The sequence below is a fragment of the Acidithiobacillus sp. YTS05 genome, assembly GCF_024396695.1.
Lineage (GTDB): Bacteria > Pseudomonadota > Gammaproteobacteria > Acidithiobacillales > Acidithiobacillaceae > Igneacidithiobacillus > Igneacidithiobacillus copahuensis.
This window is the reverse complement of sequence record NZ_CP094359.1, coordinates 2,077,501-2,134,701: the sequence shown is the minus strand read 5'-3', so window position 1 is coordinate 2,134,701 and position 57,201 is coordinate 2,077,501. Positions and strand designations below refer to the sequence as shown.

The window sequence follows — 57,201 nt, the reverse complement described above, 5'->3', positions numbered from 1 at the left end:
GGGATGCGTTGTCGGGAGGCGTGTTGCAAACCACAGCAACGGATCATTGCTGCTTTTGTGGTGAGCAGAAAGAGATGGGACGTGAAAACTTTGCCAAGATTCCCAACGGTACCGCTGGAGTGGAAGATCGCATGGCCGTCCTCTGGCATCACGGGGTGAATATGGGCCGTTTGACGGCCAATGAGTTCGTCGCCCTAACCTCTACCAATGCCGCGCGGATCTTCAATATCTATCCCAGAAAAGGGGTCATTCGGGTGGGCGCCGATGCTGACCTGGTGGTCTGGGATCCTGCGCTGGTGCGTACCATTCGTGCGGAAACCCAACATCAACGGGTGGACTTTAATGTATTTGAGGGGATGGAGATCACGGGTGCTCCGGCGTACACCGTTAGCAACGGACGAATAGCTTATGCCGACGGGAAGATCCTGGCGGCAGTCGGTTCCGGTGCCTACGTAAATCGTCCAGCATTTCCAGCGTATATCCAGGCGCAAGTTCGGCAAAATGGTCGGCATCCCCTGAGATCCGTGCCACGTTCCGCTGGCAACGGTGCGGATGGAAGGCTTTGATCATGCGCTCCATCTCGCCAGAGAGCCCTAGTTTCCGCATCGCCGTTCCGGAGGGTGTAGAGCTGAGGCAATTATGCGCTGAGGCGGAGCAAACTCCCTTATACAACGAGGATCTTGCGCCGATCCCGCGGGCACGGCGCAGTTGGGGTGCCTGGAATTATACGGCCCTATGGGTCAGCATGTCGGCGGCGCTGACTAACTACACCCTGGCTTCTGGTCTGATGGCGGCGGGCATGTTGTGGTGGCAGGCGCTGTTGACCATCACCCTTGGCAATCTGATCGTCCTGATACCCATGTTGCTCAATGCCTGGGTGGGGGTGCGCTTTGGCATCCCCTTCCCGGTTTTTGTGCGTGCTGCCTTTGGCACCGAGGGCGCTAAGGTGGCGGCTATGGCCCGGGGCTTGGTGGGTTGTGGCTGGTTTGGTATCCAGACCTGGCTTGGTGGTTTGGCGCTATCGGCTTTGCTGTCACACTTCTGGACCGCGTGGATGGGGATCGCGGGCCATGAATTTTTCGCCTTTGGTGCATTCTGGCTCGTACAGATGGCTATCGTTTCCCGCGGAATGGGGGCTATCAAGCGCTTTGAAAGTGCTGCTGCACCCATCCTGCTGCTGCTGTTGCTGACGCTGATGATCTGGGCGCTCAGTGTAGGGCCAGGATTTCTCGCAACCCTGCGGGCCTCGACACAACTGACGGCATCTTCTTCTTACACGTTTTGGGAGCTATTTTGGCCAGGCCTTGCAGCCAATGTCGGAAACTGGGCGACCCTGAGTCTCAATATTCCTGATTTTACCCGGTATGCCAAATCGCAGCGGGCGCAACTGATTGGTCAGTCCATTGGACTGCCCCTCGGTATGATGGGCACGAGCTTTGTGGGACTGTTTGTCACGGCGGCCGCCTTGGAGGTTTTTCACAAGACCTTGTGGAATCCGATTGAGCTGATCCCGTACCTTACCGATAACGGCTTCCTCCTGCTTCTCGCTCTCGGAGTCATCCTACTGGCACAGACAAGCATCAATATGGGGGCTAATGTCGTCTCTCCATCCAATGACTTTTCCAATCTTGCGCCACGATGGATCAGTTTTCGCCTTGGTGGCTTACTTACCGGTATCGTGGGGATCCTGATGTGCCCTTGGCTTTTGATGGAGCATGCAGGCGCTTACATTTTCACCTGGCTGGCTGGATATGGCAGTTTATTGGGAGCGATCGCTGGAGTAATGATTGCGGACTATTGGGTCTGGCGCCGACAAGATCTGTCCTTAATCGATCTGTATCGCGTGTCGGGGCGTTACGGGCGATGGAATTGGCCGGCCTTTGTCGCCATGGCCCTGGCCATCGTTCCCCTGATCCCTGGATTCCTGACGGCGGCCGTGTCTCCGGGGGGCATCGTCAAGCATCCTGATTTTCTCGATCGAATCTATACCTACGGCTGGCTCTGGACCTTTGCGGTCGCCGGCGTTGGCTATCTCCTCCTGCAATTGCTGCGCCGTCGTCAGGCACTGCGGAGCCAATATGCCTGACCCGGTAGTCGATCCCGCGAATTCATCTCCAGCCAAGGTAGAGAGTCTGGGGGTAGCGCCAGTGCCAGAATCATCCCGCAACATGGGTCCGGGTATGCTGTTTCTGATCTGGGCACTCGCCTCTGCCTCGGCAACCACACCGGTCATTGGCTTGTTGCTCAAAGATGTGGGACTGGCCAATTTCGTGTGGCTGGTCGTTCTTGCAACCCTGATCGGGTTTTTGCCCGGCCTACTACTCGCCCATATGGGTCGTCAATTGCCCATTATCTCCATGGTCATGGCGCGCCGTACCTTTGGGGTTGGCGGAGCCACCGTGCTGGCCCTGCTCTACACGGTGGTAGGAGCGGGATGGTTTGGTTTGAACACCGATGTTGGTGGCAGCATCCTGAATAGTCTGTTCCCCGGATTTGGACTGACTTGGTACTGGTTACTGGGAGCGGCGCAAATTGCTTTGGTATTCTTCGGAATGGAGTTGTTGGAAAAATTTTATAAATACACCGCAATTCTTTTTTTACTCTGTTACGCAGTTCTGACTTGGTATCTTTTCAGCCGCTACCCCTTGCACCTGCCGATGGCCGAGAGCGCAGTTCCCTGGGGCAAGGATATCGATCTCATCCTGAGTTTCAGTCTGCTCGCTTGGGCTTATGATTTTCCCACAGTTACCCGTTTTTGCTTCCCTTGGTCCCGGCAAGAGTCCTGGTCCCGCAGTCTTGTCTTTGCGTCCATGCCCACTCTTGGGGTCATGACCGCAGTCCTGTTCATGGGTATCCTCGGGCTGGTGGCTCTGGACATGAGCGGGGAATGGAATATCGCCCTGCTGGGCAAGCAGTTGCCGGTCTGGGGAGAAATCTCGGCGGTCGGGGTGATTCTGGCCATCGCCCACACCAACGCCATGAACCTCTATCCCGCAGTAACCAAATTCCTGGCAGTTATCAACGTGGCCAATAAACGCACGTCGCGCTGGTTACAGCCCGGCGTGGTATTGGGTTTGGGGGGCTTTTCCACCTTTTTGGCGATCGTCGGCATATTGCAGTTTGTCGAGAGTTTTTTGAATTTGCTGGGTGAACTGCTTTTCCCCTTCACCTTCATTCTGTTGGTGGATTGGTTCCTTGGACGCTACTATCAAGATTCACCCAGCCGTTTCTTTCCCGGCAATCCGGATTCTCCCCGCCTTTGGTCATGGTCGGCAAGTTGGGCGGTGGCGATGCTGCTGGTGGCGATTGGGATGGATCAGCTGGAATCCTGGCTACCCATCGCGCTGACGAGGTATCTCCCATGGCAGGTGGCGTCGGCATTGTTTGCCGCGATGCTGTATGGGTTTGGTTTGATCTGGGCTGAAAGGCGTTGGACCTGGAGAGCGGCATGATGGATGCTGGAAAGTTTTCTAACCTGAGTGACGAGCTGTTGCAGGAGCTCCGCTGTGCTGCAGCCGACGCGTTACAACGATCTTGGTCGCCTTACTCCCGCTATCCGGTGGGTGCCGCTTTGCTGACCGTCTCCGGTCGAATCGTAAGCGGCTGCAATGTAGAAAATGCCGCCTATCCTTCCGGCCTCTGCGCCGAGGCTTCCGCCATTGCGCGTCTCGTGTCTGCCCATGGTGCTGAGCCTCTGGTCGCCGTCTATGTCATCTGCCAGGGCGAAGAGCCCGCCTGGCCTTGTGGGAGCTGTCGACAACGTCTCCATGAATTTGCCCACCCTGATTTGCGGGCGTATGTCTCGACCTGGGAGGGTGCCGTCCAGAGTTTGGCCTTCACCGATCTGTTTCCGCAGAGTTTTGGACCGCAAAACCTGGGCTTCCATTTGCTAGGGGAATGACCATTGCGTGCTCGCATTCGTGGTTACCTGCCGGAAGACTTTTCTGGCACAGAATACCAATCATCCAGCGATAATTTTCACTGTAGTGAACTGCCGGTCTTTGATTGCGAAGTGCGCGATGCTCGGCCAGATCTGGACTCGCTATCGCCCCAGCAAATGCTGGAACGATCAGGTTTTACGTTACTGACGGGGAGCCGAGTCAACGAAACACATCCGGATTTTCGTGACCTGGCCTTTGCTGACGCTTACGCTGCGGTGCACTCGCTGTTTCCTGAACAGCGCTTTGAACTCTTTGCCAATCCCCAGTACATTACGGTGCGTCGGTCCGGGGAAGGTGAGGTCGTGCCGTGTCTGCACTCTGACTACAGTCTCAGTGCGCAGGAATACTGGCGCACGCTGGCCTGCTTCACTAGCGCGGCGAACGCGGATGACTGGAAACGGGATTTTGCGCGCCCGGACGTACGCTCCTACCGGGTCTTCAATGTCTGGCGGATTCTCCAAAGCGACTATGACGACTTCATGCCTCTGGGACTCATAAGGCGAAGCAGCGTACAGCCCGAGGATATTGTGCTTGGGCGGGAGGACTTGCCCGGTAGCCCCGATGGTCAAGCCAGCACCTTTCTTCGGCTGCGCCATAAGCCAAATCATGACTGGGTGTACTTCCCACGCATGCAGGATCACGAGATGATTGTTTTCCAATCTTTTGCGTTGGAAAAGGGTGGCGACAGCCCCGCCTGGCCCGGATGCTTTCACGCCGCGATCGACAATTCTTCATCGACCTTCACCAAGCCATCGCGGGTGAGTTGTGAATATCGGATCGGTGTGTACCTATCCGACTGATTACGAACCAGTTAGATCTCCAACATTTCAAAGTCGTTTTTGCCAGTTCCGCAATCAGGACAGACCCAGTCTTCTGGAACATCCTCCCAGGCGGTACCGGGTGCCAGCCCATGCTCCAGACTACCCGCCTCCTCGTCATACACAAACCCACAAATCATACAGATCCAGGTTTTCATCGCATTCCTCCTATTGAAATCGTAAGCCCATTTCCCGCAAGCGTCGACGATAGGCTACCGATGCCCGATCGGCGGCAAAATGTGCCTCTGCTGCAGGATCTAGGGGCAGTATCCGGGGCCACTGGCTCTCCACCATCTCCTGGTCTTCGGCAAAGATTTGTGCATTGAAGGCGTAGACCTCATCCAACGGGCCGGTGGTATCAAAATTGCGCGTAAGGGGCACGAAGAGGCGAGTGCTGGTCGCAGTCATGGGGCAAGCCGCATTGAGAATGTTCAATAGGCCATGATCGGGAAAATGTACCGTAAGGCGGGCAGTGAACGGTGGATAGATGGCAAAGGCCCGGCGCCAGAGAAATCCCTCGGGAGCCAAGTGCTGTAACCCTTTGGGGAAATTGCTCACGGTGCTGACATAATCGCTGTAAATTGCGTCGCCGTCAGCGTGAACCTCGTAATTGGGCACCACCGGGTTGTCAGGATCCGCAAAGGCATTGTGGTGGACGAAGGCAAAGTGGGCAACGTCTATGAATCCTTCCACTTGACGTCCGGCTGATCCCTTGATGTCTACAAAAGGCGGAACGATTTGTTGGTGACCGCTTTCCTCCCAGCTTGGCATTGGTGGGATCTTCGGCTCTCCCTGCGGTCGCAGGCAGGTCCAGATCAGCCCGTAACGCTCAACCGCAGGAAAGGACTGAAGACAGAATCGTGATGAGGGAGGCAGCCCAGGTTGTGCGGGGATTTGCGTGCAAGTGCCATCACCGGCAAAGCGCAGGCCATGATAGGCACAGACCAGATGATCATCGCATATGGATCCTTTGCTCAGGGGGACCCCTCGATGGGGACAGCGATCCAGGGCTACCGATACCCCCTCAGCACTGCGCCACAGAACCAGGGGTACATCCAGCAAACGCATGGCAATGGGCTGGGCAGCAAGATCGGCCAAACGCGCCACGGGATACCAGTACCGTGCAAGAATATCCCAATCTTCGTGGGAAAAACTGCGTTGGTCACAGAGGAGTTCTGCGGGCATGGTAGAAGACTTGGACATCTGGGTTCTCCCTTTTCGAACGGCATCAGAGTCCAGTATAAGAAACGCATCCATTGCAAAAAAGAAAAAATTTTGCACATACTAGATGCAATTAATGCAATCATATGGGGTGGCGAATATGTGGGCTTTTTCTCGTTTTGTCCGCTATTTCGACGCAGCAGCCAGGCACGGCTCCATGCGCAAGGCGGGGGAGGTACTGCATATCTCTTCCTCCTCGGTGGATCGGCAGATCCTGCATATCGAGGAAGAAATTGGGGTTCCCCTCTTTGAGCGCCAATCGCAGGGGCTACGCTTGACCGCAGCCGGGGAACAAGTGCTCCATGCTCTGCGCAAATGGCAGAACGAAATGCAATCCTTACAGTCGCGTATCGAGGATTTGAAGGGCATCCGTCGCGGTACAGTGGCGCTCGCTACCATTGAGGGAGCCGCATCGGAGTTTGTTGCCAGTGCGATTCTGGAATTTCATCAGCGCTACCCCGGCGTAACTTTTGAGGTGCAGGTCTATGGTGCACAACAGGTTACCGAAACTGTTCTTCGCGGCGACGTGGATTTTGGCCTGACGATCAACCCGCGTCTCAGCCCTGGCCTACGTATCTTGGAACGAAGGGATTTTCGGATTGGCGCGGTGCTGGCGCCGGATCATCCCCTGGTGGCGCAGAGTTCGATACGCCTTTCTGATTGCATGCCCTATAAGCTCGTGATTGCCGATACCTCTCTCGACTTGCGGGTGATCGTCAACCAGATCCTGGCACGGGCGTCGGCTCAGCCGGAGGTGATCGCCAGCTCCAACAGTATCTTGCTGATGAAGGAGCTGGTAAGGCGTGGCTTGGGTGTGGGCCTGCTGACCAAAATGGATGCCGGTAAAGAGATTTCTGCGGGGGAATTGGTCTACGTACCCCTCGCAGACCGGCATATCCCTTCCTCGGTGCTCAGTCTGTGCATGAGTGCTGAGCGACAACTTTCTCTGCCAGCGGCAGCGCTATTGGAGATTCTGCAGGATCGTTTACCATCCTGGTAGCGCTCAGTAGACATCCTGGCAGAAACGTCCCGCTAGCTGAAGCTCAGCCCAGTAGGCGCGGGCATCCTCCGCGCTGAGACCGCCATATTCCTCGGTGATGTGTTGCAAGGTTTCGCTCACCCCTTTAGCCAGCCGTTGCCGGCTGCCGCACAGATAGACAACGGCGCCCTGCTGGAGCCAGTCCCAGAACAGGGCGGCATTCTCCTGAATACGGTGCTGAACGTAAATTGCCTCCACCTGATCCCTCGAAAACGCGGTATCCAAACGGTGCAGGTGCCCACTGTGTTGCCAGCGCTGGATTTTGTCAGCAAAGTGGAAATCGGAGGCAGCATGCCTTTCGCCGAAGAACAGCCAATTCTTGCCGTGGTCACCACGTGCCTCTCGTTCCTGCAAAAATCCAAGGAAAGGTGCGAGCCCGCTGCCGGCGCCGATCATGATGATGGGCACATCCTCTGCGGGCAGGCGGAACTTGGGATTGGCGTGGACGTTCACGCGCAACTCGACACCATGATCGAGACGGGCTAGATAGTCAGTGCACAGGCCCCCATCAGAGCGTTGCGCGGTGACGAGCAAGTGCACTTGCTCAGGATTGACGCTAGCACTGGAAGCGATGGAATAGCGCCGCGGCTGCAGAGGGCGCAGGCGCTCTACAAATGTCTGTGCAGACTCGTTGGGGAGTTTTTCCCGTAGCGCCTTGGCGCTCCAGCGGCGAATATCCAGATGCTTGGTAAAGGCTTCGTGGAGAGACATGGAGCAATTGCCGATGCGAACCTCCTCCGTGCCGCCAAAGCCAGATACCGCCAAAAAGGCATCTACCTCCTGCGACAGATTCTCCGGCAGTATCAACAGTAGGTCTCCAGTTTGATAGTGGAGTCCAGTTTCAGCTATATCCACGATGCAATGAAGCAGAAAACGCTCATGCTGCATGTGTCCAAGTTGTGTACTAGTGAGTAGACGAGCGTGCGCGAAGGAAGACGCCTTACTGGATCCCTCGGGCAAAACACGCAAAGAAGGCGCAGGTGGCGGAGTGGGTGTTGCCGGGGAACAGAGGCCAAGGAGTTTTGACTGCCAGGAGACGATGCTGTCGCTGTCTATTGCCTCTGACTCCAGACACGGAAGCAGGGTGTTAGCGCCCAGATCTCGTAAGCGTTGGTCCAAACGACGCCCGTGGGCGCAGAAAGTATCGAAAGAGCGATCGCCAATACCCAACACTGCATACCGCAGAGCCTCCAGTCGGGGCATGTCTGCCTGACTGAGTGCCAGCCAGAATTCGCGGCCATTGTCCGGGGCTTCCCCATCACCAAAGGTACTGCTGACAAAAATGACGGTTCCCCAGCGATGTAACGCCTGCGGAGACAACCCGTCCATGGCTGTGCAGTCTGCGGTGATGCCGCTGTCTCGCAAGCGCTGCGTCAGGGCAATCGCCAGCGCTTCTGCAGAGCCCGTCTGCGAGGCGTAGAGCACCAATACTGTCGCAGGAATCGCGCCCACAGCAGTAATGCGTGTCGATCTCTGCTCTGCCGCAACCCTCTGCGGCGCGTCCGCCACGGACCAGTCTTCGGGCTCTTTTCGAAAGGCCTGGCGAATGGCTTGTCGCCAGGCTAGGCCAATTTCGTCGCCGCGTGCGTGGGCTTGCGCGGTGTTGGCCAAGGGTACGTCGTGACTGGGCAGTCGCTCGGTCATGGCTACGTCTTCTTCGATGACGCGGGTTTCGAACGCGAGCATCTCCTCCAGTAGCGTGGCTTCGCCCCAGTTGTAGGCCAATAGCTTATAGATGCGGGTGCTTTGGCCATCTTCTGGTTGCGCAATAAGGGCGATCATGTCCTGCCGATCGCTACCCGGAAACTCCGCCAATAACCGGCATTGGTAGGGCAAGGTGCAATGATAGTGACCGAGGCGGGTCAGGAGTGGCCCCGAACCGTTCGAAAAAAAGGTCTGATGGTGCAGTACGACCTCGTTGGCGTTACGTTCGACATGGTACGACCGGATCGGGTCGGGAGACGTCAAGCCAAAGCTCTTTCCATGCAGATAGTAAAAATGGGTGACGTCGAGAAAATTATCGACGATTTGGGCGGCAGAGGCGCGGGTACGCAGGGGCGGCATGATCTCCGTGCGAAACTTGGAGTCACTCCATTCGGGGATCTCGATCAACGGCACCTTTGGTGGCCTTGGCGCGAGCCAGACCAGGCCGTAGCGTACCTCTAGGCCGGCGGGAGCTTGAGCGGCGGTACTTTTCGGTGGTACTTGCGTACCCATGGCCGGAATGTGCACGCAATGACCATCGTCGGCAAAACGCCAACCGTGGTAAGGACACTCCAGGGCGCCATCGATCACGCAACCCGCGGAAAGGGGAGCATTGCGATGTGGACATTGGTCGCGAAGAGCCATCAGCTTGCCAGCGACCCGCACGAGAACCCAGGATTCGCCGAGTAGTCGCACCTGCAGGGGCTGCTCACCGACTTCCTCGACAAGCGCGACAGGATGCCACGCATGTGCAAGCTCGGGTGTCAAATTGTTGAGGACCTCTGGGAAGCTGGACATGGTGCGTCTCTTGGGAAAATGACCAGATAGCCAAACTATAGAGACGCTTTTCGTTGCATAAAAGAAGAGTTTATGCAGCAATCCATTGCAATTACTGCATCCCTCCCCGGTCCTTGTTGGGCGGCCCAAAGAATCGTGCCAGAGGGTCGAGTATCCCAACTACGTGGCGATTCGCGGGGTTTCTCCATGATGTTCCGGACCAAAGAGCGATATTGGGAGCCCAGGTGACGCTAGTCCGAGTCTGCAAACTACCAACCCTGGAAGTGGCGTTTCCTGAAGTGTTGCGTTTTATGAACCGCTTCTAGGAAAAAATAGCGCTTTATAGGGGGCAACATTTCTTGTTGACTGTCTGCAACAACCGGGGCTGACCTTGTTCATGCGGCGTTTTGTGCGATTCATGACGGTTTAAGGGTCGCTTGCGGTTGTTTCATTGTGAGCTTGCAGCAGATAAAGAGGGAGAAGCTATGAAACACCAATCAGGTCAGACAGCGCCTTCAGTGCGCGGAAAAGTGGTATGGATGGCTGTGTTATCTGCGGTGTCTGCCTTATATATGGTTCAGGCCAGAGCGGGCGGCGAAGCGCCCGTGGGCACCGTCACGGCAGATGCGCAAAGCGCAGCTACAGTCACGAACATTGCGGGTGTGAAGAGAATCGCTCCACCGGAGAAGGCAGTGACCTCTGTCAGCAAGAAAACGGTAGACCATGCCTCTCCAGCGCAAAATTTCCAATCAGTGCTGAAACATGTGCCAGGGATGAATGTCATTTCCCAAGGTCCCGGTAACCTGTCGGCAACGGACAATGAATTTACCTATCAGGGTTTTACCAGTAGCCAAATGGCGTCTAACTTTGATGGAGTTCCAATTATTAACGTGTTTCGCGGAGGTGTCGGTGGGACTGGTGACGATCATGCCTTCACCCCTTTGACAATGGGGCAGATATCGACTGTAAAAGTATTTAGTGGTGCCAATCAGCCATCCCAAAACGGAATCAATTCGTTAGGTGGAACGATTTCCTATGAGCCGGCTCTGCCAGAGCCGAAGTTCTACATTGACCTGGATTCCTCCGGTGGAAAGTATGGCTATCGAGGTGGCAACTATACCTCCGGTTTTGCAGTGAATTCCGGCACTCTTCCTGGAACCGGCACGGAAATGTTGTTCAAATATGCTTACACTCATGCGCCCAGCTTCCTGAATAATGTCTATGCGAATATTAATTCCTACTATGCGGCAATCGTTCAGCCTTATAACAATGGGCTGTCCCAAATCAAGTTGGTCGCTGTCTACAACAACGAGCAGGCGCGACAACCAACGTTGGTGCCCCTGGCGTTGATTGACAAATACGGTCGTTCCTATCAGCCGCCACTGGGCGTCGCATATAGCGCGACCCACACGCATGCGTTGAATGTGATCCTTTCCTGGAAGAGCCTTCTCAATGAGTACATGATGGCAAAGACCAAGGTCTTTATCCAACAGCAGTCTGCCAATCGCACCTCCTTTACCAGCGCTGCATATTACGATCCAACGCACTATGGCTATGCCATCTATGACGGGTATCCCGTGGGTACCAACCTCGAACCCTGGGCCTCGCCGCCTTCCACCAACAACAGCTATGATCCTACGGCTCTGTTCGGATCGGGCGTCAACGGTACGCAATATCATAATTATATCGATGATATTCAGAGCGTTGGATTTTTACCTTCCGTATCCTTCTTTGCCCCTCACAACACGGTGGAGCTCGGTGCTTTAGTAGATTACAGCCAGGACCATAGCGCTGAGTATTGGTATGGTAGTTCGCCCGTGCCCAACATCGATGGTTACAACAATGCCTGGAATGAACATGATACCAGGAATTTTAATTATGTTTATCTCCAGGACAACATTGACCTTCTGGATGGTAAGCTACACGTGTATCCTGGGCTGAAATACAATATCGTCAATACTGGCTGCGATGATATTGCCGGATACTATTATACCTACGGTGGGCATGTGGGAAATTCCTATTTCTTCTGGGAGCCGTCTCTCGGGTTTTCTTACACCCCGATACACGATGTCAACCTGTTCTTCTCTGTCGGTAAAACCAATAAGGTTCCCAATATCAGCGCGTATTATTCCGCCATTGGCGCAACCCCCACTCCGGCTGCTATCAGTGTCAAGCCTGAAGGGGATATCAGCTACGATTTCGGTGTGCGCTACAGCGGCTCGGCAATTTCTGGAAGCTTGTCGTTTTTCCGTAGAAACTTCACCAATATCTTTAGCGAATATTATGATTCTGCTACGGGTCAGACGTTCGAGTATAATAATGGCGCTGCTTTGTATCAGGGGGCAACGTTGGGGCTTGAGGTGCCGGTTGCTGACCATGTTGGCTTGTTTGGTACCTACAATTACACCAGTGCGAAATATGCCACCTTATCGGTTGGGACCAATGGCACCTCGTACCCTGGCGAATATCGGCCTTACGTTCCCACCTACACGGCAACGGCTGGCGTGCGCTATCAAAATGGCGGACTCTATGCGGCATTGACGGGGCACTTCGTCGGTCGGCAATATATGGCGACGAACAAAGGTCAGACGATCGGTCTGACGCTTCCAGCATACGATACCTTGGATTTCTCTGCCTCGTATGAGATGCCGTTGCACTGGGATATGATCAAATCCGTCAAATTTGGTCTATACGCCGACAATATTCTCAACAATAACTACTTGGTGTATGCCGAGCAAATGCTGAAACCCTATTCTTATCTTCAGGGGCAAGCAGGCGCGCCAGTGTTTGTTGGTGGAAATGTTCGGGTGCGCTTCGACTGACATTTGAGCAGCTGTCTTACTGTGGTCCTGGGGTGCGCTAAGCTCCTGCGCATCCCTCTATGGAGTAGCTTGCATGGTTAAAAGGTACCTATCCGTCAGAGTCGCTCCAGCATTGGTTGGAATCTTGCTTGTTCTTTTAAGTACCTCATCTTTCGCCGGGCGAGTTTCAGATCTTTGAAGTGGCCCCCGAAAGTTGGACAAGGGGTTAAGCTCTGGGCTTCAGGAAAGGAGTCGAGGGATGAAGGGAAAACGCAAGCAGTACAAGCCGGAATTCAAGGCGCAGGTAGCCCTGGCGGCCTTGCAGGGCGATAAGACGATGGCCGAGCTGGCGCAAGAATTTGGGGTACATCCCACCATGATCAATGCCTGGCGCCGGCAGCTGGTGGAGCATGCGGCCACGGCCTTTGAACGGGGAAAGTCCCGGACCGAGGAGCCCGTGGACGTGCAGGCTTTGTATCGGAAGATCGGACAGCTGGAGATGGAACGCGATTTTTTAGCCTCCAGGCCCGGTCTCATGTCCCGGATCGGGAAAGGCGCCAAATGATCGACCGGGCCCAAACCCCAGTTTCTGTGCAACGGCAATGCGCTCTTTTGGGCGTGCCCCGCAGTACGGTCTATTACCGCGCGCATCCTCGGCCGATGGGCGACGGGCTGTTGCGGGCGATCGATCGCCTCTACACCGCCTTTCCATTCATGGGTAGGCGGCAGATCCATCGGATGCTGAAAGCGGAGAATGTCGTGGTCAACCGCAAAACGGTACACCGGGCCATGCGTATCCTCGACATTGCCGCGGTGGCGCCCGGACCACACACCAGCAAGCCCCACCCCCAGCACCCAAAATATCCTTATCTGTTGCGTGGCGTGACGGTGGACCGTCCCCACCAGGTCTGGTCCGCGGATGTGACCTATCTGCCCATGGCACGAGGATTTCAATACCTCGTAGCCGTAGTGGACTGGTTCAGTCGTAAGGTGTTGTCCTGGCGGGTTTCCAACAGTCTTGATGCGGGTTTCTGCGTAGAGGCCCTGAAAGAGGCCATACGCCGCTATGGCACCCCCGAGATCTTCAACACGGATCAGGGCGCTCAGTTCACCGCGGAGTCCTTCCTCTCTGTACTCCGCCAGCACGGCATTCGAATCAGTATGGACGGCAAAGGCCGGGCCCTGGATAACGTCTTTGTCGAACGGCTTTGGCGCACCGTCAAATACGAGCACGTCTACCTGCGGCCAGCAGAAACTGGAACCGAGCTGAAAGCTGGCCTCAGGACCTACTTCGACTGGTATAATGCCGAAAGACCGCACTCTTCTCTGGGAGACAGAACACCCGATGTGGTCTATGCAGAAGGTTTACAAAGGCTGGTGGCCTGACCCGCCATGGAAACAGGTTCAGAGCTTAATCACTCCAGCAGGCTGTCCAATCCAGGGGGACCACCTCACTTTCCTTGGGGGCCGGTGGGAGGGGTGGGACCTGTGACGATGATTGGTATTATCTTGCCCAGCAGTCCGGATACTTACTCTCAGCCGGTATCTTTGAGAAGGCCATGCTAGCTCCTGACTACGTGCGTTCTTGGACCCGGGAGAATGGCGTACAACGTTGATCGTCAGGGGAATGGGACATCATATATGTCGCCCGCAAATGGCTTTCATGCCGCATTGCGCTACCTCCAAGGTGCACGTGCTATCGGTACGCCGCCGAAAGTCCTCTTCGGCTCTTGATTTCCCGGACAATAACAGGAACTTTGCTTTGCAATCACTCATGAAACATCTGCTTTCCTCTTCGTTTGTGAAAATACTTTTCTTGGGTGGACTCTGTCCTCTGGCTGTTGCCTCGCCGGTGGTGGCGACCTATGACAACGCTGGCGGGATCTCCGCATCCTCGATGATTTCCAAACGCGACACCCGAGATCTATTGGCTCCGTTCTCCGTGGACGCTGCCAATCAAGACTGGGTGATGCACGTTCTGCCCACTGGCAGAATCGTCTCTCCCGTGGCCACGGTAAACGGTACGCCCAATTTTGCGACCAATGTCATACCCTTGCAGAACGGGCCCATCGCCGTGCTCGCGAACGGAGCAACGCGCGCGCAGACGGTGACTCTCTATGATCCCCACAGTCTGAAGTCAGTAGCACAGCTAGCCGCGTATAAGAAGCTCTGGCACGCTGACCAGAAAGTTAGCAATCCGAAGATCCATTCCACTGGTCATCAGAGTTTTTTTCAGGGTATCACTGCCGGCCCTGATGGTCGCTTTTTTGTTGCGGGTGGTGACAGCAACGACGTAGCGGAGTTTCGGTGCGACAACGGTCATGTCCAGATCGTGCGGCGATTCCCCCTGGCTTGGCAGGCTTTCCCGAAGGATCAATATCCGTACGACTATCAGGGAGAGTATCGCTCTGGCAAAGCCCGGGTCTTTTATCCAGATGCCGTGCTGTTGGGGCCGCAGCACAAGCATCTCTTTGTTGCCGGCATGCTGAGCAACAGTCTGGCGCGGATCGATCTGGCAACCGGACAGACGCAGTATCTCAATGTTGGCTCTTATCCCTTTGCCTTGGCGCTGGCCGACCACGGAAAGCGGGTCGTTGTGAGCCTCTGGGGTGCGGATGCCGTGGCGGTAGTCGATCCCAAAAGCTTCCATCTGTTGGGGACCGTGGGCGTTGGACCGCAAACTGGACCCGATAACCGGGCTGCCGGAGTGCATCCCACCGCATTGGTTGTTGATCCTGACAACGCAGATGTTTATGTGGCGTTGGCAAACGTGGATCAGGTAGCCAAAGTCGACACGCAAACCCTGCAGCTTGCGGGCATTCTGCAAGATAGTCCGTATCCCGATGCTCCACCCGGATCGTATCCTGACGCGTTGACCATTGCCCAGGGGAAGCTGTTCGCGGGAAATGCGGGTAACAACGATGTCGCGGTCTACGATCTCCGCAGCGGAAAATCCCTGGGGCTGATTCCCACCGGCTGGTATCCGACCGGAATGACGGTATCGGGCGATGATCTCTATGTGGTCGCTGCCAAGGGATTGGGAACTGGTCCGAACGTCCAGCATCAATGGGTCGGTGACATGATGGATGGCCTGATCCAGAAGATTCCGCTGAGCGAGCTGCCAACAAAACTTCCCCAGTGGACTGAGGCGGCGCTCAAAAACGATGGCTTTACCGTCAAGCAGCGCACGGAGCGCCATGTGGCAGACCAGCGCGAGGACGCCTTTTTGCGCAAGCACATCCATTATGTTGTGTTCATCCTGCGCGAAAACAAAACCTTTGACGAGGACCTCGGCGACTACAAACCGGCGGGTGCCTGGGCGGATCCAGAGTTGGATCTGTATGGCCCGAAGGAGCTACCGAACCTCTACAATCTGGCACGGCACTACACCCTATTCGTCAATTTCATGGCCGACGGCGAGGTAACGGCCCAGGGGCATCAGTGGACTACCGCTGCCTCCGATTCGGATTTTGTGCAGCGTACCTGGCCCGAGTATTACTCCGGTCGTGGCCTGGTAGCTAATCCCGGATGGACTCAGTCGTTAATCCCCGGCGGTTCTGACGGGTGGGGTGGAGTTCCGGGGGGAACGGATAATCCCTTTGCCATTTACGAGAATCTGTCGGTGCTCGGGAAATGGTCCAATCCCTGGATCAGTTATCCGGAGCGCCTCTTCCTCTTCAATGATCTACTGAATCATCACGTTTCCTTTGAAGACTTCGGGGAATTTGTCTCTCGTTCCGAGGCCGGTAACATCTCACCCGCCATGAAGAAGCATCTGGCCACCGGGTTTCCCGGATGGGACCGGATGATTCTGGACACCTATCGGGAGAAGATGGCACAACACTGGCTGGAGGCACATCCGGGCAAGAAATTCCCGCATTTCATCTACATCTGGCTGCCCGATGATCATACGGCTGGGCGGGAACCTTGCTATTACACCCCGGACTATTATGTCGCCAACAACGACTATGCGACGGCGAAATTCATCCATTACCTGTCTACCACCCCGGAATGGAAACACATGGTGGTCTTTTTGACCGAGGATGACGCTCAATCCGGGGCCGATCATATCAATGCCCACCGAACCTTTGCGCTGGCCATGGGGCCGTGGGTGAAAAAGGGGTATCTGGAAGCCCATTTGTATTCCCAGGTCAATATCCTCAAGACCACGGAAGCCATCTTTGACCTCCCGCCGATGTCGCAGTGGGATCAGAACGCGAGCGTGTTTGCTGGCATCTGGACCCGTCATCCCGACGATACCCCAACACCGACCCCGATCCCCATCCAGATTCCGGTCGCCTTCAATGCCGGGAAATGCTCAGACTACACCTTGCTTCGACGCGAGGTGGGTTTGAGTGGAGGCTATCTCAAAGCGGACTGGAAGGATTGGTACTACCGGCATCAGAACAAATTCGGGAAGCATCTGCCGCCACCTAAGGCGGGAAGCGAGTACACGCCAACCACCCTGCTCAAGGTGCCCGGACCCGAGCAGATGAAGCAGGAATGGATTGCCAGTAAAGGGATCGCTTCCTATGAGCAGGTAATGGCTTACCTGGGACAGATGGCTAAGGCGCATCACGCCCCAATAGCCGCCTATCAGGCCGGAGAGAAAGAGTAGTGAACCGCCCCGGCATTGGCGGAGGCTGTTGTGTTGAAGTGAAGTTAAGCGGCAACGGAGGTTGATTGCCCAAGTTGCCGGTAGTAGTTTGCCTCAGCTTCTGCTGGGGGTACATAACCCAAGGGTGCCATCAGCCGTTGCTGGTTGAACCAGGACACCCATTCCAGAGTGGCCCACTCCACAGCATCGGCGGATTTCCAGGGACCGCGCCGGTGGATGAGTTCGGCCTTGTACAACCCGTTGATGGTCTCGGCCAAGGCGTTGTCGTAGCTGTCGCCAGTACTGCCGACCGAAGGGTCGATGCCTGCCTCCTGAAGCCTTTCCGTATACCGGATGCTGACATACTGAGATCCTTTATCTAAGTGGTGAATCAGGGTCTGATCGCGCTCGGGCTGACGCGCGTACAAAGCCTGCTCCAGAGCATCAAGGACGAAGTCGGTAGTCATGCTGCGACTGACCCGCCAGCCGACGATGGAGCGGGCGAACACGTCGATGATAAAGGCGACATAGACCCATCCCTGCCAGGTGGAGACGTAGGTGAAATCAGACACCCAGAGCTGGTTGGCCCTCTCGGCAGTGAACTGACGCTTGACCCGATCCAATGGATACGGGGTCAGCGGATTGCTCACGGTGGTCCGCACGGCTTTCCCGCGGACCACGTTCTGCAGGCCCAGACGGCGCATCAGCCGCTCGACCGTGCAGCGAGCCACCTGAATACCTTCGCGCTGGAGTTGCTTCCAGACCTTGACGACACCATAGACCTGCTGGTTGGCATTCCAGACGCGCGTGATCTCTGGCAGTAGCAGCGTATCGCGCTGTTCCCGGCGACTGCGCAGCTCCGGGTTGCGACGTCGGGCTACGCGGCGTCGATAAGCCGACGGGGCGACCTGCAATACCTCGCAGATCGGCTCGACCCCGTAGGTTTCTCGGTGCTGGTCGATGTAAGCCGTTACGACTTGAGCTTGCGGTCGAGCTCCGCTTGCGCGAAAAAAGCGCTGGCGGTTCGCAGAATCTCATTGGCTCGCCGCAGCTCCTTGACCTCCCGCTCCAGTTCTTTGATGCGCTGGGCTTCGGCAGTGGTCACACCCGGCCGCCGACCTGTATCTATCTCTACACGCTTGACCCACTCGTGCAGGGTGGCGGCAGAACAGCCAATCTTGGGCGCAATCGACTCGACTGCCGCCCACAGGGACGGATATTCGCTACGATGCTCCTGCACCAGACGTACCGCACGTTCACGCACTTCGGGGGAATACCTCGGCTTGTTGCACCAATTTGGCCAGTTTGAAAGCCAAAATAGTGCAAAAAACTTTCATGATAACGGATTTCATGGCTCGCCTCTTCGTAGCTGATTTAGCGAGTCAGCTATTTTTTCAATTAAGAAAATAAAATCAGTCAGATAAAGTGTATTCTGCGGGCGGAGCAGAGCAGGAATCGGAGGGGAGGTAAGGAAATTTGTCTCTCTGGCGCAACAAATGCTAGCATGTAGTTTTCTGTAAGTGTTGATGTATGCGTAGATCCTGCGCCGTCCGGTTTGCGGGAGCTGGTGTGCGAGTCCTCTAAACCGTGAAGTTATTTTAATGAGTTAGGAGAAAATACTATCTACTCATACCGCAAAATCGGCATCGCTCTGATCAGTCTCTTCTCTGGTTCCGTCATGGCGGCTGTGCTGCCCGCCACTCCAGCCACCGTCAATGTCCATGCCGGCCCTCTCGGAGAGCTCAGTGTCGGCGGACTTCTGAGTGTCAACGGGCGGGCACAGAGCAATCGCTATGACGCATCCGGCCCTGCGGGTAAATATTTCAGTGCCGATGTGACTGATGGCTTGGTCTCCGTGGCGAAAACCAAAGGGTTGTTGCAATTTTATCTCGAGGCCGGAGCCTATAACCTCTACGGTATCGGCCAGCCAGCCATTTCTACCGGAAATTTCACCAGCATCTTCGGGGCTCTTCCGCTGGCCTATCTGCAAATCACGCCCAGCAAAAACTTCAATGTGCAGATTGGCAAGTTGCCGGCAATCACGGGCATCACCCCCCTCACGGATCTGATTTCCAGCTCCTACAATATCCAGTTCGGCCTGGATAGCTGGCAACAACAGACCATCAGCCGGGGTATCCAGGCCAACTACAGTGCCGGCCCATTCTCTGCATCCGTCGCCTGGACCGACGGCTACTATTCCAAGCGGTTCAACTGGGTGGTTGGACAGCTCACCTACTCGCCAAGCAGCAGCAGCACGATCATCGTGCAGGGCGGTGGCAACGCCGGACAGACCGATTATGCCGGCCCCCTCGATAACTCTGATTTCTATCTTCTGGGTTACAATTACAGCGGCAGCAAACTCAATATGTTTGCCTATCTGCAATACCAGAAGCTGCTCAACGGCCCGCAATTTGGTAATTTGGGCGGAGATGGTGATCAGTTTGGTGCCAGTGTGGATGCCAACTATGCCTTCACTTCCAACTACTCTTTGAGCGCACGGCTGGATTACATGGCCTACAGCGATACGCCAAAGATTTATCACGGCACCACAACTCTGGCCGGACTCGGGATGGGATATGGTCCTGGCAGTCGTGCGGTAGGGTTGACCCTCACGCCGATTTATCAGGAAAAGCACTGGTTCCTAGAGGGAGAACTGAGTTATGTTCATGCGTACCACATTACTCCGGGATCGGCTTTCGGGCAGAATGGAAACCAGCCCAATCAGTTTGTGGCAATGATCAATACAGGTTTCTTTCTGTGACGATATGTCCCGCGCCCAAAGAGGATTAACATCATGACCGGTAAATTAAAACGAGAAGTCGGTTTTTCTGGGCTCATTTTTGCCAGCTTGGGAGGCATCATCGGGTCTGGCTGGCTCTTCGGGCCCCTCAACGCGGCGCAGATCGCCGGCCCCCTCAGCATCGGCTCCTGGATTATCGGTGCTGTCACCATACTACTTCTGGGGCTCACCTACGCGGAAGTGGGACCCCTCTTCCCGCGTGCGGGTGCAGCGGCCCACATTGCCAATGTCGTGCATGGCAGCCTCCTGGGGAAGATCTGGGCCTGGTTGCTGTTCATGTTCTACATTGCCATTGCGCCCGTGGAAGTGGTGGCGGTGCTGACCTATGCAAACAACTATATACCTGGTCTGTTGCAGGGTAATACTGGGTTATTGAGTAGTTGGGGATTGATCGCTGCGGTGCTGCTGCTGGGCGTGATGTTTCTGCTCAATTTTTTGGGGATTCGGCGAGTGGCGATGGTCTTTTCTGGCCTCGGTTGGTGGAAACTGGCGATTCCGGTTCTGACCATCATCGTCCTTGTGAGCCAGAGTTATCACCCGGAAAATCTGCATATCCTGCACTGGACCAGCAGTTTCCACGGGATGTTTGTGGCGGTCGCATCTTCCGGCATTGTGTTCAGTTATCTCGGGTTTCGCCAGGCGATCGAGCTGGGCGGCGAAGCCAAAAATCCCGGGCGCCATATCCCCGCCGCAGTCATTGGCGCCATTGTTGTCGGCGCCATCATCTATGTGGGGCTGCAGTGGGCCTTCCTGGTGGCGATGCCGCCGGATCAGGTGACCCAGGGCTGGCAAAAGCTGAATTTCCCCGGACTCTTTGGTCCTTTTGCGGCTATTGCCACGCTATTGGGCATCGGCTGGCTGGCGGTACTGATCTATGCTGATGCCTTGATTTCGCCCGGTGGAACCGCACTCGTGTATGCCACATCGGCGGCGCGGGCGGTGGTTGCGAATGGCGAGGTCAAGGCGGGTCCCAGTTTCTTCACGAAAATCAGTCCTACCGGCGTGCCTTGGGTGGGCGTCATCGTCGCCTATGTTATTGGCTGCGTGTATTTTCTGCCCTTTCCATCCTGGCAGAAACTGGTGGGATTCATCACCACCATTTCCGTCATTACCTATGGCATCGGTCCGATTGTGCTGTTGCAGTTACGGCGCGCAGTGCCGGATCTGAAGCGACCCTTCCGTTTGTGGGGAGCGCAAGTTATTGCGCCCCTGGCGTTCATCCTTTCTTCCTTGGTGGCGTATTGGGGCGGCTTTCAGGCTCTCACCTACATCTTTGCCGTGTTGTTTGGGGTGCTGATCATTTACGGCATTGTCGCTCTGATCCGCGGAAAATCATCCGATATGTCTGGTTTTTATCATATCTCCTGGATCTTTCCCTATTTCATCGGCCTCTGGCTCCTGTCGTATTTTGGTCCAAAGGTTCTGGGCGGGACGGGTGACATCCCGTTTTTCTGGTCGATGCTGTTGGTCGCTGTCCTTGCCTTGATTTCCATGGTCTGGGCCCTGAAGGTAACCGTGCCCGACGGTCAGGTGACCGATTATTTTGCGGCGATGAAAGAGGAGGGGATCGGTCTCTGATTGGCGGAGCATGGGCGGGTCTCTGCGGTGCGGGGATGTTCTCTGCCGAGGCGGCCCACGCGCCACGCTGGTCGCCGCCCCGGTATTCACCGGCGCTGTTCGTGCTGGCATTCCCCCGTGGAATTATGGTATAAAGCGCCTCTTTTCTGTGGGGGATGGTAGTCATGTCCAGAGTTTGCAAGGTTACGGGCAAGAAGCCCATGGCGGGGAACAATGTTTCCCATGCCAACAACAAAACGCGTCGGCGCTTTTTGCCGAATCTGCAGTACAAGCGCTTTTGGGTCGAGAGCGAGAATCGCTGGGTTCGTCTGCGGGTCAGTACGCAGGGCATCCGCACCATCGACAAGAAGGGCATTGATGTCGTTCTGGCGGACCTGCGTGCCGCTGGCGAGAAAATCTGAGGGCTGAGCGATGCGTGATAAAATCAAACTGGTTTCCACCGCGGGTACCGGGCACTTCTATACCACCACCAAGAACAAGAAGAACACCCCGGACAAGCTTCAGTTCGTAAAATATGATCCTAAGGCGCGCAAGCACGTTGCCTATCGGGAAGACAAAATCAAGTAATTCTCTGGTCTCTTGGCACTCTCTGCGGTAGAGTGCTAATAAGACGCCCGGAGTGGGCGTGTCCAGGAGAGCTTACAAGATGGATGCGCGTGCCCGTCACCTATTGAAGTCGCTCATCGAGCAGCATATCAGCAGTGGCCAGCCAGTCGGCAGCCGCCAGCTGGCTCGTGATGCGGGTCTGGCGATCAGCCCAGCGACCGTGCGCAATGTCATCGCCGATCTCGAAGAGGAAGGGTATGTCATTTCACCGCATACTTCGGCGGGCCGCGTCCCTACTTCCAGTGGTTACCGCTTCTTTGTCGATTCCCTTATCCATGTGAGCCCGTTTTCTGGCGCAGCGAAGCGAGTGCTTCTGCAGCGCATCGGCGCGCGCGTGCCGGATGCAGAAGAGGTCTTGCACGCCGCCACCGAGGCCCTGTCGGAAATGACGCGTATGGTGGGCTTCATCCGCGTACCGCGGCGCGCAACGCAGACCCTGCGTCACGTCGATTTCATCAGCCTGCGTGAGCGCGAGGTATTGGCTATCTTTGTTACCGACAAGGGCGAAGTCGAGAATCGTCTTGTTCGCTTGAATGAATCCTTGAGTGCTGCAGCCCTGACACAGGCTGCCAATCGTTTCAACGCCAGTTATGGTGGTCGTCCGCTGCAGGAGGTGATCTCCTTGCTTGACGACGATCTGCGCCAGTCGCGTGCCGAAATGGACCAGATTCTGCGCAATGCCATGGAGCTGGGGAAGGAGATGTTGGCCGCCGATCAGGAGCGGATGCTCATCGAAGGGGAGCTTCAACTTCTCGATCTGCCTGATTTTGCTGGTAGTGAGCGCCTGCGCGAACTGCTATCCGTGGTACGGCAGAAGCGCGAGTTGGTCATGCTCCTCGACCGTAGCGTGCGCGGTAGCGATGTTCGCCTTTTTATCGGTGGTGAGTCGGGTCTGGCACCGCTGAGTGAATTTACCCTCATTTCTGCGCCATATCACATCGACGGAGATCCTGTCGGTGTGATTGGGGTATTGGGTCCCATGCGCATGCCCTATCAGGAGATCATCCCCTTGGTGGATGGTGCCGCGCGCCTTCTTGGACAGGCCCTGTCGCATAGTGAGCGATTTCCCTCTTGAAATGGGCTGGTACCCGCCCCATGTAGCGGGTGGACAACGCTGGAGGAAAGTACCCTATGAGTGAAACCGAACAGGATCCGCAGGCCACTGAAACAGCAACTACAGAGAGTGGAGCGGTACCAGAAACCGACTGGCAGGCAGAGGCGGATAAATTCCGTAATGAGTATCTTCGTTCCCTGGCGGACATGGAGAATCTGCGCAAGCGTACCGAAAAGCAGATGCAGGATGCGCGCAATTATGCCGTCGAGCGCTTTGCCAAGGAGCTCCTGCCCGTGGTCGACAGTCTGGAAATGGCCCTGACAGCGTCTACTGGCGAGGACGAGGCCATGCGACAGTTTCGTCAGGGTATCGAAAACACCCTGCAACTGCTGGTCGGCGCGCTGGGCAGTGCCGGCGTGCGACCGGTGGAGGTTGAAAACGGTCGCTTTGACCCCAACCTGCATCAGGCGATAGCGATGGTGGAGGATCCGGGCGAGCCCAACCGAATTTTGGCGACACACCAGAAAGGATATTTGATTCACGACCGTTTGCTGCGACCGAGCATGGTTTCGGTCTCCAAGGCGGCCACGGCGCAGTAAGGGTAGCGGGCAACGCACAGAAATTTTGAGGAGATTACAGAATGGCAAAAGTTATTGGAATCGATTTGGGAACCACCAATTCCTGCGTTGCCGTCATGGAAGGCGACAAGGTGAAGGTGATTGAAAACAGTGAAGGAAAGCGCACGACGCCTTCCATCGTGGCCTTCAGTGAAGATGGCGAAGTCCTGGTGGGCGAGTCTGCCAAGCGCCAGGCGGTCACCAACCCGGAAAACACCGTCTATGAAGTCAAGCGTCTGATTGGCCGCAAGTTTGACGACGCCGAGGTACAGAAGGACATGAAGCATGTCCCCTACAAGATCGTCAAATCCGACAATGGCGATGCCTGGGTAGAGGCGCGGGGTAAGAGCTACTCCCCACAGCAGATCTCGGCGTATATCCTGCAGAAGATGAAAAAGACTGCCGAGGATTATCTGGGCGAGACGGTGTCCGAGGCAGTCATCACCGTACCTGCGTATTTCAATGATGCCCAGCGCCAAGCCACCAAGGACGCCGGACGCATCGCCGGTCTCGAAGTCAAACGCATCATCAACGAGCCCACGGCGGCGGCGCTGGCCTTCGGCGAAGATAAAAATCCCGGCGACAGCAAGGTCGCAGTCTATGACCTGGGTGGTGGTACCTTCGACATCTCCATCATCGAGATTGCCGAGATGGACGGGGAACACCAGTTCGAAGTGCTTTCCACCAACGGTGACACTTTCCTGGGCGGTGGTGATTTCGATAATCGCGTCATCAACTACCTGGCGGACTCCTTCAAGGCGGAGGCAGGGATTGACCTGCGCAGTGACCGCTTGGCCATGCAGCGCCTGAAGGAGGCGGCCGAAAAGGCGAAGATCGAGCTGTCTTCGTCGGCCCAGACAGACGTCAATCTGCCCTTCATTACCGCCGACCAGTCTGGCCCCAAGCATCTCAACATGAAGCTGACCCGGGCGAAACTGGAGTCTTTGGTGGAAGATCTGATCGACCGCAGCATGACGCCCTGCAAGGTGGCGATGAAGGACGCCGACCTTTCCAGCAGCCAGATTTCCGACGTGATTCTGGTGGGTGGCCAGACGCGTATGCCCAAGGTGCAGGAGAAGGTCAAGGACTTCTTCGCCAAGGAGCCGCGCAAGGACGTGAATCCCGATGAAGCCGTGGCAATTGGCGCCGCCGTGCAGGGTGCCGTGCTGTCCGGCGACAAGAAAGACGTTTTGTTGATGGACGTTACCCCCCTCTCTTTGGGTATCGAGACCCTGGGTGGGGTGATGACCAAGCTCATTGAGAAGAACACCACCATTCCCACCCGGAAATCGCAGGTCTTCTCGACCGCCGAGGACAACCAGTCGGCAGTCACGGTGCATGTCCTGCAGGGCGAGCGTGAGCTGGCGCGAGACAACAAATCGCTGGCGCGCTTCGATCTTACCGATATCCGCCCGGCGCCACGCGGCATGCCGCAAGTCGAAGTCACCTTCGATATCGACGCCAACGGTATCCTGCATGTATCGGCCAAAGACAAGGAGACGAACAAGGAGCAGTCGATCAAGATCACGGCCAGCTCCGGTCTGTCTGAGGCAGAGATTCAGCGCATGATCCGGGAAGCCGAGGCCAATGCCGCCGACGACAAGAAGGCGCGTGCCCTGATCGAGGCGCGGAATGAGGCGGATGGCAGTGTGCATGGGGCACGCAAGGCCCTTGCTGAGCATGGCTCCGCCCCGGCGGAGGTGCGCAGCAAGGTCGAGGGCGCCGTCAGCGCTGTCGAAGAGGCGGCCAAGGGGGAAGACCCCGAGGCCATCAAGGGCGCCGTCGCGACCCTCATGGCGGCGATGTCCGAGCTCCTGCAGCACGCTGCTCCGGCTGGACAGGCCGGTCCGGCCGACGCGGCTGGCAGCGGCAGCAGTCATGCCAAGGACGATGACGTGGTTGAGGCCGAGTTCGAGGAAGTCGACAAGAAGTAAGGCGGCGATCACTGTAGCAGGGCAGGGAGCTATCCCTGCCCTTGCCTGTTTCTGGAAATGGAAGCGATGAGCAAACGCGATTACTACGAAGTGCTGGAAGTCAGCCGCACGGTGGACGATGGCGAGCTGAAAAAATCCTATCGTCGTCTGGCCATGCGCTATCACCCTGACCGCAACCCCGACGATCAATCGGCGGAAGAACGATTCAAGGAGATCAGCGAGGCCTACGAAATCCTTTCCGATCCCCAAAAACGCCGTGCCTATGATCAGTTTGGTCATGCTGGTGTGCAGGGCGGGGCCGGGGGAGGCGCGGGATTCGGAGGCTTTTCTGGCGCTGGCGGGTTTGGCGATATCTTTGGTGATATCTTCGAGCAGTTCACCCGTGGCGGCTTTGGTTTTCAGCAGGATCCGGGCCGTGGCAGTGACCTGCGCTATCGCTTGGACCTGACTCTCGAGGAGGCTGCGTCGGGAAAGACCGTGGAGCTCGACATCCCCAGCTCGGTGATGTGCGAGGCCTGTCATGGCTCGGGCGCGGAGCCTGGCAGTGAAGTCGAGGACTGCCGGACTTGCGGTGGGCATGGACAAGTGCGTATGGCGCAGGGTTTCTTCTCGGTCACGCGTCCCTGTCCCGCCTGCGGCGGTAGCGGCAAGGTAGTCAAAAATCCCTGCAAATCCTGTAAAGGTCAGGGACGCGTCAAGAAAAACCGGCAGGTGGAGGTCAAAATCCCGGTCGGAGTCGATACCGGCGACCGCATTCGTCTGACCGGCGAGGGGGAAGCGGGCGAGCGGGGTGCTGCCCCAGGTGATCTCTACATCGAGATCCAGGTGCGGCCCCACAGTCTCTTTGAGCGCGACGGCGATGATCTCCACTGTGCTGTACCGGTCAGTTTCACTACCTTGGCTTTGGGTGGTGAGCTCGAGGTACCTACCTTGAGTGGTCGCGCTAAGATCCAAATCCCGGCTGGCACCCAGTCAGGCAAGGTCTTTTTGCTGCGCGGCAAGGGAATCCAGGGGGTACGCAGCCGGATGGCGGGCGATCTGCATTGTCGTGTGCAGGTGGAAGTGCCGGTCAAACTCAGCGAGCGGCAACGTGAACTTTTGCAGGAGTTCGCCGCAGAAACCGGGGAGCTCGCCCAGCATCCGCAGCAGGAGAGCTGGTGGGCCAAGGCCAAAGACTTTTTTGAACGCATGGGGATCTGAGATGACGATTCGCCTGGCATTGGCAGCAGCGGCCGGTAAGATGGGCAGAGCCATCGTCGCGGCCCTGAGTGAGCAGCCTGATCTGCAACTGGTTGCCGCACTGGGGCGACCTGGGGCGGAAAATCTTGGTGAGGATATCGGTCGACTGGCGGGGGTTGCCGAGCTGGGCGTTCCCCTGACCGCTCCAATCGCGGAGGCCCTCGCCCAGGCGGATATACTCGTCGACTTCAGCCCGGCGGATGCCGCCCTTTGTCACCTGCGTGCCGCCGCCCAGGCGCAGGTGCCGGTGGTACTGGGCAGCACAGGGTTCAGCGCCGATCAACAAAAAGAGTTGCAGGAACTCAGTACTCGTATTCCGCTTGTCGCTGCCGCCAACATGAGTGTTGGGATCAATGTCCTGCTGGCACTGTTGCCGCAAGTGGTCGCGACCCTCGGTGAGGACTATGACATCGAGATCATCGAGGCGCACCATAATCAGAAACGCGATGCCCCATCGGGGACTGCCCTGGCCTTGGGGCGTGCGGCGGCGGCGGGGCGCAAGGTCGAGCTCGATGCGGTGGCCTGCTGGGATCGCAACGGCAGCGACGGGTTGCGGGGCAAGGGCAGCATTGGCTTCGCTACCCTGCGTGCCGCTGATGTGGTCGGTGAGCACAGCGTATGGCTGGCGGGTGCTGGAGAGCGTCTGGAGCTCACCCATCGGGCCAGCAGTCGCCGCAATTTTGCCGAAGGGGCCTTGCGCGCGGTGCGGTGGCTACAGGGTCGGCCAGCCGGACTCTACGATATGCAGGATGTTCTTGGTCTGCGCCGCACGCCTGCCGTAGAATAGGAATATCTGCAACATCTTCTGGAGGCAACCATGCAATACGTAGTGGCCAACCGGGTACCGGTCAAGCCAGAATTCCATCAGGAGTTTGAGGAACGCTTCCGCCGGCGCGCCGGTGAGGTAGAAAAACAGCCAGGATTTGTGCGCATGGAGATCCTGCGTCCGGTCGCCGAAGATGGCATGTACATCGTGCTCACCCATTGGCAGGACAAAGCTGCATTCGAGGCTTGGCTGCGCAGCGACGACTTCAAGGCGGCGCACAAGAATCCCCTGCCCAAAGAGGCCTTTGGTGAGGGCGGCGGACTGGAACAGCACGAGGTCATCATTTCTGCCGGTTGATTCCGGACGACGGAGAAGGGTTTTGCTCATGGCAGAGTTACAGAAGCAGCAGGTAGAGCAGGCGCTGGCGAGCATTCAGGATCCGTATCTCGGCAAGGATCTGGCCAGCGCGGGTGTGTTGAAAAGCGTGGAGGGGCAGAGGCTTCGGCTCGAACTGCCTTACCCGGCGCAAGGTGTGACGAGTAAGCTGAGCGAGGAGGTCGTCGCTGCGGTGCAGAAGCTTACCGGCATCCGGCCAGAGATCGAGATTAGCCAGAATATCCGTACCCATCAGGCACAACGCGGCGTCAAATTGCTGGACGGCATCAAGAATATCATCGCCGTCGCCTCGGGCAAGGGCGGCGTTGGCAAGTCCACTACGGCTGTGAATCTGGCCCTCGCGCTCGCGCAGGAAGGTGCGCTGGTAGGGATCCTCGATGCCGATATCTACGGCCCCAGTCAGCCGCGCATGCTCGGCATCGAGGGCAAGCCGACCAGTAAAGACGGCAAGAAAATGGAGCCCATGGAAGGGCATGGCATCAAGGCCATGTCCATCGGTTTCCTCATCGACGAGGAGACTCCCATGGTCTGGCGTGGTCCCATGGTGATGCAGGCCCTGGAGCAGCTGCTGTCGGATACGCGCTGGGGGGAACTGGATTATCTGGTCATCGATCTGCCGCCCGGCACCGGTGACACTCAACTGACCCTGGCGCAAAAGGTGCCGGTATCCGGTGCGGTCATCGTCACCACGCCGCAGGATATTGCTCTCCTCGATGCGCGTAAGGGACTGAAGATGTTCGAGAAAGTGGGCGTGCCCATTCTCGGCGTCATCGAGAATATGAGTTTCTACATCTGCCCGAAGTGCGGCAACGAAGACGACATCTTTGGTCATGGCGGTGGCGCCGCAATGGCAGAGCAGTATGGCGTGGAATTCCTCGGTGCCGTGCCGCTCGATCGCAGCATCCGCAACGAAGCCGATAGCGGGGCGCCGACGGTGGTAGGGGCTCCCGATTCCCCCTTGGCGAAGATCTACCGGGAGCTGGCGCGCCATGTAGCAGGCCGCATCGCCTTGCAGGCGGTGGACCACAGCCATAAATTCCCGAAAATCGTCATCGAAAACCGCTAGGAGAGCCGTGCATGGCCATCAAGTCCGACCGCTGGATCCGGCAAATGGCCGAAGAGCAAGGCATGATCGAACCCTTCGCGGCGCAGCAGGTACGTCAGCTCGAAGGGCAGCCGATCATCTCCTACGGGCTGTCTTCCTACGGCTACGACATCCGCTGTGCGGGCGAATTCAAGGTCTTCACCAACGTGCGCAGTGCCATTGTCGACCCCAAAAACTTCAGCGAAGATTCCTTTGTGGAGTTTACTGGTGACACCTGCGTCATCCCCCCTAATTCCTTTGCCTTGGCACGCACGGTGGAATATTTTCGTATCCCGCGCAATGTGCTCACCATCTGCCTGGGCAAATCCACCTATGCCCGCTGTGGTATTATCGTCAATGTGACGCCTTTCGAGCCGGAATGGGAGGGTTACGTGACCCTGGAGTTTTCCAACACCACCCCCTTACCGGCCAAAATCTATGCCAATGAAGGGGTGGCGCAGGTGCTTTTCTTCGAGTCGGATGAAGTCTGCGAGGTCTCCTACGCCGACCGCAAGGGCAAGTATCAAGGCCAGCACGGCGTTACCCTGCCGCGCGCCTGAGTATCCCCCTATCTCTCTTAGTGCTCGCTATTGCTGGGCTCGTCCTCGGCGCGTGCGTGTCCGCCGCGATGGGTGAGGTAGAGAGCCAAAGCGACCAGAGCGATGCCCAGGGCCAGGTAGAGCAGGTCCAGGAAATTACTTACACGCATGGACAGAGAGCGTTCGAAGAAACTGACGATAAGAATCATCAGGATCACCTTGGCCAGGCGATCCTTGAGGTCATCCAGGCTGCGAATGAAGAGCACCCGGGAGCCCTTGGATGCAGCCGCAACATCGATCTTGCTGATGAAGAGTTCGTAGAGACCCAGGGAAAAGATCAGCAGAATGGTGGCCAGCAAATAGCCATCGACGATACTGACCGCATGGGCGACCACCTGCAAGTGGAAGGTCTCGCGCGCCTCACTGCTTAAATGGGGATTGGCATAGCTGAGGATATGGCTGACCAGGTGCCAGGCATCGACGGAGGTCACGAAAAAGACGGCAAAGGCCACCAGCAAGCTGGCGACGACGGCTAGCAAGATGGCAAAGCGACTGTTCCACAGCAACCATTCGAATACTGCCTCGATCTTCTCGCCCATTACCATCCTCACAGTTTTTCGCTGTTAATGTGTTCCGGTGCTGCCGAATCCGCCCGCACCGCGTTCGCTGGCGACGAATTCCTCCACCACGCGTACCTGGGGGCGCAGCACCGGCACCAGAATCATCTGCGCCACGCGCTCGCCTACGGCAATGGTGAAGGATTCTGTGCCCCGATTCCACAGGGATACTTTGAGCGGACCCTGGTAATCGGCATCGATCAAGCCCACCAGATTACCGAGCACCAGACCCTTGTGCCCCAGCCCGGAACGCGGCAGTAGCAGGGCGGTGACGGCGGGGTCGCCAATGTGCATGGCAAAGCCCGCCGAGATCAAGGCGGCCTCGCCCGGCGCCAGGGTCAGTGGTGTCTCGATGCAGGCGCGCAGATCCATACCCGCTGCAGCGTCACTGGCGTAGTGCGGCAGGGGCCAGTCGCGGCCAAGGCGGGGGTCGAGAATGCGAAGGGCGAGCGTATCCATCTAGATCTTTCCGTGCAGGCAGGAGTCGAGATGATGCAACAAGGCACGGGCCAGGTCGAGCTTGTCACTACGCGGCAGCTCCCAGCGGCGCTCGGAACAGTAGAGCACCGCAGCATTCTCCGACCCTCCCATCGCGCCGCTGCGCAGATCGTTGAGCACCGCGAAATCGGCTCCCTTGGCGCGCAGCTTCGCCACGGCGCGCTCCTCATCGCCATGGGTTTCCGCGGCAAAGGCAAGGAGATAACGGGGACGCTCTGCGCTTTCGTGCAGGCTGCGGACGATATCCGGATTGGGGAGCAAGGCGAGCTGATTCGGGATCTCACCTTTCCCCTGCTTATCACGGACGCTGCTTGCGGGGCGATGATCGGCGACGGCGGCATTGGCGATAAAAAGATCGACCCGCTGCTGCTGCACGATGTTCTCACAGGCCGCCAGCATGTCCCGTGCCGATTCGACGGCAATGCGCCGTACTCCTCTGGGGCAGGGCAGAGACGTTGGGCCACTGACCAGGGTCACCTGCGCGCCGCGTTCGGCGGCGGCCTGGGCTAAGGCATAGCCCTGGCGGCCGCTGGCGCGATTGCTGAGTCCCCGCACCGGATCCCAGGCCTCCCAGGTGGGACCGGCGGTGACGAGGACCTGTCTGCCAGCCCAAGACTTGTTGGCTAGTGCGAGACGCAGCTGGTCGACGATTTCCGGCACCTCCAGCAGGCGACCCGCGCCGGTCTCGCCACAGGCGAGTTCGCCGCTGGCGGGCCCCAGAAAGGTTGCACCATCTGCCTGTAGCTGGCGCACGTTGCGTTGGGTGGCCGGATGCTCCCACATGGCGGTATTCATGGCTGGCGCCAGAAAGAGTGGCGCGCGGCTGGCAAGAACGATGGTGCCCGGCAGGTCGCTGGCGAGTCCCTGCGCCAGACCGGCGAGGCCGTTGGCGGAAACTGGGGCATAGAGCAGTGCGTCGGCCCAACGCGCCAGCGCAATATGGTCCATCGCGGCTTCTTCCACGGGGGAGAAGAGCGATTGCCGCACGGGTTGCCCGGTCACGGCCTGCAGGGCCAGCGGCGCGACAAAATCGGCGGCGTGGCGACTCAGCGCCACGCGCAGCTCGACGCCACGGTCCCGCAAGCGACGCGCGAGTTCCGGCGTTTTGTAGGCGGAGACGCTACCACCAATCATCAAAAGGATTTTTTTGCCCGCCAGTGGGTCCATGTCGGCCTTGCTTTCCAGTACAATATCGCTGACTAGGATACGAAAAAGAGGGAGCGCATGGCTATTCGGGATTGGCCCACGGACGAACGGCCGCGGGAACGTTTGTTGGCGAAGGGGGCGGAGAGTCTGTCCGATGCGGAATTGTTGGCGATTTTTTTGCGGGTAGGGGTGCGTGGCAAAAGCGCCGTCGAACTGGCGCGTGATCTTTTGCAACGCTTTGGTGGGTTGCGAGGACTCTTGACGGCCCCACAGGAGTCCTTCTGTGCTGAGCATGGGCTCGGTACCGCCAAATTCGCGCAGTTGCAGGCGGTGCTGGAGATGGCGCGGCGCCATTTGGCAGAAAGCTGGCAGCGGGGCGAAGCCCTGGAATCGCCACGCCGGGTGACGGAATACCTGCGTGCCAGCCTGCGCGATCGGGCACGCGAGGTCTTTGCGGTGCTCTTTCTCGATCAGCGTCATCGTGTCTTGCGCTTCGAGGAGATGTTTCAGGGCACCATCGACAGCGCCAGTGTGCACATCCGCGAGGTCGCCAAGCGCGCCCTCGAACTCAATGCGGCGGCGCTGATCGTGGCGCACAATCATCCTTCGGGGGTTGCTGAGCCGAGCACGGCGGACCGGCAGCTCACCCGCCGGCTGGAGGATGCCCTGCGACTTTTGGACCTGCGTCTGCTCGATCATTTCATCGTCGGTGATGGCGAGCCGGTCTCCCTGCGCGAAGCGGGCGGTTGGTGAGAAAAAACGCACCTCTCTGGCGCCGCGGACGCTACGCGCTGGCCGGTCTGGAAAGTGCCGTGCGTGGGGAGGCGAGCTTTCGGACCGAGCTGGGTGCTGCAGTTTTGGGAATTGCTCTCCTGGTTTGCACGGGTGCGCCGCTCCTGTGGTGGGCCTTGTTCATCTTGCTGATGGCGGCGATCCTGGCCGCCGAGCTGCTCAATACCGCCATCGAAACCCTGGCCGACCGTGTCGAACCGGAGCTGGATCCGTTCATCGGCCGTGCCAAGGATCTTGGCGCTGCTGCAGTATTCATCCTCAGCGTTGCGGCCATTTTACTGGCGGCGTGTTTGTTGTTGGCCTTCTTTCAGGGTGGGGCGGGTTTTGCACCGCCTTTCTGATCCGTCTATAGTGAATAAGGAAATTTTAGGGTAACGCACGCTATGGGTATCAACGCCTCCCTCACGATCATCGCGATAGTGTCCATTTTTTCACTCGTCATATTGGCCGCGGTAGCTGGCGTGGTGATTCGTACCTTTCTGCGGCTGGAACGGGTCCTGGCCCGGGCAGAGCAGGAAGTTGGGCCGCTGTTGTTTGACCTGAAAGTGTCGTTGGCAGAGCTGCAAAAGATCATCCGCGGCGGGGGCAAGCAGCTCCAGCATGTCGAGGCGACATTACGGTATGTCGATCGGGAACTGCGCGACACCGTTGACACCCTGACGCTCCCGGTCCAGGAACTTGGGCTTTGGGTCAAGGCTGCGCGTACTGGCTGGCGTTACTTTGCCCGCCGTCGTCATTGAGGCTTTCTGTTTCGTAACTCACTGGAGGTTTGCATGAGAAATTCAGCAGCAGGATTCATGATGGGCTTACTCGTTGGTGCCGCCGCTGGCGTCTTGCTTGCCCCAGCCAGCGGCGTCGAGACCCGCGACGATCTCCGGCGCAGAATGCAACGCGGCAGGGAGCAACTGCGCGAACTGGAGACGGTCGCGGAGGAGCGCATTTCCCGGCTCCTCGACGAAATCCAGGAAAAGACCCAACAGTTGATGGCCTCCGGCGGTGAATTGGTGGATGCCAAACGGCAAGACCTGCTGGAAGCCATTCAGGTGGCAAAGCGGGCATTGGCTGAAGAGCGCGAGATCCTGCTGCGTTCCCGTCGCGAGCGGCAGATCGAGGCGGAAATCGGGGGCCCAGAGGATTGACCGCGCAGTTTTTTATGCGGTAATCAATCAAATCATGGTGCAAGGGGCATCTGGCACCGATAAGATAGCGCGAGTTTTCTGTCAAGGAGTAGTGAGATGGCTGATAAATTGCTGATGGTCATGGTCAACACCGATCCTTCCAACCCCCAGGAGCTGGGTGCGCCTTTCTTCCAGGCCACGGTTGCTGCGGCAATGGATTTTGAGGTGGAGGTGGTGCTTACCGCTCGCGCTGGCGAGCTGGCCAAGAAGGGCGTGGCGGAGAAGATGCACGTCATGCCGGGCAGCCCCAAGAGCGTTCACGATTTCATCAAGGATGCCCACGAGGCGGGCGTGAAGTTCTTTGTCTGTACCCCCACCCTTGAACTGTGGGATTGCACCAAGGAAGACCTCATTCCCGAAGTGTCGGACGTGGTCGGTGGCGCCTATGTCATCGAACAGGCCATGGACGACGATGTCGTTACCTTTACCTATTAAGTGACGTCATGACGCCTACCCATTTGGGGCCGGCTGAACAGTTGTTCAGCGCGGAGGCGGTGCACGCGGCCATCCAACGGATGGCCGTTGCCATTAATGCCGACCTGGAACCGTTGGTACCGCACCGTCCGGTCATTGTGCTGACAGTCCTGTCCGGTGCCATCGTCGTCGTCGGTCAGTTGCTGCCCATGCTGCATTTTCCCCTGCATCTGGATTGTGTGCAGGTCAGTCGCTATGGTGACAAGACGCGTGGCGGCGATCTGCTGTGGCGTCTGACGCCACGGGAGAACCTGCTGGATGCCACCGTGCTCATCGTCGATGATATCCTCGATGAGGGCGTTACCCTGCTGGCGCTGCAGGACTATTGTCGTGCCCAGGGGGCAGCAGAGGTGCGCACGGCGGTGATGGTACGCAAGGAGCGCGAGCGTCCCTGTGCCGTGCCCATCGATTATGTGGGTCTGGAAGTTCCGGATCGTTTCATCTTTGGTTTCGGCCTCGATGCCCGGGGGCTCGGTCGCAATGCGCCCGGGATTTTTGTGCTGGCGGAGGAATCATGAGTAGCGTCGGGATCCTTGGCGGTAGCGGCCTGACCAGGCTCAAAAACCTGGAAATTCGCCACCGTCGCATCATTCGCACGCCCTTTGGCGAGGCCTCTGGTCCTCTGACCTTTGGTGTTCTCAATGGTCAGGAGATCGTTTTTCTGGCCCGCCATGGCTATGGTCACACCATCCCGCCCCATCGGGTCAACTATCGCGCCAACATCTGGGCCTTGCATCATGTGGGAGTGAGCCATCTGATTGCGGTGACCGCCGTCGGTGGAATCACTGCCGCGATGCAGTCCGGCGTCCTGCTGGTACCGGATCAGCTCATCGATTACACCCATGCCCGTCCCAGCACCTTCTTCGAAGGCGGCGAGGCGCAACAGGTGATTCATATCGACTTTTCCGAACCATACTGCGCCAATGTGCGGCAACGGCTTCTGCAAGGGGCCGAAAAAGCCGGGATCTCGGTGCATCCAGGAGGCACCTACGCTGCGACCCAGGGGCCGCGTCTCGAGACCGCGGCAGAAATCCGTCGGATCGAGCGGGATGGCGGCGATGTGGTGGGCATGACCGGTTGTCCAGAAGCCGTTCTGGCGCGAGAGATCGGCCTTTGTTATGCGCCCTTGTCGTTGGTGGTGAACCCCGCCGCGGGTAAGGCGGCGGAGCCGATTACCATGGAGGGGATCGACGCCGTCATGCATGAGGGCATGGAGCGGGTGCGGGCGGTACTCGCCGCGGCGGTCCCGTTGCTGGCCGACTGCCCGCCCTGTGATTGTGGCATGGCGGTAGGTCCGGATGCCCTCAAGGCGCTGCACAAGGCGCCACTGGCGCGAAAAAAGGCAACGCCCGCTGCCTGATTCAGCGCAGCGTCACGAACTCTTCGCTGCTCGTGGGGTGGATGGCGATGGTGTCATCGAAGTCCCGTTTGCGAGCGCCCATGCGAATGGCCACGGCAAAGCCCTGCAGCATCTCCTCTACCCCGTCGCCAATGGCATGCAGTCCGACAATGCGCTCCTCGTGTCCCACGGTCACCAGCTTCATCGCGGTCCGTTCCGGTTCGCTCTGAAAAGCGCGTAGCAACGGTACGAAGCGGCTCTGGTAGCATTTCACCTGCTCATCGCCATAGCGCTCCCGAGCCTCAATCTCGCTCATGCCCACCGTGGCGATGGGCGGATGACTGAAGATCACCGTGGGCGTCAGGCTGCTGTCGAGGTGTCGCTCGCTCTGCCCGCCGAACAGACGATCGGCCAGACGGCGTCCGGCGGCAATGGCGACGGGGGTCAGGGCTGGCGCGCGCGTGATATCGCCTACCGCGTAGATGCCATCCACAGGGGTGTTCTGGAATTTGTCGACGGCAAGAAAACCATCGTCATCGGTAGCCAGGTCTGCCGCCACCAGACCGAGATCGCTGGTCTGCGGGCGGCGGCCGATAGCCCAGAGTACCGCATCGAGGCCCCCGTGGCAGTCTCCCTGCGCAAAGTCGAGACACAGGCCATTCGCATCGCGCCGAAGCTGCCGCACCTGACGTTGGGCGAGGAGGTTGATGCCTTGCGTCTGCATGGCCTCCATCAGATGTTCCCGCAGCATGGGCTCAAACCCATGGAGGAAGTGATTGCGCCGCACCACCAGCGAGACATCGCTGCCCAAGGCGCGCAAGACGCCAGCCAGTTCGACGGCGATATAGCCGGCACCCACCACGGCTACCCGCTGCGGCTGCTCGCCAAGGGCGAAGAATCCATCGGAATCCATACCAAGCTCGGCTCCAGGGATCTCTGGCCAGATCGGTGTTCCGCCCGTTGCCAGAAGGATCTTCGCGGCACTGAGCAGGGTCTTTTCATCGACGCTGACCTGATTCTTACCGCGCAAGCGACCATGACCGCGAAAAAGCGTCACGCGATTGTTCTCCAGCCCTTCGGCATAGCGCCCGTTGAGTCGCTGGATGTAGGCGTCGCGATGGCTTTTGAAACTGCCCCAGTTGAAATCCCAGGGCGTTGCCGAAAAGCCATAGCCCGCTGCCAGCTCGTGACTAGTTGCCAGATGGGCAGCATTCCAGAAGAGCTTTTTGGGGACGCAACCGACATTGACACAAGTGCCCCCCAAAGGTCCCTCTGCCACCAAAGCAACGCGGGCGCCATAGGAAGCGGCGCGGTTGGCACTGGCAATACCGCCGCTACCGCCGCCGATGACGATGAAATCGAAGTCTGTTGTCGTGCTCACCGGGTAAGCTCCTTACGGCGTCATAGAGACGCCGTGTTCCAGATTGGGTTGCGCTTAGTGGGCGGCGAGATACTTGGCCAGATCGTCGGCGCCACCGATGTGTTTGCCGCCAATGAAGATCTGTGGCACCGTCGAGCGTCCAGAAACTGCACGCACCGTCCGCGAGCTAATTCCCGTACCCATGCCGGTATGCACCTCCTCATAGGGAAGGTTGCGCTCCTGCAACATCGCCTTGGCGCGGGCGCAGTGGGGGCAGCCTTCGCGGGTGAAGAGCGTGATGAAGGCCGGATCCTGGGCATTGGGATTGATGTAGCGGAGCATGGTATCGGCATCGGAAACCTCGAAGGGATCGCCGGGCTTGTCAGGCTCGATGAACATCTTCTCGACAACGCCATCCTTCACCAACATGGAGTAGCGCCAGGAGCGCCGCCCAAACCCCAGGTCGGCCTTGTCCACCAGCATACCCATGCCGGCGGTGAACTCGGCGTTGCCATCGGGAATCAGACGTACATTCTCGACGGCGAGTTCCTTGGCCCAGGCCTCCATGACAAAGGCGTCATTCACCGAGATGCAAAGAATGCTATCGACGCCGTTTTCGCGCAAGACCGGCGCCAGCTCGTTATAGCGGGGCAAGTGGCTCGAAGAACAGGTGGGAGTGAAGGCGCCAGGCAAAGCAAAGACCACTACCGTTTTGCCGGCGAAGAGTTCCTTCGTGCTGACATCCTTCCATTGATTGTTTTCCCGGGTGCGAAAAGTGACCTGGGGTACTGCCTTTCCTTCCATATTGCTGAGTTTCATGGATCGACCCTCGATGGCTGCATCGGAATTGATGACGCCTTAGTTTAGACATTGTCTAAAATATTTGCAAACGCCGCTCACTCCCTCAGACGAGACCGAGAATGCTGCTGACAAACTCCAGCCCTCCTTGGCGAATCTGATAATTCGCCTGGGCGCGGACGGCGGGCTTGGCACGATAGGCAATACCCACGCCGGCCTTGCGCAGCATGGGCAGATCATTCGCCCCGTCGCCAATGGCGACGCATTGGTTGGCATTGGTGCCCGCGGCAATGGCGAGGAGGTCCAGGATATCGGCCTTGGCCTCGGCATCGACGATATCGCCGATGACCTCGCCGGTGAGCTTGCCATCGCGAATGTCGAGCTGATTGGCAAAGGCGTAATCGAGATCCAGTTCTTCCTGGACATGCCGGGTGAACTGGGTGAAGCCGCCAGAGACGACAGCGGTTTCCATCCCCGCACGCTTGGCGGCGGCGACCAAGTCGCGGGCCCCCGGGCTGAATTGCAGGCGCTCACGAATCACGGCATCGATGGCGCCGACCGGGGTGCCGGCAAGCAGGCGCACGCGCTCGCGCAGGGAACTGCGAAAATCCAACTCGCCGGCCATGGAACGTTCCGTGATCGCCGCGATCTTGCTTTTCAAGCCAAGATGCGCACCGAGCTCGTCGATGCATTCGATGGCGATCAGGGTGGAGTCCATGTCGCTGATCAAAAGGCGAAACTGGCCGCTTTTCCAGTTGGGTGTGAGGGCGACGTCGACGGGAAACTCCATCAGTGCCTCGACCAGCTGGTGGTTGGCAAGGGGCAGGGCGGCGGCATCGCCCCAGATCTCGATCACCAGCTCATTGCCCTGGGCGAGTAGCACCCGGCCCGGCAGAAAGGCGCGTAGTTGTAGACTGGTCAGTGCCCGGCGTAACATCGTCGGACGCAGGTCCCCGCGCAACACCAGACGTAGAGGCTCTTCTGCGTCGCTTGCGGGGCCCCAGAGGATCTCCCGCTCCTGTGCCAGCCCCTGGCGTGCCAGCTCCTCCAGGAAGGGTTGCAGCTCGGCAAAGTCGGCGGGCAGGCGCCAGCTCTGCAGCCAGCTCCCGGCAATTTCCCGTTGCTCGATTTCTCCGGCAACGATCTGGCTCATACTGGCGGGCAGGGCCATACGTCCCTGATGGGCGGGACTCAAAATGGCGAGGCGGGTGGCAGACATGCTTTTACTCCTTGCTTGAGTCAGGGCCATTGAGTTCGTCGATGAGCGTAAGAAGGGCTTCGCATCGCGTCTGGCCGTCGGGCAGGGTACGACGGATGCGCAGGCGGTCCTGACCCTCGAGCTGGAAGGTCTGCGATTCCTTCTGGATCTTCTGTAAGAGGCGGTCCACTGGCAAGCGATGCCGTGCGCTCAGGGTCAAGCGGGCGCCCTGTGGTCCGGCGTCGATAGCGGTAATGCCCAGGCTCTCGGCGAGAATCCGCAGTTGCGTCTGGCAGAGCAGGGTCTTGACGGCATCCGGCAGGGTGCCAAAGCGATCCACCATCTCTACCATGATCGCACCAATCCCCTCGCTCTTGCGCAGATTGGCCAGGCGTTTATAGAGCTGCAGACGCAGTTGCACGTCGGGCAAGTAATCGGAGGGGATGAGCGCCGGGGTGTTGAGATGGATCTGTGGCCCCTCCGCCTGTTTTTCCGCCAGACTTTGCGGATCCTTGCCGGCGCGGATGGCGGCAACGGCGTCGTTCAGCCACTCCATGAACAGGGTAAAGCCCACTTCATCCATGTGTCCGCTCTGGGCATCGCCCAGGAGCTCGCCGGCACCACGAATCTCCAGATCATGACTGGCCAGAGCAAACCCTACACCAAGCTCCTCCAGGGACTGGATGGCGTCGAGGCGTCGTTTGGCGTCGTCAGTCATGGCGCGTGGATCGGGGGTGAAGAGATAGCAGTAGGCCCGCTGATGTCCACGCCCGACGCGCCCCCGCAGCTGATGCAGCTGCGCCAGGCCGAAGCGGTCGGCACGATCGATGAGCATGGTGTTGGCACGCGGATTGTCGATGCCCGATTCGATGATCGTGGTGCAGAGTAACAGATCGAAGCGTTGATGATAAAAATCGAGCATCACCGCCTCCAGTTCGGTCTCCGGCATCTGCCCGTGGGCAATGCGGATGCGCGCCTCCGGCAGCAGGCGTTGCAGCAATTTACCGCTGCGCTCGATATCCTGTACTTCGTTGTGCAGATAGTAGATTTGCCCACCGCGATGCAGCTCGCGTTGGCAGGCCTCGCGAATGGTGTCTTCGGCAAATTCCTGCACAAAGGTGCGTACCGGTTGCCGGCGCTGCGGCGGCGTGGCAATCAGCGACAGGTCGCGCAGTCCCGCCAGGGAAAGATTCAGCGTGCGGGGGATGGGGGTTGCCGTCAGGGTGAGTACATCCACCTCACTGCGCAGGGCCTTGATCTTTTCCTTATGGCGCACGCCAAAGCGATGCTCCTCATCGAGAATCAGGAGTCCCAGGTCGGCAAATTGCACATCGCCCTGGAGCAGGCGATGGGTGCCAATGAGGACCTGAATGTTGCCGGCGGCGGTATCCGCAAGGATCGCGCTACGTTCCTTGCCCTTCTGAAAACGGGAGAGCATGGCGACGCGGATGGGCAGCCCGGCAAAGCGATCGCGAAAGTTTTCGAAATGTTGCTGGGCGAGGAGGGTGGTGGGTACAAGAATGGCCACCTGGGCGCCGCTGTGAGCGACCAGGAAGGTGGCACGCAGGGCCACCTCGGTCTTGCCAAAACCGACGTCGCCGCAGACCAGGCGGTCCATGGGATGCGGCCGTTGCAGATCGTCGAGAACGGCATCGATGGCGGCCTGCTGGTCCGGTGTTTCCTCAAAGGGAAAGCGGGAAACAAAGTCCCAATAGGCGTCGTCCGGCGCCGGGAAGCTCCTTCCAGGGCGCGCGGCGCGGCGCGCGTAGATGTCGAGCAGCTCGCTGGCGGCATCGATCGCCTTCTGTCGCGCCTTGGCCTTGGCCTTGCTCCAGCGCGCATTTCCCAGACGCGATAGCTCGATTTCCTCGCTGTTGCCGACAAAGCGGCTGACGCGGTCGAGTTGTTCCACCGGTACATAGACCTTGGCATCGCCGGCATAGGCAATACTCATGTACTCGTTGACGTCTCCTTGCCCGGCAAAGGGGGTGTCCAGCGCCAGAAAGCGCCCGATGCCGTAATCCTCATGGACTACCACATCGCCGGGCTGCAGTTCTCCCAGATCGCGTAGCAGATTTTCCATGCTCCGCTGGCGTGCTCGGCCGCCACGGCGCTGGGCAAACACCCGATCGCCAAAGATCTGCGCTTCCGAGATCAACGCTAGATCGATACGTCCCCGCTGCTGATGCAACAGTCCCCGTTCCAGCGGCGCCACCGCGAGGGCGAGGGAGGCGGACCCAGCGGAAAATTCGGACCAGTTGCCGACTCGTTGCACCGGGACGCCCAGGCGCTGTAGGTGCTCGCCCACCGCTTCGGCGCGTCCAGCGGATTCCGCCGCCAGCACTACGCGAGCACCACCGGGAAGCTCTTGTAGAAAGCGCTCGAGGCCGAGCAAAGGATTTTCACTGTTGCCCTGTAGGGAAGGCGGAGGCAGAAAGCCTTGCGCCTCGCCCTGCACCTGTTCGCTGAGCCGCAAAATGGGGTAGGCCGCTAATCGTTGCTGCCAAGAGTCCTCGCTCAGCAACAGTTCGTCAGGCCGCAGGATGGGATGGGCACGATCGCTGCTGCGCTCGGCATAGCGTTCTTGCCATTCCTGGCGCAATTGCTGAACTGCGGCCGCAAGCCCGGACTCCTCCAGCACGATGCTGTCCTTCGGCAGATAATTACTGATGTCGCCGCAAGCTTCAAAAAACAGAGGTAGGTATTGCTCGGCACCCGCCGGTATACTATTGCGACTGGCGGCACGGTAGATCTCCGCCTGTTGCGGGTCGCCGCTGAAGCGGGCGCGAAACTGTGCGCGAAAGCGTTGCAGATCCTCGCTGGCAGTCGGAACTTCGCGTGCCGGCAGCAACTCTACCTTTTCCACTTTGCCGAGACTGCGCTGGGTTTCCACATCGAAGGCACGAATGCTGTCGATCTCGTCGCCAAAAAGCTCGATCCGATAGGGAAGAGGGCTGCCGCTCGGGAAAATATCGATGATGCCACCGCGCCAGGCGATTTCCCCTGCTTCCGACACCTCGCTTACGCTCTGATAGCCGGCATCGATGGCACGCTGGCGGAAGGATTCGAGGGGCAAGCGCGCCCCCAGGTGGAGCCACAGCGCATGACGATCGAGATGGCTCGGTGGCGGCAGAAACTGCAGCACTGCGCTGGCCGGGGCGATGATCAGTCCCCGCCAGTGCGGCAGGGCCGCGAGAGTGGCCAGCCGCGCGGTACTGATCTCGGCCGGCGGATTCAGGCGATCGTAAGGAAGCACTTCCCGATCGGGAAAAACCAGCGGTGCAGGTAATTCCGGCGCGAAAAATTGCCATTCCCGTTGCCATTCTTCTATCGCGCGGCTGGCATTGACGATCAACAGGATCGGGCGCTGCAAGCGGCGTTGTAGGGCCGCCGCCAACAGGGCCTGAGCGGCCCCCGGCGCCGGCGGCAGGGTAGCGGTTTTTCCGGGTTGGAGGACCAGTGACCCGAGCCAATCCATCAGCAAGACAGCACATCCTCAAAAAGCCAAGGCGACAGTCTATGCAGGCCAAGAAAAAACTGCAAAAGTCGCGGTCATTCGGGTATGCTGGCGCAGCGATCAGGAGGATGTGCATGGAACAAATCTGGGCCTTGATCCCCGCCGGTGGACGCGGGCAGCGATTTGGTGGTGCCGTCGCCAAGCAATATCTGCAACTGCGCGGTCGCTCGGTGCTTGCCCATGCCCTGCAGCCCTTTCTGATCGAGCCGCGCATTCGTGGCGTACAACTGGTGTTGCCCGGCGCAGATCTCGCCACCGGCGCCTGGCGTGAGCTTCTCGGTTCGCAAAGCCGAAGCTTTCTGCCCCCGGTGGTAGGTGGAGCGCAGCGCCAGGACTCGGTGCGACTCGGCCTGCGCGCGCTTCTGGAACATGGCGCCCTGCCGCAGGACTGGGTGCTGGTCCACGATGCGGCGCGCCCTTGCCTGCAACGGGGCGATCTGCATGCGCTCCTGGATGCCTTGCCCAGAGCCCCACAAGGGGCTTTGCTGGCCTTGCCGGTAGCCGATACCCTCAAGCGTGCCGCGGGCGAGCATGTGGTGGCCACCGTCGAACGTAGTCATCTCTGGCGTGCCCTGACTCCCCAGGCCTTTCCCCTGGGTGCGCTGCTCGAAGCCCTTGACGATGCCGAGCAGCAGGGTGCCCCGGTGACCGATGAGGCCTCGGCTATGGAACGGCGCGGCTGGCACCCCCTTCTGGTGCAGGGCCACGCCGATAACCTCAAAATCACTTATCCCGAAGATTTGCCCTTGGCTGAGGCTATTCTGGCCGCGCGTGGGTCGTGAAAGGAGAACTATGGAGATTCGCGTAGGACAGGGCTTTGATGTGCATGCACTGGTGGCAGATCGCCCCCTGATTCTGGGCGGTGTGCGGGTGCCTTATGAACTCGGCCTGGCCGGTCATTCCGATGCCGATGTCCTCATCCACGCCATTTGCGACGCACTGCTCGGCGCGGCGTCCCTGGGGGATATCGGCAAACATTTCCCGGATACCGATCCCCGTTTTGCCGGTGCCGATTCGCGTCTACTGCTCCGTCACTGCGCCAGCTTGCTGCAGCAGGAGGGCTATCGCATCGTCAATGTCGATTCGACCCTCATCTGTCAACGCCCCAAATTGGCACCGCATATTCCCCAGATGCGGGAACATCTCGCCAGTGACCTGCAGATTCCGCTCCCTGCGGTCAGTGTCAAGGCGACGACGACAGAGCAGTTGGGCTTTGCCGGCCGTGGCGAAGGCATTGCCGCCCAAGCTATCTGCCTCATCCGGGATGTCTGAGATCCCCGATCGGTGGTATCCGGAGCTGGCGCTTGCCCGCCCGGAAGGCGTCTTTCGTTCCTCCCCCGAAAGCTTTTTTGTGGAAGAGGTGTTGCCTTTTGCTGCCGATGGCGAGGGCGACCATGCTTGGCTCTGGGTCGAGAAGACGCGGCGCCACACCGAGGAGGTCGCACGGCTGCTCGCGCGCTTTGCGGGCGTCCCCGCCCGAGACGTTGGCTACGCCGGTCTAAAGGACTACCAAGCCCGTACCCGACAAGCCTTTACCGTGCCGCTCGTTGGCCGTGAGGAACTCGATTGGGGCCAGTTCGCCGCTGCGGGGGTGCAAATTCTCGCCATCGACCGGCATCGACGCAAACTACGGCGCGGTGTGCATCGCGGCAATCGATTTCGCATACATGTACGCGACGCCAACGACAGCACCGCCTGGGAAAACGCCTTGCGGGTTTTGGCGCAACAGGGTTTCCCCAACTATTTCGGGGCGCAACGCTTCGGGCACGATAATCTGGCCGCTGCCGGGCGCCTGCTGACTGGTGGGCGGCGTGGACGTATGCCACATCATCTGCGCGCGCTTTTGTGGTCGACGGCGCGCTCCGCGCTATTCAACTTGGTTCTTGCCGAGCGGGTGCGACAGAAAAGCTGGAACTGCATCCTGCCCGGTGAGATCATCCAGTTGGCCGGGACGCATAGCCAGTTTCGGGCTGGCGCAGAAGAGCTCGCGGAGCTGCAGGCCCGCGCCGATGCCTGGGATCTCCATCCCACCGGGCCACTGCCGGGTAAAGCTGCGGGGCAAAGCAAAGGGCTGGTAGGCGAACTGGAAGCGGAAATCCTTGCCGCTTGGCATGGCGGCGACGATTCTCCCGGCAACGGTATGGCCTGGGCAGCGGCGCTGGCCAGTCAGGGCTTGGACGCAGCACGACGAGCCTTGCGCTGCCGTCCGGAGGATATGTCCGTTCATGCGCCGCAAGCTGGGGAAATTGTTCTCCAGTTCTTTCTACCGCAAGGCTCCTATGCCACGGTGTTGCTGGAAGCCCTTGGGGTGAAGTCGGAAAAAATGAGCTCGGACCCTTGTCCGTAGCAAGTACATACTTTACGATAAACTACTCGTTTGCAGGGCAAAAACCAGGAAGGAACGATATGAAAAACCACGTGACCATTGGGCGTTTGGCGCGCGAGGCGGGATTGGCAGCGGAAACTCTGCGGTATTATGAACGAATCGGGCTGATTCGCCCGGTGCAACGGACGCAGTCCAATTATCGACTGTACGACAACGAGGCGGAAGCGCGCTTGCGTTTTATTCGCCGGGCGCAGAATCTCGGTTTTTCCTTGGCGGAGGTCAAGGAGCTACTCGACATCAACAGCCATCCGGAAAACGACATGGCGGCGGTGAAGCAGATTACCCAGGGCAAGATCGCCGACATCGAGGAAAAAATTGCAGATCTGGAGCGGATGCGCTCGGCCCTGCACGAGGTCAGTGAGCGTTGCCCCGGCCATGGCTCTGTTGAGGCTTGCCCGATCCTGGCCTCGCTTGCTGGGGCAGAGCGCGCCACCGACTTGCCGCCTGCCCCGGCCGCTCAGGCGCGCTGAAAAGTCCATCAGGCGTCAGCGGCGAAGCTCGCCCAGTAAGACCCGCAGGGCCCCGGAGCCGCCTTCGGCTGGTCCGGCCTGCAAAAAGGCCAGTACTTCGCGGTGGCGTTGCAGCCAGTGTCCGACTAAGCGTTTGAGGACGGGCACCTGTCCTGGTGAACCATAGCCCTTGCCGTGCACGATGCGGACACAGGTCCAGCGCTGCCGGCGAGACTCGGCGAGAAACTCGGCGACGGCCGCACGGGCCTCGTCTACTCGTAGTCCATGCAGATCGAGATCGGCCTGCACGCGAATTTTTCCACGACGCAGGTCCCGCAGTAGCCGCTCGGGCAATCCGGGGCGCAGATATACCCACTCATCGCCTGTCCACCAATCATTTTCCTCTTTGTTGCCACGCGCCAGGTCTGCCAATACGGCCAGTTCATCAGCAGTGGCTTGGTGTGCCTCTGGTTCCGGAGCCGGCGCCCGTGGCGGCGGCTCCGGGGCTGAGAACAGCCGCACATCCCGCAGAGCGGAGCGAAACTCCTCTCGTTCGTCATCGGCAAGAAAGAATCCGGGATTAGCTCTTGCCCTTTTCCGTGCTGAGCGCCGCGCCACGCATCAGGCGCTGGCCTGCTCCAGCCAGCGTTCCGCGTCTAGGGCGGCCATACAGCCCGTCCCGGCGCTGGTTACTGCCTGACGATAGACATGATCCTGCACATCGCCTGCAGCAAACACGCCAGCGATGCTGGTCATAGTCGCAAACCCTTCCCGACCGCCCTTGGCGATCAGGTACCCGGTCTCGTCCATTTCCAGCTGTCCTTTGAAAAGCTGGGTATTGGGCTGATGGCCGATGGCAATAAATACGCCGGTCGCTGCAATGTCTTGCGTCTTGTCGTCTGTTGCAGATGCCAAGCGCAATCCAGTAACCCCCGAGGAGTCACCCAGAACTTCGCTCACTTGATAATTCCAGATCACTTTCACGTTTTCTTTGGCAAAGAGCTTGTCTTGCAGAATCTTTTCCGCCCGGAATTTGTCACGCCGATGGATGACGGTCACCGTCTTGGCAATGTTGCTGAGGTACAGCGCTTCCTCGACCGCGGTGTTGCCACCACCGACGACGGCGACATCCTGATTCCGGTAGAAAAACCCATCACAGGTGGCGCAGGCAGAAACTCCTTTGCCACGATATTTTTCCTCACTCTCCAGGCCCAGATATTTGGCTGAGGCACCCGTGGCGATGATCAGAGAATCGCAGGTATAGCTTCCCTGATCGCCCTGCAAGCGAAAGGGCCGCTCCCCGAGATTGGCCTCGCTGATATGGTCAAAGATGATCTCCGTATCAAAGCGGCGCGCCTGCTTTTCGAGCTCCGCCATCAGCTCCGGACCGAGAATGCCATCGGCCGCTCCCGGCCAGTTATCCACATCGGTGGTCGTCATCAGTTGGCCCCCAGGTTCCATGCCCTGAATGAGCACCGGTCGTAGATTGGCCCGAGCGGCATAGATCGCTGCCGTGTAGCCTGCGGGACCGGAACCGAGAATGAGTAAGCGCGCGTGCTTGCTGTCGTCTGCCATGACCGCTCCTGTCGAAAGGAAATATTCGCAATTGTAGCACTCCTTCCCTGGTCACGGCAGAGTCAGAAACGCAGTGGAAGCTTACCCTATGACCTGTCAAGCCCTGGCAGACATCCCTTTCGCTTTCAGAATATTACTAAAGATTCGGTCTTAATCCCTTGACAGAAAAGGGAAGTCTCGGATAGCTTGCGGGCATGTCGAAAGCACGCAGCGCAGCAGCAGTGAATGGTTCGGTGCGGGAGAACAGGCCGAAGCCGAGCGGGTATCCCTGGCGTCGGGAGCTCCTGCTCTTTGTCTTGCTGCTCTTGAGTCTGTTCGCTCTCCTTTCCTTGATCAGTTTTCATCCGCTTGACCCCAGCTGGTTCACCAGTGGTCGGGGAGAGCCTGCACGTAATTGGGGAGGCGAGCTGGGTGCCGAGTTGGCCGCGTTCCTGGTGCAGATTTTTGGGATTGCTGCCTGGTTGCTTCCCTTCGCGCTCCTGGCCTTCTGTTGGCTCTGGCTGCGGCGCTTACATTGGCAACATCCGCTGCCGCGCCTACGCATCCTCGGCGGAATCCTGTTTTTCCCGGCCTTTAGCGTGCTGCTGGCCTTGCTCTGGCCACTGATGTGGTGGCCGGTGAAGGGGCAGAGTCCTGGCGGGATCATTGGTGCGGGCCTTGCGGGATTACTTTCTCCTGTCATTGGCAGCGTGGGTACTGGGCTGATTTTCTTCGCCTTGAGTGTGCTGAGCGCTGCTCTCGTAACGCGGACAAGCCCTGCACATTGGGCGAGCCATCTGCGCGCTCTATCGCTCCCCCGTTTTTCCTTGCCCCGCGCGCCGAGCTTCTCGTTGCGCTTGCCGCGCTGGCGACGACAGGTTCCGGTAAAAGCTGATAAGAACTGTGCTGCGGCTCCCGAAGTCGCCGCGCAGCCGTCCGCCGCGTCGCAAGTTCTCGAGCCAGAGCGCCCGTTCCCCGCGCGCAGGAAGGCCTCCCCATCCCCGTCGAAGGCAGTGACCGCCAGCAAGGAGCAGCTACCCTTACCGGCTCCCGTAGGCCCCCCACGCGCCGATGGCCTGCCCGAACTCTCCTTGCTGGATGCGCCCGAAGCCGATGACCCCGCTTTAGTTCCCTCGTCCGAAGAACTGGCGGCGCGCTCCCGTTTTCTGGAGGAAAAATTCGCGGATTTTGGTATCAGTGCCCAGGTTGTGGACGCGCACCCTGGCCCGGTCATTACCCGCTACGAGATTGAACCTGCGGCTGGCGTCAAGGTGAGTCAGGTCGCCGGCCTGAGTAAGGATCTGGCGCGCGTTCTTACCGCCCGGGTACGGGTAGTGGAAGCGATTCCGGGTAAGGCGACAATGGGTATTGAAGTCCCAAATCCGAAGCGGCGTGTGGTCCGTCTCTCCGAAATCCTCGGTAGCGCCGCCTTCGCACAGAGCAAAAGCCTCTTGACCCTGGCCTTGGGGCAGGATATCGGCGGTCAGCCGATTGTCGCGGATTTGGCGCGGATGCCCCATCTCTTGGTGGCTGGCACCACTGGCGCTGGGAAATCCGTCGGCGTCAATGCCATGATCCTGAGCATTTTGTACAAGGCCACCGCGCAGGAAGTGCGCATGATTCTGGTCGATCCCAAGATGCTGGAGCTGTCCGTGTACGAAGGGATCCCGCACCTGCTCGCGCCGGTAGTCACCGACATGCAGGAGGCCGCCAATGCCCTGCGCTGGTGCGTCGCGGAAATGGAACGGCGCTACAAGTGGATGGCGCACGCTGGTGTGCGCAACTTGGCGGGCTACAACCAGAAGTTGAAAGAGGCCGAGGCGCGTGGTGAGTCCCTGCCGGGACCTGACAAAGACTTCAATGACGAGCCGATTGCATTGCGTCCGCTGCCGGCCATCGTCGTCGTCATCGATGAATTTGCCGACTTGATGATGGTGGTCGGCAAACAGGTGGAAACCCTGATCACGCGCCTGGCACAGAAAGCGCGAGCGGCTGGCCTGCATCTGATCATGGCGACCCAGCGTCCATCGGTAGATGTGATTACCGGCCTGATCAAGGCCAATATTCCCACACGCATTGCCTTCCAGGTGTCGTCGCGCATCGATTCACGCACGATTCTCGACCAGATGGGTGCGGAAACGCTGCTGGGGCAAGGCGACATGCTGTATCTACCCCCTGGCAGTGGTTATCCCCTGCGCGTGCATGGGGCCTACGTCAGTGACGATGAGGTGCATCGGGTAGTCGAGAGCCTGCGGCAGCTGGGTGCTCCAGAATATGACGAAGAGATTCTGTCGGGCTCTGGCGATGATGCGGGAATGGGGGAGGGCGGCGACAACGATGCGGAGAGTGATCCGCTCTACGATCAGGCCGTCGCGATTGTCACCAGCAGCCGCAAGGCGAGCATCTCCTATGTGCAGCGGCAGCTCAAAGTCGGGTATAATCGAGCGGCTCGAATGATCGAGGAAATGGAGAGGGTGGGCATTGTTGGTCCCCTACAAAGCAATGGTAGTCGAGAAGTGCATGCTGCTGCCCCGCCGCGCGACTGATCTCGTGCGACTTTGTGTTTCCGCCGTTTTCGGATGCTTATTGATGGTCGGCGTGAGCCTGCCGTTGTTCGCTGCCGAGCCTGGCGCGCTGCTGGAAAAATTCTTCCAGTCCAGCAAGACCGTGACCGCTGATTTTCAGCAGGAAGTGCTCAACCATGGTGGCGTCGTCGAACAACGTGCCAGCGGACAACTCTGGATTGCCAGGCCTGGGCGTTTTCGCTGGAATTACGCCGGCAAAAATGGGCAAATGATCGTTTCCGATGGCCAGCAGGTCTGGCTCTATGAGCCCGCTCTGCAGCAGGTCACGGTACAACCGTTGGGCAAGGTTCTGGGCAGCACCCCGGCGGCGCTGATCGCCGGACGCGATGTACTGCCGACAGACTTTCAGATCAGCTCGCTGCCAGCAAAAAATGGCCTGCAATGGGTTTTGCTCAAACCGGAAAAAGGGCAAAACCAAGGCTTTACTTCCATCCAGATGGGCTTTGACAACGCTGGACAGTTGCGCGAAATGCTGATGGAAGATGCCTTCCAGCAGGAAACCGTCCTGCATTTCGAACATGTCCGCGTGAATGTCCCCATTTCCGACAAGATCTTCCATTTTACTCCGCCGGCCGGGGTAGACGTTCTCAAAAATCCTTAAATTTGGAGTAGTCATGCGTAAGACCCTGGTTGTTTATGCCTTAAGCACGTTGGTCATTTCTGCTGCTTGCGATTTAGCCTACGCCAACAGCTTCGCGGTACCGACCGGTGTTGCGGCCCTGTCGGAGGCCGGGGCGGTGGTGGCCGACGGGCAAGCAGTCAGTGATTATTCCTATAATCCGGCAGGCATGGCTTTTTTCTCTGGAAATCGGGCAGCCATTGAGCTAGTGGCCCAGCGTCCCTCCTATAACTACGCCAATGGCAGCACCGATATCGGCGCGGAGACCAATACCAGTATCCTTGCCGATCTCTATTATACCCATCGCTTCGACAGCATGCCGCTGGCGCTGGGTATTGGGATTACTTCTCCCTATATCCTGCGCGACAGTTGGGCGCCCAATGCCCTGTACGAGGGAAGTCCATACCTCCAGAATCAACTGCGCATCATTGATATCAATCCGAGCATCGCTTACCTGTTGCTGCCCGACCTCAGTGTGGCGGTTGGGCTCGACTACTACCAAAGCATTGGCGGTAAATTCGGTACCCTCTCGGCAGACGGCAGTGGCGTCGGGGGTCGCATCGGCCTGCTCTACAGCACTGAGGGCTATAATTTCGGGTTGAGCTATATTTCTCCCGCCAGCCTCTCTGCCGGTGCGGGCAAAATTGAGCTGCCGGGCAGGCTGCAGGCCGGTTTTCGCTATCGCTGGACACCCTCCTTTGCCACCGAGCTCGATGTTGACTGGACCAACTGGGCAAACGCAAAACTGCCGTACTATGGCAACCTGGGCTGGAAGTCCGCCCTGGGCTACCATGTGGGTCTCAGTTACCACCTGAATCAGGACCTGGAAATCCGTGGTGGTATTGCCCATACCGACAGCCCGGCGGGAGCCAACGCGGTGCAGCTTGCGGTGCCGGCAACGGCATCCAACTCGGCATCCTTCGGCTTGGGGATTGGCCTTGGGCCCTGGCATTACGACATCGGCGCCAGCTACGCCTTGTCCGGGTCCGCTGGCGGCGCGCCATTCCCTCTTCCGGATGCTGGCACGGTACCCAGCGGATCCTACAAGGCCAGTGCCTTCACCCTCGGGCTGGCCCTGGCGCGCAATTTCTGATGTCTTGAATGCCTGATCGACGCCCTCTGGCCGCGCGCATGCGGCCCAGCAGTCTTGCCGAGTTCGTTGGTCAGCCGCAGCTACTCGGGGCAGGGGGTAGCCTCCGGGCCGTTCTCGATGAGGGCGGCCCAATACCGTCCCTGGTCCTGTGGGGCCCGCCGGGTTCGGGCAAGACCACCCTCGCTCGCCTGCTTGCAGCGCAGTCCCAGGTAGAGTTCGTTACGCTTTCGGCGGTGGACAGCGGCGTCAAGGAGTTGCGCGCAGTCGCCGAAAAGGCACGGCAGTTTCGGGAGTGTGGGCAGGCCACTTTGCTTTTCGTCGACGAAATCCATCGCTTCAACCGTGCACAACAGGATGCGCTATTGCCTTATGTCGAGGACGGCATTTTTACCTTGATCGGCGCAACCACGGAAAACCCCAGTTTTGCCCTGGTCTCTGCCTTGTTGTCGCGGGCGCAGGTGTACGTTCTCCAGCCTTTGGATACTGCCGCCTTGGGAGAGATCCTCGAGCGGGCGTTGCAGGATGCAGGGAAAGGTTTGGGGGAACAGAATCTGGTTGTCAGCGCCGCCGTCCGCGCGCTGCTCATTGACGCCGCCGATGGTGACGCCCGGCGTTTGCTTGGTATTCTCGAGCTGGCCGCCAACGGGAGTGAGAACGGCGAAATCTCCATGGAGCAGGTACAGCAGGCCATTGGCGAGAGTTGGCGGCGCTTCGATCGCCACGGAGAGCAGTTCTACGACCAAATCTCGGCCTTTCACAAGTCCCTGCGCGGTTCGGATGTCAACGCCGCTCTGTACTGGCTGGCGCGGATGCTCGATGGGGGCGCCGATCCGCTCTATCTGGCCCGGCGCATGGTGCGCATGGCCAGCGAGGATGTCGGCCTGGCGGATCCGCGTGCCCTCAGTATCGCCATCGCTGCGCGTGACGCTTATGCGTTTCTCGGCAGTCCCGAGGGCGAGCTCGCTCTGGCCGAGGCTGCCGTCTATCTCGCCAGCGCCCCCAAGAGCAACCGCATAGAGCTGGCCTGGAACGCAGTGCGCGCGCAGGTTCGCCGCGAACGCAGCCGGCCGGTTCCCCTGCATCTGCGCAATGCGCCGACCCGGCTCCTGCGGGAGCTGGATTATGGACGGGAATATCAATACGATCACGATTTTCCCGATGCCATCGCGCCGGGGCAGTCTTATCTGCCCCAAGGTATGGCGGACGGCCGCTGGTATACCCCCACGGAGCGGGGCTTTGAGAAGACCATGGGCGAGCGTCTTGCCTGGATCGCTGCTCATCGGAAAAGATCAGGAGACTGAACCATGCTCGACCCGAACCTGTTACGCACCCAGACGGCCGCGGTGGCCGAGGCGCTCGCCCGGCGCGGGCATGTCCTGGATGTGCAGGCACTACGGTCCCTGGACCAGCAGCGGAAAACCCTGCAGGTCGATCTGGAGGCGTTGCGCAATGAACGCAATGTCCTGTCCAAGGAGATTGGCGTCGCGCGTCGTGCGGGCCGCGACACCCAGGCGGAGCAGGCGCGTGCCGCGGAAATCGCCGCTGCCGTCAGCGACAAGGAGGGGCAGTTGACCGCCGTCCTCGCGCAGTGGGAGGAGTGGGTGCGTACCCTACCCAATTTGCCGCAAGCGGACGTTCCCGATGGGCCCGACGAAAGCGGCAACGTCTGCGTGCGCAGTTGGGGCGAGATCCCGCGCTTTGACTTTCCGGTCAAGGACCACGTAGATCTGGGTACCGAGTTGGGCGTCCTCGATTTTGCTGCGGGCGTCAAGCTCGCCGGAGCACGGTTTGTGGTATTGCGAGGCGCGGGTGCACGCCTGGAGCGGGCGCTGACGCAATTCATGTTGGACCTGCATACGCAGGAACATGGATATGAAGAGATCGCCCCGCCCTTTTTGGCCAATCCTCAGTCGCTGCTCGGTACCGGACAACTCCCCAAATTCGCGGAGGATCTCTTTGCGCTGCGGGATGACGATTTTTACCTGATTCCCACCGCCGAGGTCCCGCTCACCAACCTGCTGCGGGAGGAGATCGTTACCACGCTGCCGCAGAAATACTGTGCCTACACGCCCTGTTTTCGTCGGGAAGCGGGCTCTGCCGGACGCGATACCCGTGGCATGATCCGACAGCATCAATTCGACAAGGTCGAACTGGTGCAGATCGTGCACCCGGAAGAATCCGCAGCCGCACTCGAAGAACTTACCGCCCACGCCGCGAAGGTTCTGGAACTGCTGGAGCTGCCCTACCGGGTCATGCTGCTCTGCGCGGGCGATATGGGATTCTCGGCCGCCAAGACGTACGACCTGGAAGTCTGGCTGCCGAGCCAGAACTGCTATCGCGAAATCAGCTCCTGCAGTAATACCGAGAGCTTTCAGGCTCGGCGTCTGCAACTGCGCTACCGCGATAGCGATGGCAAGCCGCAACTGGCGCACACCCTCAATGGGTCCGCGCTGGCGGTGGGACGTACCCTGATCGCGCTACTGGAAAACCATCAGCAGGCCGATGGCCGCGTGCGGATTCCTCCCGCCCTGCGACCCTATCTCCGCGGCGAAGAATTTCTTGATGTCCGCGCCAGCTGAGCCCTATGTGCCGATATCCTGTGCGCTGCATAGTGAGCTGGAACTAGCCGCCATGCGCCGTCGGCCGCTGCAGTTGCAGCTTAGGAATGGCCGCAGTTTGCGCGGGACAATTACCGATGTCTGGACTGCCTATGGGCGGGAATGGTTGCTGCTCGCGGTGCAATCGGCATCTTCCAGATCTGATTATTTGATTGATTTAACACAGATAGAGGGAGCGTATGCAGTTCAATCCTAGGAAATGGCTCGGACTGTTCGCCCTGGCGACAGGATCCCTGTTGTCGGGCAGGGTTGCGTTGGCGGCAGAGTTTCCCCTGCCTGCGGCAGGCAGCAATATGGTCGGCCAATTGCACGTCGTACTTGCCCGTCAGCAGGATACCCTGCTCGACATCGCCCGCCATTACGACGTGGGCTACAACGAGATTCGCGAGGCCAACCCCGGCGTCGACCCCTGGCTGCCGGGAAAAGGTACCCGCGTCCTCGTGCCTGCCCAGTACATTCTTCCACCGCCTCCTTGGCAGGGTATTGTCATCGATATTCCGGCACGCCGCCTCTACTACTTCCCGGTTGGGAAAAAGGTGGTCTACACCTATCCCATCGGCATCTTCCGTCCCAAATGGCCAGATCCGCTGGGTACTACGCGCATCATCGCCAAGGTCAAAGATCCGAGCTGGACCGTACCAAAAAACATCCAGGAAGAACACGCCAAGGCCGGTGAGCCGATCCCCGCTTACTTTGCCCCCGGACCGGACAATCCCATGGGAGAGTTGGCATTGGAAACCGGCTGGTCGCAGATCTACATCCATGGCACCAACAAACCCTGGGGGGTAGGCATGCGGGTCAGTCATGGCTGCTTCCATGTCTATCCGGAAAATGAGGTCCAGCTGTTCAAAATGGTCAAGGTGGGGACACCCGTGCGGAGCATCGACGAACCCTATCTGGTGGGAAGTAATGGCGATGGCCACCTGTACCTGCAGGCATTTACGCCCATTGAGGCCTACAAGAGCGACCTCTCGCCGCAGCAGCGCGCGGTAAATGCCATCGTTCAGTATCAAAAAGGCATGAGCACCGCCGTTGTTGTGAACTGGCAGCGCGTGATCGACCTGGTGCAAAAACCGAATACCGTGCCGACCGGCATCGATGTCTCAGCGCCCAGTCTTACGCAGGTTATCAGTGCTTTACCCGCCCAGCCCTATGCCTTCGCACCCTATGGAGACAATGCGAATCAAGCCACTCCACCGCCGTCAGCAACGCCCGTTCCGGAACAGCAATAAAAGGGCTTGCAATAGGGGAGTGAGCTCGGTATAGTTCGCTTCCTCGCCGCTGAGGTGGTGGGGCTGGAAACGAAGGAAGAAAGTTAGTATTGCTTTTGAAATCGGATTCAGGCTAGAATGTAAGACCCGGTGCGGGGTGGAGCAGCCAGGCAGCTCGTCGGGCTCATAACCCGAAGGTCGTAGGTTCAAATCCTACCCCCGCTACCAAATATTCGCAGTATGTTGTTTTGTTCTTTCAAAACCGAGTGGAGATGTGTGGGGTTTAGGCCCTAAGCGTGGTGTAGGTGCTGGGTGTGTGTAGTGGTTTTGCTGCTATGTACATTGAGTATTTATGCTACGTGAAGTTTTGAGAATTGTTGTGGATTGAACGAGAGAGTTTGATCCTGGCTCAGATTGAACGCTGGCGGCATGCCTAACACATGCAAGTCGAACGGCAGCACGGGTGCTTGCACCTGGTGGCGAGTGGCGGACGGGTGAGTAATGCGTAGGAATCTGTCCAATAGTTTGGGACAACCCAGGGAAACTTGGGCTAATACCGGATACGTCCTGAGGGAGAAAGCGGGGGATCTTCGGACCTCGTGCTATTGGAGGGGCCTACGTTCGATTAGCTAGTTGGCAGGGTAAGGGCCTACCAAGGCGACGATCGATAGCTGGTCTGAGAGGACGATCAGCCACACTGGGACTGAGACACGGCCCAGACTCCTACGGGAGGCAGCAGTGGGGAATTTTTCGCAATGGGGGCAACCCTGACGAAGCAATGCCGCGTGAATGAAGAAGGCCTTCGGGTTGTAAAGTTCTTTCGTGGGAGACGAAAAGGTAATCGCTAATATCGGTTACTGTTGACGTGAACCCAAGAAGAAGCACCGGCTAACTCCGTGCCAGCAGCCGCGGTAATACGGAGGGTGCGAGCGTTAATCGGAATCACTGGGCGTAAAGGGCGCGTAGGCGGTGGGTTACGTCTGCCGTGAAATCCCCGGGCTCAACCTGGGAATGGCGGTGGAAACGGGCTGACTAGAGTATGGGAGAGGGTGATGGAATTCCAGGTGTAGCGGTGAAATGCGTAGAGATCTGGAGGAACATCAGTGGCGAAGGCGGTCACCTGGCCCAATACTGACGCTGAGGCGCGAAAGCGTGGGGAGCAAACAGGATTAGATACCCTGGTAGTCCACGCCCTAAACGATGGATACTAGATGTTTGGTGCCTTAGGTGCTGAGTGTCGTAGCTAACGTGATAAGTATCCCGCCTGGGAAGTACGGCCGCAAGGTTAAAACTCAAAGGAATTGACGGGGGCCCGCACAAGCGGTGGAGCATGTGGTTTAATTCGATGCAACGCGCAGAACCTTACCTGGGCTTGACATCCAGAGAATCCTGCAGAGATGTGGGAGTGCCTTCGGGAACTCTGAGACAGGTGCTGCATGGCTGTCGTCAGCTCGTGTCGTGAGATGTTGGGTTAAGTCCCGCAACGAGCGCAACCCTTGTCCCTAGTTGCCAGCGGTTCGGCCGGGCACTCTAGGGAGACTGCCGGTGACAAACCGGAGGAAGGTGGGGATGACGTCAAGTCCTCATGGCCTTTATGTCCAGGGCTACACACGTGCTACAATGGCGCGTACAGAGGGAAGCGAGACCGCGAGGTGGAGCAGACCCCAGAAAGCGCGCCGTAGTTCGGATTGCAGTCTGCAACTCGACTGCATGAAGTCGGAATCGCTAGTAATCGCGGATCAGCATGCCGCGGTGAATACGTTCCCGGGCCTTGTACACACCGCCCGTCACACCATGGGAGTGGATTGTACCAGAAGCAGCTAGCCTAACCTTCGGGGGGGCGGTTACCACGGTATGGTTCATGACTGGGGTGAAGTCGTAACAAGGTAGCCGTAGGGGAACCTGCGGCTGGATCACCTCCTTTATAGAGAATAGGGTATCTAGACCCCACACACGCCACTCGGTAGAAAGACTTGGGCCTATAGCTCAGCTGGCTAGAGCACACGACTGATAATCGTGAGGTCAGTGGTTCGAGTCCACTTGGGCCCACCAAATGGGGCTGTAGCTCAGCTGGGAGAGCACCTGCTTTGCAAGCAGGGGGTCACCGGTTCGATCCCGGTCAGCTCCACCAGATGTTCTGGTGGAAAGGCAGCCTGCCCAAGGGTGGGGGCCAGTGGTAGGAGAGGTTGGGTAGGTAGTGGAGAAGGGATGGAGAGTCTCTTGTGCACTACGTACCGGAAGGTGCGGTAGTATTGTTC

The 57,201-nt window shown here is 58.7% G+C and carries 52 protein-coding genes, 3 tRNA genes, 1 rRNA gene and 1 other annotated feature (1 of these 57 only partly in view); of the genes, 43 read left to right on the top strand and 13 right to left on the bottom strand.

The features are described from left to right. The 5 genes in view from hydA to MQE22_RS10475 are tightly spaced (at most 3 nt apart) and all read left to right on the top strand, a layout consistent with a single transcriptional unit that may run on beyond the window. A protein-coding gene (gene hydA / locus MQE22_RS10495) for a dihydropyrimidinase (RefSeq protein WP_215870754.1) crosses the window boundary here: on the top strand, positions 1–566 show its 3' end. 904 nt of this gene lie to the left of the window's left edge; the window shows 566 of its 1,470 coding nt (coding positions 905–1,470); the start codon falls outside the window, past its left edge; its stop codon occupies positions 564–566. 2 nt (positions 567–568) lie between these two features. Continuing rightward, on the top strand, positions 569–2,086 hold the full coding sequence (locus tag MQE22_RS10490) for an NCS1 family nucleobase:cation symporter-1 (RefSeq protein WP_215870755.1): 1,518 nt from the start codon (positions 569–571) through the stop codon (positions 2,084–2,086). Further along, a complete protein-coding gene (locus MQE22_RS10485) occupies positions 2,079–3,452 on the top strand; it encodes a purine-cytosine permease family protein (RefSeq protein WP_215870756.1) in 1,374 nt (457 codons plus the stop codon). The genes MQE22_RS10490 and MQE22_RS10485 overlap by 8 nt, the downstream gene beginning before the upstream one ends. Further along, positions 3,449–3,901 carry a cytidine deaminase gene (gene cdd / locus MQE22_RS10480; protein ID WP_215870757.1) on the top strand — a complete coding sequence of 151 codons (453 nt, stop codon included), beginning with the start codon at positions 3,449–3,451 and terminating at the stop codon, positions 3,899–3,901. Before MQE22_RS10485 ends, cdd begins: the two co-directional genes overlap by 4 nt. Before the next feature lie 3 nt (positions 3,902–3,904). Then, the gene (locus MQE22_RS10475) at positions 3,905–4,741 is read left to right on the top strand and encodes a CmcJ/NvfI family oxidoreductase (protein ID WP_215870758.1); all 837 of its coding nucleotides are present in this window, start codon (positions 3,905–3,907) and stop codon (positions 4,739–4,741) included. Positions 4,742–4,752: 11 nt separating this feature from the next. On the opposite strand, the gene MQE22_RS10470 is transcribed toward MQE22_RS10475, so the two are convergent. Then, the gene (locus MQE22_RS10470; RefSeq protein ID WP_215870759.1) at positions 4,753–4,917 is read right to left on the bottom strand and encodes a rubredoxin; all 165 of its coding nucleotides are present in this window, start codon (positions 4,915–4,917) and stop codon (positions 4,753–4,755) included. A 10-nt stretch (positions 4,918–4,927) separates the two neighbouring features. After that, complete coding sequence (locus tag MQE22_RS10465; protein ID WP_226827475.1) at positions 4,928–5,962, bottom strand: aromatic ring-hydroxylating dioxygenase subunit alpha; 1,035 nt, start codon at positions 5,960–5,962, stop codon at positions 4,928–4,930. Positions 5,963–6,080: 118 nt separating this feature from the next. Between MQE22_RS10465 and MQE22_RS10460 the strand changes: the two genes are divergently transcribed. Then, complete coding sequence (locus MQE22_RS10460; RefSeq protein ID WP_215870760.1) at positions 6,081–6,980, top strand: LysR family transcriptional regulator; 900 nt, start codon at positions 6,081–6,083, stop codon at positions 6,978–6,980. A 3-nt stretch (positions 6,981–6,983) separates the two neighbouring features. On the opposite strand, the gene MQE22_RS10455 is transcribed toward MQE22_RS10460, so the two are convergent. Beyond that, a complete protein-coding gene (locus tag MQE22_RS10455) occupies positions 6,984–9,521 on the bottom strand; it encodes a flavodoxin domain-containing protein (RefSeq protein WP_215870761.1) in 2,538 nt (845 codons plus the stop codon). Positions 9,522–9,985: 464 nt separating this feature from the next. On the opposite strand from MQE22_RS10455, the gene MQE22_RS10450 reads away from it, so the two are divergent. The 3 genes from MQE22_RS10450 (at position 9,986) to MQE22_RS10440 (ending at position 16,919) form a co-directional block, all read left to right on the top strand. Further along, positions 9,986–12,322, top strand: a complete 2,337-nt coding sequence (locus MQE22_RS10450; RefSeq protein ID WP_215870762.1) for a TonB-dependent receptor — start codon at positions 9,986–9,988, stop codon at positions 12,320–12,322. 238 nt (positions 12,323–12,560) lie between these two features. Further along, a protein-coding gene (locus MQE22_RS10445) for an IS3 family transposase (RefSeq protein WP_480082164.1) occupies positions 12,561–13,687 on the top strand; the annotation gives its coding sequence in 2 pieces (ribosomal slippage) (positions 12,561–12,827 and positions 12,830–13,687; 1,125 coding nt in all). A 388-nt stretch (positions 13,688–14,075) separates the two neighbouring features. Then, positions 14,076–16,919: a bifunctional YncE family protein/alkaline phosphatase family protein gene (locus tag MQE22_RS10440; RefSeq protein ID WP_215872557.1), complete on the top strand. Its 2,844-nt coding sequence runs from the start codon at positions 14,076–14,078 to the stop codon at positions 16,917–16,919. A 44-nt stretch (positions 16,920–16,963) separates the two neighbouring features. Here the strand turns inward: MQE22_RS10440 and MQE22_RS10435 are convergent. Further along, positions 16,964–18,162, bottom strand: a protein-coding gene (locus tag MQE22_RS10435; RefSeq protein ID WP_480082163.1) for an IS3 family transposase whose coding sequence is annotated in 2 segments (ribosomal slippage) — positions 16,964–17,913 and positions 17,913–18,162 — 1,200 coding nt in all. Because the reading frame shifts where the segments join, the coding sequence is not laid out codon by codon here. Beyond that, positions 17,798–17,914 (bottom strand) — a sequence feature (AL1L pseudoknot). (Overlaps the previous gene by 117 nt.) 414 nt (positions 18,163–18,576) lie before the next feature. Between MQE22_RS10435 and MQE22_RS10430 the strand changes: the two genes are divergently transcribed. From MQE22_RS10430 to dcd, 12 genes are all read left to right on the top strand, one after another. Beyond that, on the top strand, positions 18,577–19,659 hold the full coding sequence (locus MQE22_RS10430) for a porin (RefSeq protein WP_255789726.1): 1,083 nt from the start codon (positions 18,577–18,579) through the stop codon (positions 19,657–19,659). Positions 19,660–19,692: 33 nt separating this feature from the next. After that, complete coding sequence (locus MQE22_RS10425) at positions 19,693–21,276, top strand: APC family permease (protein WP_215885401.1); 1,584 nt, start codon at positions 19,693–19,695, stop codon at positions 21,274–21,276. A 164-nt stretch (positions 21,277–21,440) separates the two neighbouring features. Beyond that, positions 21,441–21,677, top strand: a complete 237-nt coding sequence (gene rpmB / locus MQE22_RS10420; protein ID WP_215873374.1) for a 50S ribosomal protein L28 — start codon at positions 21,441–21,443, stop codon at positions 21,675–21,677. Positions 21,678–21,687: 10 nt separating this feature from the next. Then, positions 21,688–21,843 (top strand): 50S ribosomal protein L33, encoded by a 156-nt coding sequence (gene rpmG / locus MQE22_RS10415; protein ID WP_215873373.1) that lies wholly within the window; start codon positions 21,688–21,690, stop codon positions 21,841–21,843. 79 nt (positions 21,844–21,922) lie between these two features. After that, the gene (gene hrcA, locus MQE22_RS10410; RefSeq protein WP_215873372.1) at positions 21,923–22,957 is read left to right on the top strand and encodes a heat-inducible transcriptional repressor HrcA; all 1,035 of its coding nucleotides are present in this window, start codon (positions 21,923–21,925) and stop codon (positions 22,955–22,957) included. Between the two features lie 56 nt (positions 22,958–23,013). Further along, a complete protein-coding gene (grpE, locus tag MQE22_RS10405) occupies positions 23,014–23,535 on the top strand; it encodes a nucleotide exchange factor GrpE (protein WP_215873371.1) in 522 nt (173 codons plus the stop codon). Positions 23,536–23,576: 41 nt separating this feature from the next. Continuing rightward, positions 23,577–25,487: a molecular chaperone DnaK gene (gene dnaK, locus MQE22_RS10400; protein ID WP_215873370.1), complete on the top strand. Its 1,911-nt coding sequence runs from the start codon at positions 23,577–23,579 to the stop codon at positions 25,485–25,487. Positions 25,488–25,553: 66 nt separating this feature from the next. After that, positions 25,554–26,687 carry a molecular chaperone DnaJ gene (gene dnaJ / locus MQE22_RS10395; RefSeq protein ID WP_215873369.1) on the top strand — a complete coding sequence of 378 codons (1,134 nt, stop codon included), beginning with the start codon at positions 25,554–25,556 and terminating at the stop codon, positions 26,685–26,687. A 1-nt stretch (position 26,688) separates the two neighbouring features. Next, positions 26,689–27,513, top strand: coding sequence for a 4-hydroxy-tetrahydrodipicolinate reductase (gene dapB / locus MQE22_RS10390; protein WP_215873368.1), 825 nt, complete (start codon positions 26,689–26,691; stop codon positions 27,511–27,513). A 30-nt stretch (positions 27,514–27,543) separates the two neighbouring features. After that, positions 27,544–27,849: an antibiotic biosynthesis monooxygenase family protein gene (locus tag MQE22_RS10385; protein WP_215873367.1), complete on the top strand. Its 306-nt coding sequence runs from the start codon at positions 27,544–27,546 to the stop codon at positions 27,847–27,849. Positions 27,850–27,877: 28 nt separating this feature from the next. Further along, positions 27,878–28,954 (top strand): iron-sulfur cluster carrier protein ApbC, encoded by a 1,077-nt coding sequence (gene apbC / locus MQE22_RS10380; protein ID WP_215873366.1) that lies wholly within the window; start codon positions 27,878–27,880, stop codon positions 28,952–28,954. 11 nt (positions 28,955–28,965) lie between these two features. Beyond that, positions 28,966–29,532 (top strand): dCTP deaminase, encoded by a 567-nt coding sequence (gene dcd, locus MQE22_RS10375; RefSeq protein ID WP_215873365.1) that lies wholly within the window; start codon positions 28,966–28,968, stop codon positions 29,530–29,532. Between the two features lie 17 nt (positions 29,533–29,549). Here the strand turns inward: dcd and MQE22_RS10370 are convergent, their stop codons facing one another. The 3 genes from MQE22_RS10370 to coaBC are packed head-to-tail and all read right to left on the bottom strand — an operon-like array spanning position 29,550 to position 31,793. Further along, on the bottom strand, positions 29,550–30,110 hold the full coding sequence (locus tag MQE22_RS10370; RefSeq protein ID WP_215873364.1) for a YqhA family protein: 561 nt from the start codon (positions 30,108–30,110) through the stop codon (positions 29,550–29,552). Between the two features lie 24 nt (positions 30,111–30,134). Then, entirely contained in the window at positions 30,135–30,587 is a 453-nt protein-coding gene (gene dut, locus MQE22_RS10365) for a dUTP diphosphatase (RefSeq protein WP_215873363.1), read from the bottom strand. Then, entirely contained in the window at positions 30,588–31,793 is a 1,206-nt protein-coding gene (gene coaBC / locus MQE22_RS10360) for a bifunctional phosphopantothenoylcysteine decarboxylase/phosphopantothenate--cysteine ligase CoaBC (protein WP_215873362.1), read from the bottom strand. It lies immediately after the preceding gene. A 57-nt stretch (positions 31,794–31,850) separates the two neighbouring features. On the opposite strand from coaBC, the gene radC reads away from it, so the two are divergent. The 7 genes from radC to MQE22_RS10325 all read left to right on the top strand — a co-directional run bounded on the left by radC (position 31,851) and on the right by MQE22_RS10325 (position 35,576). Beyond that, positions 31,851–32,525 (top strand): RadC family protein, encoded by a 675-nt coding sequence (radC, locus tag MQE22_RS10355; protein WP_215873361.1) that lies wholly within the window; start codon positions 31,851–31,853, stop codon positions 32,523–32,525. Next, positions 32,522–32,905 carry a diacylglycerol kinase gene (locus MQE22_RS10350; protein ID WP_215873360.1) on the top strand — a complete coding sequence of 128 codons (384 nt, stop codon included), beginning with the start codon at positions 32,522–32,524 and terminating at the stop codon, positions 32,903–32,905. The genes radC and MQE22_RS10350 overlap by 4 nt, the downstream gene beginning before the upstream one ends. A gap of 42 nt (positions 32,906–32,947) precedes the next feature. Next, on the top strand, positions 32,948–33,304 hold the full coding sequence (locus MQE22_RS10345) for a hypothetical protein (RefSeq protein WP_215873359.1): 357 nt from the start codon (positions 32,948–32,950) through the stop codon (positions 33,302–33,304). 33 nt (positions 33,305–33,337) lie between these two features. Beyond that, the gene (locus MQE22_RS10340) at positions 33,338–33,703 is read left to right on the top strand and encodes a YtxH domain-containing protein (RefSeq protein WP_215873358.1); all 366 of its coding nucleotides are present in this window, start codon (positions 33,338–33,340) and stop codon (positions 33,701–33,703) included. Positions 33,704–33,799: 96 nt separating this feature from the next. Next, positions 33,800–34,177: a DsrE family protein gene (locus MQE22_RS10335; protein ID WP_215873357.1), complete on the top strand. Its 378-nt coding sequence runs from the start codon at positions 33,800–33,802 to the stop codon at positions 34,175–34,177. A gap of 8 nt (positions 34,178–34,185) precedes the next feature. Next, positions 34,186–34,734, top strand: coding sequence for a hypoxanthine-guanine phosphoribosyltransferase (locus MQE22_RS10330; RefSeq protein ID WP_215873356.1), 549 nt, complete (start codon positions 34,186–34,188; stop codon positions 34,732–34,734). Beyond that, entirely contained in the window at positions 34,731–35,576 is an 846-nt protein-coding gene (locus MQE22_RS10325) for an S-methyl-5'-thioinosine phosphorylase (protein WP_215873355.1), read from the top strand. The genes MQE22_RS10330 and MQE22_RS10325 overlap by 4 nt, the downstream gene beginning before the upstream one ends. Before the next feature lies 1 nt (position 35,577). On the opposite strand, the gene gorA is transcribed toward MQE22_RS10325, so the two are convergent. From gorA to mfd, 4 genes are all read right to left on the bottom strand, one after another. Continuing rightward, positions 35,578–36,936: a glutathione-disulfide reductase gene (gorA, locus tag MQE22_RS10320; RefSeq protein WP_215873354.1), complete on the bottom strand. Its 1,359-nt coding sequence runs from the start codon at positions 36,934–36,936 to the stop codon at positions 35,578–35,580. A gap of 54 nt (positions 36,937–36,990) precedes the next feature. Further along, positions 36,991–37,734: a glutathione peroxidase gene (locus MQE22_RS10315; protein ID WP_215873353.1), complete on the bottom strand. Its 744-nt coding sequence runs from the start codon at positions 37,732–37,734 to the stop codon at positions 36,991–36,993. Positions 37,735–37,819: 85 nt separating this feature from the next. Then, the gene (gene serB / locus MQE22_RS10310) at positions 37,820–38,932 is read right to left on the bottom strand and encodes a phosphoserine phosphatase SerB (RefSeq protein WP_215873352.1); all 1,113 of its coding nucleotides are present in this window, start codon (positions 38,930–38,932) and stop codon (positions 37,820–37,822) included. Between the two features lie 4 nt (positions 38,933–38,936). Beyond that, positions 38,937–42,389 carry a transcription-repair coupling factor gene (gene mfd / locus MQE22_RS10305; protein WP_215873351.1) on the bottom strand — a complete coding sequence of 1,151 codons (3,453 nt, stop codon included), beginning with the start codon at positions 42,387–42,389 and terminating at the stop codon, positions 38,937–38,939. Positions 42,390–42,502: 113 nt separating this feature from the next. Between mfd and ispD the strand changes: the two genes are divergently transcribed. From ispD to MQE22_RS10285, 4 genes are read left to right on the top strand one after another with little or no spacing between them, the layout of a single operon-like run. After that, positions 42,503–43,210: a 2-C-methyl-D-erythritol 4-phosphate cytidylyltransferase gene (ispD, locus tag MQE22_RS10300; protein ID WP_215873350.1), complete on the top strand. Its 708-nt coding sequence runs from the start codon at positions 42,503–42,505 to the stop codon at positions 43,208–43,210. Positions 43,211–43,220: 10 nt separating this feature from the next. Next, on the top strand, positions 43,221–43,700 hold the full coding sequence (gene ispF / locus MQE22_RS10295; protein ID WP_215873349.1) for a 2-C-methyl-D-erythritol 2,4-cyclodiphosphate synthase: 480 nt from the start codon (positions 43,221–43,223) through the stop codon (positions 43,698–43,700). Continuing rightward, on the top strand, positions 43,651–44,775 hold the full coding sequence (gene truD, locus MQE22_RS10290) for a tRNA pseudouridine(13) synthase TruD (RefSeq protein WP_255790293.1): 1,125 nt from the start codon (positions 43,651–43,653) through the stop codon (positions 44,773–44,775). Before ispF ends, truD begins: the two co-directional genes overlap by 50 nt. Before the next feature lie 59 nt (positions 44,776–44,834). Further along, on the top strand, positions 44,835–45,284 hold the full coding sequence (locus MQE22_RS10285) for a heavy metal-responsive transcriptional regulator (protein WP_215873347.1): 450 nt from the start codon (positions 44,835–44,837) through the stop codon (positions 45,282–45,284). Positions 45,285–45,299: 15 nt separating this feature from the next. On the opposite strand, the gene MQE22_RS10280 is transcribed toward MQE22_RS10285, so the two are convergent. Beyond that, on the bottom strand, positions 45,300–45,881 hold the full coding sequence (locus tag MQE22_RS10280) for a Smr/MutS family protein (RefSeq protein ID WP_255789710.1): 582 nt from the start codon (positions 45,879–45,881) through the stop codon (positions 45,300–45,302). A 3-nt stretch (positions 45,882–45,884) separates the two neighbouring features. After that, positions 45,885–46,838, bottom strand: a complete 954-nt coding sequence (trxB, locus tag MQE22_RS10275; RefSeq protein WP_215873346.1) for a thioredoxin-disulfide reductase — start codon at positions 46,836–46,838, stop codon at positions 45,885–45,887. Between the two features lie 194 nt (positions 46,839–47,032). Between trxB and MQE22_RS10270 the strand changes: the two genes are divergently transcribed. From MQE22_RS10270 to MQE22_RS10220, 11 genes are all read left to right on the top strand, one after another. After that, positions 47,033–49,363: a DNA translocase FtsK gene (locus MQE22_RS10270; RefSeq protein WP_215873345.1), complete on the top strand. Its 2,331-nt coding sequence runs from the start codon at positions 47,033–47,035 to the stop codon at positions 49,361–49,363. After that, on the top strand, positions 49,338–50,003 hold the full coding sequence (lolA, locus tag MQE22_RS10265; protein WP_215873344.1) for an outer membrane lipoprotein periplasmic chaperone LolA: 666 nt from the start codon (positions 49,338–49,340) through the stop codon (positions 50,001–50,003). The genes MQE22_RS10270 and lolA overlap by 26 nt, the downstream gene beginning before the upstream one ends. A 13-nt stretch (positions 50,004–50,016) precedes the next feature. Next, the gene (locus tag MQE22_RS10260; RefSeq protein WP_215873343.1) at positions 50,017–51,114 is read left to right on the top strand and encodes an OmpP1/FadL family transporter; all 1,098 of its coding nucleotides are present in this window, start codon (positions 50,017–50,019) and stop codon (positions 51,112–51,114) included. Between the two features lie 8 nt (positions 51,115–51,122). Then, the gene (locus tag MQE22_RS10255) at positions 51,123–52,415 is read left to right on the top strand and encodes a replication-associated recombination protein A (protein ID WP_215873342.1); all 1,293 of its coding nucleotides are present in this window, start codon (positions 51,123–51,125) and stop codon (positions 52,413–52,415) included. A gap of 3 nt (positions 52,416–52,418) precedes the next feature. After that, the gene (gene serS / locus MQE22_RS10250) at positions 52,419–53,693 is read left to right on the top strand and encodes a serine--tRNA ligase (RefSeq protein WP_215873341.1); all 1,275 of its coding nucleotides are present in this window, start codon (positions 52,419–52,421) and stop codon (positions 53,691–53,693) included. Then, positions 53,617–53,928: a Rho-binding antiterminator gene (locus MQE22_RS10245; protein WP_319643786.1), complete on the top strand. Its 312-nt coding sequence runs from the start codon at positions 53,617–53,619 to the stop codon at positions 53,926–53,928. The genes serS and MQE22_RS10245 overlap by 77 nt, the downstream gene beginning before the upstream one ends. Further along, positions 53,912–54,964: a L,D-transpeptidase family protein gene (locus tag MQE22_RS10240; RefSeq protein ID WP_215873339.1), complete on the top strand. Its 1,053-nt coding sequence runs from the start codon at positions 53,912–53,914 to the stop codon at positions 54,962–54,964. The genes MQE22_RS10245 and MQE22_RS10240 overlap by 17 nt, the downstream gene beginning before the upstream one ends. A 130-nt stretch (positions 54,965–55,094) precedes the next feature. Then, positions 55,095–55,171 (top strand) — tRNA-Met (locus MQE22_RS10235). A gap of 158 nt (positions 55,172–55,329) precedes the next feature. Beyond that, positions 55,330–56,867: ribosomal RNA gene (locus tag MQE22_RS10230) — 16S ribosomal RNA — on the top strand. Positions 56,868–56,918: 51 nt separating this feature from the next. Next, positions 56,919–56,995 (top strand) — tRNA-Ile (locus tag MQE22_RS10225). A gap of 3 nt (positions 56,996–56,998) precedes the next feature. After that, positions 56,999–57,074 (top strand) — tRNA-Ala (locus MQE22_RS10220). The last annotated feature ends 127 nt before the right edge of the window (positions 57,075–57,201 follow it).

Coding starts and splice junctions, on each gene's coding strand:
- MQE22_RS10460 (WP_215870760.1), top strand. CDS start 6,081: ATGTGGGCTTTTTCTCGTTTTGTCCGCTATTTCGACGCAGCAGCCAGG.
- MQE22_RS10370 (WP_215873364.1), bottom strand. CDS start 30,110: ATGGGCGAGAAGATCGAGGCAGTATTCGAATGGTTGCTGTGGAACAGT.
- lolA (WP_215873344.1), top strand. CDS start 49,338: ATGCTGCTGCCCCGCCGCGCGACTGATCTCGTGCGACTTTGTGTTTCC.
- dcd (WP_215873365.1), top strand. CDS start 28,966: ATGGCCATCAAGTCCGACCGCTGGATCCGGCAAATGGCCGAAGAGCAA.
- MQE22_RS10255 (WP_215873342.1), top strand. CDS start 51,123: ATGCCTGATCGACGCCCTCTGGCCGCGCGCATGCGGCCCAGCAGTCTT.
- MQE22_RS10490 (WP_215870755.1), top strand. CDS start 569: ATGCGCTCCATCTCGCCAGAGAGCCCTAGTTTCCGCATCGCCGTTCCG.
- MQE22_RS10260 (WP_215873343.1), top strand. CDS start 50,017: ATGCGTAAGACCCTGGTTGTTTATGCCTTAAGCACGTTGGTCATTTCT.
- MQE22_RS10465 (WP_226827475.1), bottom strand. CDS start 5,962: ATGTCCAAGTCTTCTACCATGCCCGCAGAACTCCTCTGTGACCAACGC.
- rpmG (WP_215873373.1), top strand. CDS start 21,688: ATGCGTGATAAAATCAAACTGGTTTCCACCGCGGGTACCGGGCACTTC.
- ispD (WP_215873350.1), top strand. CDS start 42,503: ATGGAACAAATCTGGGCCTTGATCCCCGCCGGTGGACGCGGGCAGCGA.
- dapB (WP_215873368.1), top strand. CDS start 26,689: ATGACGATTCGCCTGGCATTGGCAGCAGCGGCCGGTAAGATGGGCAGA.
- MQE22_RS10270 (WP_215873345.1), top strand. CDS start 47,033: ATGTCGAAAGCACGCAGCGCAGCAGCAGTGAATGGTTCGGTGCGGGAG.
- MQE22_RS10330 (WP_215873356.1), top strand. CDS start 34,186: ATGACGCCTACCCATTTGGGGCCGGCTGAACAGTTGTTCAGCGCGGAG.
- hrcA (WP_215873372.1), top strand. CDS start 21,923: ATGGATGCGCGTGCCCGTCACCTATTGAAGTCGCTCATCGAGCAGCAT.
- MQE22_RS10385 (WP_215873367.1), top strand. CDS start 27,544: ATGCAATACGTAGTGGCCAACCGGGTACCGGTCAAGCCAGAATTCCAT.
- MQE22_RS10315 (WP_215873353.1), bottom strand. CDS start 37,734: ATGAAACTCAGCAATATGGAAGGAAAGGCAGTACCCCAGGTCACTTTT.
- rpmB (WP_215873374.1), top strand. CDS start 21,441: ATGTCCAGAGTTTGCAAGGTTACGGGCAAGAAGCCCATGGCGGGGAAC.
- serB (WP_215873352.1), bottom strand. CDS start 38,932: ATGTCTGCCACCCGCCTCGCCATTTTGAGTCCCGCCCATCAGGGACGT.
- MQE22_RS10345 (WP_215873359.1), top strand. CDS start 32,948: ATGGGTATCAACGCCTCCCTCACGATCATCGCGATAGTGTCCATTTTT.
- coaBC (WP_215873362.1), bottom strand. CDS start 31,793: ATGGACCCACTGGCGGGCAAAAAAATCCTTTTGATGATTGGTGGTAGC.
- dnaJ (WP_215873369.1), top strand. CDS start 25,554: ATGAGCAAACGCGATTACTACGAAGTGCTGGAAGTCAGCCGCACGGTG.
- dnaK (WP_215873370.1), top strand. CDS start 23,577: ATGGCAAAAGTTATTGGAATCGATTTGGGAACCACCAATTCCTGCGTT.
- grpE (WP_215873371.1), top strand. CDS start 23,014: ATGAGTGAAACCGAACAGGATCCGCAGGCCACTGAAACAGCAACTACA.
- MQE22_RS10340 (WP_215873358.1), top strand. CDS start 33,338: ATGAGAAATTCAGCAGCAGGATTCATGATGGGCTTACTCGTTGGTGCC.
- MQE22_RS10325 (WP_215873355.1), top strand. CDS start 34,731: ATGAGTAGCGTCGGGATCCTTGGCGGTAGCGGCCTGACCAGGCTCAAA.
- MQE22_RS10430 (WP_255789726.1), top strand. CDS start 18,577: ATGGCGGCTGTGCTGCCCGCCACTCCAGCCACCGTCAATGTCCATGCC.
- MQE22_RS10440 (WP_215872557.1), top strand. CDS start 14,076: ATGAAACATCTGCTTTCCTCTTCGTTTGTGAAAATACTTTTCTTGGGT.
- MQE22_RS10335 (WP_215873357.1), top strand. CDS start 33,800: ATGGCTGATAAATTGCTGATGGTCATGGTCAACACCGATCCTTCCAAC.
- MQE22_RS10455 (WP_215870761.1), bottom strand. CDS start 9,521: ATGTCCAGCTTCCCAGAGGTCCTCAACAATTTGACACCCGAGCTTGCA.
- trxB (WP_215873346.1), bottom strand. CDS start 46,838: ATGGCAGACGACAGCAAGCACGCGCGCTTACTCATTCTCGGTTCCGGT.
- MQE22_RS10240 (WP_215873339.1), top strand. CDS start 53,912: ATGCAGTTCAATCCTAGGAAATGGCTCGGACTGTTCGCCCTGGCGACA.
- MQE22_RS10285 (WP_215873347.1), top strand. CDS start 44,835: ATGAAAAACCACGTGACCATTGGGCGTTTGGCGCGCGAGGCGGGATTG.
- MQE22_RS10425 (WP_215885401.1), top strand. CDS start 19,693: ATGACCGGTAAATTAAAACGAGAAGTCGGTTTTTCTGGGCTCATTTTT.
- MQE22_RS10470 (WP_215870759.1), bottom strand. CDS start 4,917: ATGAAAACCTGGATCTGTATGATTTGTGGGTTTGTGTATGACGAGGAG.
- MQE22_RS10245 (WP_319643786.1), top strand. CDS start 53,617: ATGGCCGCGTGCGGATTCCTCCCGCCCTGCGACCCTATCTCCGCGGCG.
- dut (WP_215873363.1), bottom strand. CDS start 30,587: ATGGATACGCTCGCCCTTCGCATTCTCGACCCCCGCCTTGGCCGCGAC.
- serS (WP_215873341.1), top strand. CDS start 52,419: ATGCTCGACCCGAACCTGTTACGCACCCAGACGGCCGCGGTGGCCGAG.
- MQE22_RS10450 (WP_215870762.1), top strand. CDS start 9,986: ATGAAACACCAATCAGGTCAGACAGCGCCTTCAGTGCGCGGAAAAGTG.
- ispF (WP_215873349.1), top strand. CDS start 43,221: ATGGAGATTCGCGTAGGACAGGGCTTTGATGTGCATGCACTGGTGGCA.
- MQE22_RS10485 (WP_215870756.1), top strand. CDS start 2,079: ATGCCTGACCCGGTAGTCGATCCCGCGAATTCATCTCCAGCCAAGGTA.
- mfd (WP_215873351.1), bottom strand. CDS start 42,389: ATGGATTGGCTCGGGTCACTGGTCCTCCAACCCGGAAAAACCGCTACC.
- apbC (WP_215873366.1), top strand. CDS start 27,878: ATGGCAGAGTTACAGAAGCAGCAGGTAGAGCAGGCGCTGGCGAGCATT.
- radC (WP_215873361.1), top strand. CDS start 31,851: ATGGCTATTCGGGATTGGCCCACGGACGAACGGCCGCGGGAACGTTTG.
- cdd (WP_215870757.1), top strand. CDS start 3,449: ATGATGGATGCTGGAAAGTTTTCTAACCTGAGTGACGAGCTGTTGCAG.